51 protein-coding genes (1 of these 51 cut by a window edge) are annotated in these 55,855 nt (G+C 68.7%); 20 read left to right on the forward strand and 31 right to left on the reverse strand.

The window, feature by feature from the left end:
* Positions 1 to 95 precede the first annotated feature (95 nt).
* The 4 genes from KBZ33_RS13440 to KBZ33_RS13455 are packed head-to-tail and all read right to left on the reverse strand — an operon-like array spanning position 96 to position 3,826.
* On the reverse strand, positions 96 to 839 hold the full coding sequence (locus KBZ33_RS13440; RefSeq protein WP_254953900.1) for a type I restriction-modification system subunit M N-terminal domain-containing protein: 744 nt from the start codon (positions 837 to 839) through the stop codon (positions 96 to 98).
* Between the two features lie 37 nt (positions 840 to 876).
* Entirely contained in the window at positions 877 to 1,590 is a 714-nt protein-coding gene (locus KBZ33_RS13445; protein ID WP_254953899.1) for an ATP-binding cassette domain-containing protein, read from the reverse strand.
* Complete coding sequence (gene devC, locus KBZ33_RS13450; RefSeq protein WP_254953898.1) at positions 1,590 to 2,759, reverse strand: ABC transporter permease DevC; 1,170 nt, start codon at positions 2,757 to 2,759, stop codon at positions 1,590 to 1,592. The genes KBZ33_RS13445 and devC overlap by 1 nt, the downstream gene beginning before the upstream one ends.
* Positions 2,756 to 3,826, reverse strand: coding sequence for an efflux RND transporter periplasmic adaptor subunit (locus KBZ33_RS13455; RefSeq protein ID WP_254953892.1), 1,071 nt, complete (start codon positions 3,824 to 3,826; stop codon positions 2,756 to 2,758). The genes devC and KBZ33_RS13455 overlap by 4 nt, the downstream gene beginning before the upstream one ends.
* 77 nt (positions 3,827 to 3,903) lie before the next feature.
* Between KBZ33_RS13455 and KBZ33_RS13460 the strand changes: the two genes are divergently transcribed.
* Together KBZ33_RS13460 and KBZ33_RS13465 are read left to right on the forward strand one after the other, a co-directional pair.
* Positions 3,904 to 4,566 carry a TVP38/TMEM64 family protein gene (locus KBZ33_RS13460; RefSeq protein ID WP_254953890.1) on the forward strand — a complete coding sequence of 221 codons (663 nt, stop codon included), beginning with the start codon at positions 3,904 to 3,906 and terminating at the stop codon, positions 4,564 to 4,566.
* A complete protein-coding gene (locus KBZ33_RS13465) occupies positions 4,541 to 5,440 on the forward strand; it encodes a class I SAM-dependent methyltransferase (RefSeq protein ID WP_254953888.1) in 900 nt (299 codons plus the stop codon). The genes KBZ33_RS13460 and KBZ33_RS13465 overlap by 26 nt, the downstream gene beginning before the upstream one ends.
* Here KBZ33_RS13465 and KBZ33_RS13470 read toward each other — a convergent pair.
* The 4 genes from KBZ33_RS13470 to KBZ33_RS13485 form a co-directional block, all read right to left on the reverse strand.
* Positions 5,406 to 6,572, reverse strand: coding sequence for an HlyD family secretion protein (locus KBZ33_RS13470; RefSeq protein WP_254953878.1), 1,167 nt, complete (start codon positions 6,570 to 6,572; stop codon positions 5,406 to 5,408). The two genes, KBZ33_RS13465 and KBZ33_RS13470, sit on opposite strands and share 35 nt — an antisense overlap.
* A complete protein-coding gene (locus KBZ33_RS13475; protein WP_254953876.1) occupies positions 6,572 to 9,511 on the reverse strand; it encodes a peptidase domain-containing ABC transporter in 2,940 nt (979 codons plus the stop codon). Before KBZ33_RS13475 ends, KBZ33_RS13470 begins: the two co-directional genes overlap by 1 nt.
* Positions 9,508 to 10,317 (reverse strand): peptidylprolyl isomerase, encoded by an 810-nt coding sequence (locus KBZ33_RS13480; protein ID WP_255011799.1) that lies wholly within the window; start codon positions 10,315 to 10,317, stop codon positions 9,508 to 9,510. Before KBZ33_RS13480 ends, KBZ33_RS13475 begins: the two co-directional genes overlap by 4 nt.
* Before the next feature lie 146 nt (positions 10,318 to 10,463).
* A complete protein-coding gene (locus tag KBZ33_RS13485; RefSeq protein ID WP_254953872.1) occupies positions 10,464 to 10,712 on the reverse strand; it encodes a hypothetical protein in 249 nt (82 codons plus the stop codon).
* A 56-nt stretch (positions 10,713 to 10,768) separates the two neighbouring features.
* Here KBZ33_RS13485 and KBZ33_RS13490 point away from each other — a divergent pair, with 56 nt between their 5' ends.
* Positions 10,769 to 10,990: a hypothetical protein gene (locus KBZ33_RS13490; RefSeq protein ID WP_254953870.1), complete on the forward strand. Its 222-nt coding sequence runs from the start codon at positions 10,769 to 10,771 to the stop codon at positions 10,988 to 10,990.
* A 228-nt stretch (positions 10,991 to 11,218) separates the two neighbouring features.
* Here the strand turns inward: KBZ33_RS13490 and ligA are convergent, their stop codons facing one another.
* Together ligA and KBZ33_RS13500 are read right to left on the reverse strand one after the other, a co-directional pair.
* Complete coding sequence (gene ligA / locus KBZ33_RS13495; RefSeq protein ID WP_254953868.1) at positions 11,219 to 13,318, reverse strand: NAD-dependent DNA ligase LigA; 2,100 nt, start codon at positions 13,316 to 13,318, stop codon at positions 11,219 to 11,221.
* Between the two features lie 3 nt (positions 13,319 to 13,321).
* On the reverse strand, positions 13,322 to 13,744 hold the full coding sequence (locus tag KBZ33_RS13500; protein WP_254953866.1) for a hypothetical protein: 423 nt from the start codon (positions 13,742 to 13,744) through the stop codon (positions 13,322 to 13,324).
* A gap of 61 nt (positions 13,745 to 13,805) precedes the next feature.
* On the opposite strand from KBZ33_RS13500, the gene KBZ33_RS13505 reads away from it, so the two are divergent.
* The 3 genes from KBZ33_RS13505 (at position 13,806) to KBZ33_RS13515 (ending at position 15,710) form a co-directional block, all read left to right on the forward strand.
* On the forward strand, positions 13,806 to 14,348 hold the full coding sequence (locus KBZ33_RS13505; RefSeq protein WP_254953864.1) for a SprT family zinc-dependent metalloprotease: 543 nt from the start codon (positions 13,806 to 13,808) through the stop codon (positions 14,346 to 14,348).
* Between the two features lie 129 nt (positions 14,349 to 14,477).
* The gene (locus tag KBZ33_RS13510) at positions 14,478 to 15,119 is read left to right on the forward strand and encodes a hypothetical protein (protein ID WP_254953862.1); all 642 of its coding nucleotides are present in this window, start codon (positions 14,478 to 14,480) and stop codon (positions 15,117 to 15,119) included.
* Positions 15,120 to 15,188: 69 nt separating this feature from the next.
* Positions 15,189 to 15,710 (forward strand): DUF1269 domain-containing protein, encoded by a 522-nt coding sequence (locus tag KBZ33_RS13515; protein ID WP_254953860.1) that lies wholly within the window; start codon positions 15,189 to 15,191, stop codon positions 15,708 to 15,710.
* On the opposite strand, the gene KBZ33_RS13520 is transcribed toward KBZ33_RS13515, so the two are convergent.
* From KBZ33_RS13520 to KBZ33_RS13560, 9 genes are all read right to left on the reverse strand, one after another.
* A complete protein-coding gene (locus KBZ33_RS13520) occupies positions 15,631 to 16,149 on the reverse strand; it encodes a hypothetical protein (RefSeq protein WP_254953858.1) in 519 nt (172 codons plus the stop codon). The genes KBZ33_RS13515 and KBZ33_RS13520 overlap by 80 nt on opposite strands.
* A 90-nt stretch (positions 16,150 to 16,239) precedes the next feature.
* On the reverse strand, positions 16,240 to 16,839 hold the full coding sequence (locus KBZ33_RS13525) for a chorismate lyase (protein WP_254953856.1): 600 nt from the start codon (positions 16,837 to 16,839) through the stop codon (positions 16,240 to 16,242).
* Positions 16,840 to 16,857: 18 nt separating this feature from the next.
* Complete coding sequence (locus KBZ33_RS13530) at positions 16,858 to 17,712, reverse strand: hypothetical protein (RefSeq protein ID WP_254953854.1); 855 nt, start codon at positions 17,710 to 17,712, stop codon at positions 16,858 to 16,860.
* Positions 17,713 to 17,737: 25 nt separating this feature from the next.
* Positions 17,738 to 19,687, reverse strand: a complete 1,950-nt coding sequence (gene mnmG, locus KBZ33_RS13535) for a tRNA uridine-5-carboxymethylaminomethyl(34) synthesis enzyme MnmG (RefSeq protein ID WP_254953845.1) — start codon at positions 19,685 to 19,687, stop codon at positions 17,738 to 17,740.
* A gap of 133 nt (positions 19,688 to 19,820) precedes the next feature.
* A complete protein-coding gene (locus KBZ33_RS13540) occupies positions 19,821 to 20,408 on the reverse strand; it encodes an HD-GYP domain-containing protein (RefSeq protein WP_255011800.1) in 588 nt (195 codons plus the stop codon).
* Positions 20,409 to 20,949: 541 nt separating this feature from the next.
* Positions 20,950 to 21,648, reverse strand: a complete 699-nt coding sequence (locus KBZ33_RS13545; RefSeq protein ID WP_315859203.1) for a sterol desaturase family protein — start codon at positions 21,646 to 21,648, stop codon at positions 20,950 to 20,952.
* Positions 21,649 to 21,785: 137 nt separating this feature from the next.
* Positions 21,786 to 23,189 (reverse strand): replicative DNA helicase, encoded by a 1,404-nt coding sequence (gene dnaB, locus KBZ33_RS13550; RefSeq protein ID WP_254953840.1) that lies wholly within the window; start codon positions 23,187 to 23,189, stop codon positions 21,786 to 21,788.
* Between the two features lie 121 nt (positions 23,190 to 23,310).
* Positions 23,311 to 23,772, reverse strand: coding sequence for a 50S ribosomal protein L9 (rplI, locus tag KBZ33_RS13555; RefSeq protein WP_254953839.1), 462 nt, complete (start codon positions 23,770 to 23,772; stop codon positions 23,311 to 23,313).
* A 42-nt stretch (positions 23,773 to 23,814) separates the two neighbouring features.
* Positions 23,815 to 24,831 (reverse strand): fatty acid desaturase, encoded by a 1,017-nt coding sequence (locus tag KBZ33_RS13560; RefSeq protein ID WP_254953837.1) that lies wholly within the window; start codon positions 24,829 to 24,831, stop codon positions 23,815 to 23,817.
* Between the two features lie 56 nt (positions 24,832 to 24,887).
* Between KBZ33_RS13560 and KBZ33_RS13565 the strand changes: the two genes are divergently transcribed.
* The gene (locus KBZ33_RS13565) at positions 24,888 to 25,703 is read left to right on the forward strand and encodes a hypothetical protein (protein WP_254953836.1); all 816 of its coding nucleotides are present in this window, start codon (positions 24,888 to 24,890) and stop codon (positions 25,701 to 25,703) included.
* On the opposite strand, the gene KBZ33_RS13570 is transcribed toward KBZ33_RS13565, so the two are convergent.
* Positions 25,704 to 26,582 (reverse strand): fatty acid desaturase, encoded by an 879-nt coding sequence (locus tag KBZ33_RS13570; RefSeq protein WP_254953906.1) that lies wholly within the window; start codon positions 26,580 to 26,582, stop codon positions 25,704 to 25,706.
* Between the two features lie 204 nt (positions 26,583 to 26,786).
* Here KBZ33_RS13570 and KBZ33_RS13575 point away from each other — a divergent pair, with 204 nt between their 5' ends.
* The 4 genes from KBZ33_RS13575 (at position 26,787) to KBZ33_RS13590 (ending at position 31,772) form a co-directional block, all read left to right on the forward strand.
* Positions 26,787 to 28,061, forward strand: coding sequence for a methionine gamma-lyase family protein (locus tag KBZ33_RS13575; RefSeq protein WP_254953834.1), 1,275 nt, complete (start codon positions 26,787 to 26,789; stop codon positions 28,059 to 28,061).
* A gap of 27 nt (positions 28,062 to 28,088) precedes the next feature.
* The gene (gene gcvH, locus KBZ33_RS13580) at positions 28,089 to 28,478 is read left to right on the forward strand and encodes a glycine cleavage system protein GcvH (protein ID WP_254953833.1); all 390 of its coding nucleotides are present in this window, start codon (positions 28,089 to 28,091) and stop codon (positions 28,476 to 28,478) included.
* Positions 28,479 to 28,572: 94 nt separating this feature from the next.
* Positions 28,573 to 31,452: an aminomethyl-transferring glycine dehydrogenase gene (gene gcvP / locus KBZ33_RS13585; RefSeq protein ID WP_254953905.1), complete on the forward strand. Its 2,880-nt coding sequence runs from the start codon at positions 28,573 to 28,575 to the stop codon at positions 31,450 to 31,452.
* Between the two features lie 95 nt (positions 31,453 to 31,547).
* Positions 31,548 to 31,772: a hypothetical protein gene (locus KBZ33_RS13590; RefSeq protein ID WP_255011801.1), complete on the forward strand. Its 225-nt coding sequence runs from the start codon at positions 31,548 to 31,550 to the stop codon at positions 31,770 to 31,772.
* 8 nt (positions 31,773 to 31,780) lie between these two features.
* On the opposite strand, the gene KBZ33_RS13595 is transcribed toward KBZ33_RS13590, so the two are convergent.
* Both KBZ33_RS13595 and KBZ33_RS13600 read right to left on the reverse strand, forming a co-directional pair.
* Positions 31,781 to 33,598 carry a diflavin flavoprotein gene (locus tag KBZ33_RS13595; RefSeq protein WP_254953830.1) on the reverse strand — a complete coding sequence of 606 codons (1,818 nt, stop codon included), beginning with the start codon at positions 33,596 to 33,598 and terminating at the stop codon, positions 31,781 to 31,783.
* Positions 33,598 to 35,373 (reverse strand): diflavin flavoprotein, encoded by a 1,776-nt coding sequence (locus KBZ33_RS13600; RefSeq protein WP_254953828.1) that lies wholly within the window; start codon positions 35,371 to 35,373, stop codon positions 33,598 to 33,600. Before KBZ33_RS13600 ends, KBZ33_RS13595 begins: the two co-directional genes overlap by 1 nt.
* A 236-nt stretch (positions 35,374 to 35,609) precedes the next feature.
* Here KBZ33_RS13600 and KBZ33_RS13605 point away from each other — a divergent pair, with 236 nt between their 5' ends.
* A complete protein-coding gene (locus KBZ33_RS13605; RefSeq protein ID WP_254953826.1) occupies positions 35,610 to 35,873 on the forward strand; it encodes a PilZ domain-containing protein in 264 nt (87 codons plus the stop codon).
* A 5-nt stretch (positions 35,874 to 35,878) separates the two neighbouring features.
* Here the strand turns inward: KBZ33_RS13605 and KBZ33_RS13610 are convergent, their stop codons facing one another.
* The 5 genes from KBZ33_RS13610 to KBZ33_RS13630 all read right to left on the reverse strand — a co-directional run bounded on the left by KBZ33_RS13610 (position 35,879) and on the right by KBZ33_RS13630 (position 39,917).
* Positions 35,879 to 36,298, reverse strand: a complete 420-nt coding sequence (locus KBZ33_RS13610; RefSeq protein WP_254953817.1) for an Hsp20/alpha crystallin family protein — start codon at positions 36,296 to 36,298, stop codon at positions 35,879 to 35,881.
* 136 nt (positions 36,299 to 36,434) lie between these two features.
* Complete coding sequence (locus KBZ33_RS13615) at positions 36,435 to 36,956, reverse strand: MEKHLA domain-containing protein (protein WP_254953815.1); 522 nt, start codon at positions 36,954 to 36,956, stop codon at positions 36,435 to 36,437.
* Positions 36,957 to 36,966: 10 nt separating this feature from the next.
* Complete coding sequence (locus KBZ33_RS13620; RefSeq protein WP_254953809.1) at positions 36,967 to 37,848, reverse strand: hypothetical protein; 882 nt, start codon at positions 37,846 to 37,848, stop codon at positions 36,967 to 36,969.
* Between the two features lie 99 nt (positions 37,849 to 37,947).
* Positions 37,948 to 38,832 carry a DUF1194 domain-containing protein gene (locus KBZ33_RS13625; RefSeq protein ID WP_254953807.1) on the reverse strand — a complete coding sequence of 295 codons (885 nt, stop codon included), beginning with the start codon at positions 38,830 to 38,832 and terminating at the stop codon, positions 37,948 to 37,950.
* 218 nt (positions 38,833 to 39,050) lie between these two features.
* Positions 39,051 to 39,917 (reverse strand): SWIM zinc finger family protein, encoded by an 867-nt coding sequence (locus KBZ33_RS13630; protein WP_254953806.1) that lies wholly within the window; start codon positions 39,915 to 39,917, stop codon positions 39,051 to 39,053.
* 78 nt (positions 39,918 to 39,995) lie between these two features.
* Here KBZ33_RS13630 and KBZ33_RS13635 point away from each other — a divergent pair, with 78 nt between their 5' ends.
* Positions 39,996 to 41,138 carry an acyl-CoA desaturase gene (locus tag KBZ33_RS13635; RefSeq protein ID WP_254953805.1) on the forward strand — a complete coding sequence of 381 codons (1,143 nt, stop codon included), beginning with the start codon at positions 39,996 to 39,998 and terminating at the stop codon, positions 41,136 to 41,138.
* A 30-nt stretch (positions 41,139 to 41,168) separates the two neighbouring features.
* Here KBZ33_RS13635 and KBZ33_RS13640 read toward each other — a convergent pair whose 3' ends face one another.
* Positions 41,169 to 44,270, reverse strand: coding sequence for a DEAD/DEAH box helicase (locus tag KBZ33_RS13640; protein ID WP_254953803.1), 3,102 nt, complete (start codon positions 44,268 to 44,270; stop codon positions 41,169 to 41,171).
* Positions 44,267 to 44,743, reverse strand: coding sequence for a hypothetical protein (locus tag KBZ33_RS13645; protein WP_254953801.1), 477 nt, complete (start codon positions 44,741 to 44,743; stop codon positions 44,267 to 44,269). Before KBZ33_RS13645 ends, KBZ33_RS13640 begins: the two co-directional genes overlap by 4 nt.
* A 245-nt stretch (positions 44,744 to 44,988) precedes the next feature.
* Between KBZ33_RS13645 and KBZ33_RS13650 the strand changes: the two genes are divergently transcribed.
* From KBZ33_RS13650 to KBZ33_RS13660, 3 genes are all read left to right on the forward strand, one after another.
* Complete coding sequence (locus tag KBZ33_RS13650; RefSeq protein ID WP_254953799.1) at positions 44,989 to 46,767, forward strand: HD family phosphohydrolase; 1,779 nt, start codon at positions 44,989 to 44,991, stop codon at positions 46,765 to 46,767.
* 63 nt (positions 46,768 to 46,830) lie between these two features.
* Positions 46,831 to 47,166: a hypothetical protein gene (locus tag KBZ33_RS13655; protein ID WP_254953797.1), complete on the forward strand. Its 336-nt coding sequence runs from the start codon at positions 46,831 to 46,833 to the stop codon at positions 47,164 to 47,166.
* Positions 47,156 to 47,503 (forward strand): cyclic nucleotide-binding domain-containing protein, encoded by a 348-nt coding sequence (locus tag KBZ33_RS13660; protein WP_254953796.1) that lies wholly within the window; start codon positions 47,156 to 47,158, stop codon positions 47,501 to 47,503. The genes KBZ33_RS13655 and KBZ33_RS13660 overlap by 11 nt, the downstream gene beginning before the upstream one ends.
* 129 nt (positions 47,504 to 47,632) lie before the next feature.
* Here KBZ33_RS13660 and KBZ33_RS13665 read toward each other — a convergent pair whose 3' ends face one another.
* On the reverse strand, positions 47,633 to 48,763 hold the full coding sequence (locus KBZ33_RS13665) for a GNAT family N-acetyltransferase (RefSeq protein ID WP_254953795.1): 1,131 nt from the start codon (positions 48,761 to 48,763) through the stop codon (positions 47,633 to 47,635).
* A gap of 57 nt (positions 48,764 to 48,820) precedes the next feature.
* Between KBZ33_RS13665 and KBZ33_RS13670 the strand changes: the two genes are divergently transcribed.
* Positions 48,821 to 49,654 (forward strand): class I SAM-dependent methyltransferase, encoded by an 834-nt coding sequence (locus tag KBZ33_RS13670; protein WP_254953793.1) that lies wholly within the window; start codon positions 48,821 to 48,823, stop codon positions 49,652 to 49,654.
* A gap of 51 nt (positions 49,655 to 49,705) precedes the next feature.
* Positions 49,706 to 52,393, forward strand: a complete 2,688-nt coding sequence (gene alaS / locus KBZ33_RS13675) for an alanine--tRNA ligase (protein ID WP_254953791.1) — start codon at positions 49,706 to 49,708, stop codon at positions 52,391 to 52,393.
* 38 nt (positions 52,394 to 52,431) lie between these two features.
* Here the strand turns inward: alaS and KBZ33_RS13680 are convergent, their stop codons facing one another.
* Positions 52,432 to 53,460, reverse strand: coding sequence for a hypothetical protein (locus KBZ33_RS13680; protein ID WP_255011803.1), 1,029 nt, complete (start codon positions 53,458 to 53,460; stop codon positions 52,432 to 52,434).
* Between the two features lie 82 nt (positions 53,461 to 53,542).
* On the opposite strand from KBZ33_RS13680, the gene KBZ33_RS13685 reads away from it, so the two are divergent.
* Complete coding sequence (locus tag KBZ33_RS13685; protein ID WP_254953788.1) at positions 53,543 to 54,802, forward strand: nucleotidyltransferase family protein; 1,260 nt, start codon at positions 53,543 to 53,545, stop codon at positions 54,800 to 54,802.
* A 154-nt stretch (positions 54,803 to 54,956) separates the two neighbouring features.
* Positions 54,957 to 55,855: the 5' end (the start) of a PqqD family peptide modification chaperone gene (locus tag KBZ33_RS13690; RefSeq protein ID WP_255011804.1), read on the forward strand. 970 nt of this gene lie beyond the right edge of the window; 899 of the gene's 1,869 nt are visible here — the first part of the coding sequence; its start codon is at positions 54,957 to 54,959; the stop codon falls past the right edge of the window.

Below are 55,855 nucleotides of genomic sequence, written 5' to 3' on the forward strand. Positions count from 1 at the left end.
AGAGCGACCAGAGCAGTGAAAGGTGCGCGCTGAGAGGCTGAGCAAATGAGCTGTGCATCAATCATGAAGTGGTGACTGCCTACGTCATGTCAAGCTCAGGCCGGCACACCCCGTGAACGGTTACCTTCGTTGTTGTCTTCGTTGAAGCGGCGAACCAGCTCCTCAAAAACCGTGCCCATGGCGTGGTTGTCGAGCGCCGCTGGGCTCAGATCGATCTGGGGATCGAGGAACTTGCTGATCAGTGTGCCGAGCGAATCCGAGCGCGACAGCGTGGGGATGTGGTTGCGGAACTTGAAGTTCTCAAGGATGTCCTGCACGTTGTCGCTGAAGCCCTCCAGATAGGCCTCGAAATCGGTCCGTAGTTTTTGCTCGCTGCCCCGCGTGGTGAGATCGCGCAGCACGAAGGGAGAAACGTTGTAGAAGGCCTGGCCTGCCGCTGCGCGCAGGGCCGCTTCTTGTTCCTTGATTTCGGCGGCATCGAGCCTGGTCTTGGCTTCCAGCACCCGCGCCTTGGTGGGCTCCAGCACCGCATCCAGCCGCCGCAGCACCGCCATCGGCAGGATCACATCCGGATACTTGCCGCGCTTGAACAGATCGCGCAGCACGTCATCGGCGATGCCCCACAGGAACGACACGATCCGGTTGTGGGTGGCCTGGTCCATCCGACAGTTGCCTTGCCAATGGCCATCACAGTAGGGAGAGCTCACCCCATTGCTCTCAGCCAGCGCTACTGCCCGGCACGCCCGGGCGCCACAGGCGAACTGCAGGTGCTGATGCCGATCGAGGGACTGGCGGGCATCGAAGCCCTGCGGGGCCGCCTCGAGAAAGACCTCGCCCATCCCAACTGCGCCGGCAGAGTGCCCCGGCCATGGCCGCTCAGCTCTCGACCAGCTGGCCGCCCTCGAGGCTGACGATCCGATCGGCGATGTCGAGGATCTTGTTGTCGTGGGTGACCATCACGATCGCGGCGCCGTTGTCGTCCGCCAGCTGGCGGAACAGGTCGACGACGTCGCGGCCGGTGGTTTTGTCCAGGGCGGCGGTGGGTTCATCGGCCAGCAGCAATCGGGGGCTGGGGGCCAGGGCCCGGGCGATCGCTACCCGCTGCTTCTGGCCGCCGGAAAGCTTTTCTGGGAAGTAGTGCTGCCGCTCCGCCAGCCCCACATGGCCGAGCATGGTGGCAGCGCAGTCATCCATCGCTGCCCGGCCCCGAACCAGCCAGGTGGGCGAAACCTCCAGGCCGAAGCGCACGTTCTCCAGGGCCGTCAGGTAGGGCAGCAGATTGTGGGCCTGGAAGATGAAGCCCGCCTGGCGCCGCAGCCGGGTGAGGGCGTCGTTGTCGGCATGGAGCAGCTCCTCCCCCAGCACCTTGAGGCTGCCGCTCTGGGCGGCCCGCAGGCCGCCGAGCATGGTCAGCAGGGTGGTCTTGCCGGAGCCGGAGGGCCCCGTAAGGATCAGGATCTCGCCGGCGTGCACCGTCAGGTTGATGTCGATGAGCACCTGTTTGGCGGTCTCCCCCTCGCCGAACCAGTGGTCGAGATGCTGGAGCTCAATGGGCCGCTCGCGCCCGACTGCAGCGTCCAGCGGCGTCATCAGAAGATGTCGGCGGGGTCGAGCCGCCGCAGCTTGCCGGTGGCCAGCCAGCCCGAACCGGCCGCCATCACCAGGGTCAGGCTGAACACCGCCAGAGCCCGCTGGAGGGTCATCGCGATCAGCAGCGAGGTGGAGCGGGCCAGCAGCGCATAAAGGCCCATGGACAGCAGCAGGCTGGGTAGGAAGGCCAGGGCGGCCAGCAGCAGCGATTCCTGCACGATGATGCCAATGACGAAGCGATCGCTGTAGCCCATCGCCTTCATCGTGGCGTACTCCGGCAGATGGTCACTGACGTCGGAATAGAGGATCTGATACACAATGATGGCGCCGACCACCAGGCCCACCAGCACCCCGAGGTTGAAGATCAGCCCGAAGGAGGTGTTGTTGCGCCAGTGGTCCACCTCCATGTCTTTGAGCTCCTTGAGGGTGAGCACCTTCACCGACGGATCGAGAAAGCTGTTCAAGGTGGCTTGCACCTGCAGCGGGCTGACGCCCGCTTCCAGCTGGATCACACCGAGCTGGATGTCGTCACTGGTCTGATCGGGGAACCAGGTCTTGAAGTTGCTGGCGGAGGTGATCAGGTTGATGTCGGCGGCAAAGGTGAGCCCCATCGTGAACAGCCCATTCACCACGGCCCGGTTGCCGCGCAGCTCGGTGTCATAGAAACCGTCCCGGGCCACCACCTGGCCCACGGGGCCCGCCGCCTTCTTGGAGAGGGTGTCGAAAAAGAGGCCATCGGGCCGCAGCAGTTTGCCCGGATCGGCCGTCACCTCGGGGATGCGCAGGGCCGGATTCTCCGGAGCCAGCCCGAAGATCAGCGCCTGTTTTTTCTCGCGGCTGTCGCGGTTGAGCCAGTCGGTCTTGCCGATGTAGAGGGGCGTCACCGCCTTCACGCCCTGCACCCCCAGGGCCTGGATCAGGCGGCTGCGGGGCAGGTTGAGCGGTTCGCCCAGGTTGGTGTAGCGCCGGCTCACCATCACCAGCTCGCCGTTGAGCCTTTCCAGGGGGCGCTTCTGGCTGGCATAGAGCCCGCTGGCCAGCCCCAGCTGGAAGAACACCAGCACGTTGGCGAAACTCACCCCGGCGATGGCGGCGAGCAGCCGCATCGGTCGATGGCTGGTCTGCCGCCAGGCCAGGGGCGTGCGGCGCAGGGCGGTCAGCGGGTTCATGGCTTCTGGACGCCGCCCAGGACGCGCTCCCGAGCCGCCTCCTGGCTGGCCTTCTGGGCGGCGTTCAGTGGGGCGAACAGCACGTTCACCTGCAGGTAGTTGAGGTGGCTGGCCACCGCTGACTCCTGCGGGGTCAGGCCGATTTTCACCTCCAGCACCCGCCGGTCCAGGTTCTCGCCGGCCTGGCCGCTGAACACGGTCTGGCGGCTGACTTCGCGGGCGATCTCCACCACCGTCCCCTGCACGCTGCGCCCCTTGAAGCCGTCGGCGCTGAGGCTGACCTTCTGGCCCAGGGCGATCAGCGGGCGATCGCTCTGATACACCTCGGCGATCACGCCCATGCGGCTGCTGTCGCCCATCTCCAGCAGGCCGTCATCACCGACTTTGTCGCCCGGCCGGGCATGCACCTTGAACACGGTGCCGGAGAAGGGGGCCAGCACCGTGGCCTTGGCCCGCTCGACCTTGTCCTTGTCCAGCGACGCTCGGCTCTCGCGCAGCTCGGCGGCCAGGGTGCCCTTGGTGGTGATCGCCTCGGCCAGCTGGGCCTTGGCACTGTTCTCGTCGGCTTGCAGCTGCTCGACGCGGTTGGCCGTGGTGGCCCCGCTGGCGAACAGCTGCTCGGCCCGCCGTGCCTCGGCGCTGGCCTGGCCCAGGTCGGCCTCATAACGGGCGATGACGCTGTCCTGGGCGGCCAGCTTGCTCTGGGCCACCCGTATCGCCGCCTGGGCTTTGTTCACGCTGCTCTCGAGCGTGTCGAGGCTTTCGAGCACCGCCAGGGGCTGACCCTTGCGCACCTCCTGGCCCTCCTTCACCAGGATGTCGCGCACCCGGTCGTTGGTCAGGGAACTGGGCACCGACACCTTGCTGATGCCGCCCAGGGGCTCGATCCTGCCCAGGGCGGACACCTGCCGCGGCAGCAGCGGCACGGCCCGCTGGGCCTCAGCCTGTTGCCGTTCGCGCTGCTGCCACAGGCGACTGCCCAGCCCGGCCAGCACCACCAGGGCCAGCAGGGCTGCGATCAGCGGCCAGGGTCCGCCGCCGCCCCGGCGACTGGTGGGCTTGGGCATGGACATGGCGCGATGGCTCCTCGCCTCAGCTGGTTATAGGGCGCTGCCGTGGTCCCGCCCATCGCTACGGTTCGGCCATGGATGGATCGGCCCTGCTCGACCAGCTGCTGCCCGCCCTGCGCTCCCCCCTCGGCGCCCTGGCGTTCGTGCCCCTCTACGCGCTGTGGGTGACCCTGCTGCTGCCGGGGGTCTGGGCCTCGATGCTGGCCGGGGTGCTCTATGGCCCTGTGGCGGGCAGCGTGCTGGTGTTTGCCGGGGCCTGCCTGGGGGCCCAGGCCGTGTTTCTGCTGGGGCGCGGTCGCTGGCGGGGGTGGGCCCGACGCCGCCTGGCCAGGGCGCCGCGGCTGCTGGCGGTGGAGCGGGCGGTGTGCCGCCAGGGCCTGGCCCTGGTGCTGCTCACCCGGCTGTCGCCGGCCTTCCCGTTCAGCCTGCTCAACCTCGCCTACGGCCTCAGTGAGGTGAGCCTGCGGGACTATTCGATTGGCCTGATCGGCATCCTCCCCGGCACCGTGCTCTTCTGTTCCCTGGGGGCGGCGGCAGGCGATCCCAGCCGCTTTGCGGCGCTGCTGGCCGGCCCGTCCGATGGCGTCACGTGGGCCCTGCGCCTGCTGGGGGTGGTTGCCACCCTGGCGGCGGTGCTGCTGGTGGGCCGCCAGGTGCGCCTGGCCCTGGAGGAACGCGGGGTAGCCTCCCACGTTGCGATGCAGGCCAGCGATGGTAACGGCCGAGACTCTCCCTAGCCCCTCCGCCGGCGCTTGTCCCAACTGCGGTGGCGCCAGCCTGACCCTGGTGCGACGGGAGCGGGTGAGCAAGGCCCGGGTGGAGGCTGAACTCGTCCATTGCGGCAGCTGCGACTTCCTGTTCCTGGGCGAGCCCTCCTGGCTGGCGGTGGCCTACGAGGACTCCTTCTACGGCGATACGGGCTACGTCGACCGCAACCTGCACGCCTCGCGCCTGCTGCGGCTGCTGCTGGTGATCGGCCGGCTGGGTCGCTTCGGCCCCAGCGAGCCGGGCTGCGACCTGGGCACCGGCCTGGGCATGCTGCCGCGGCTGCTGCGCGACCACGGCTTCGATTTCCACGGCACCGATGCCTATGCGGCCATGGAACTGATCCGCCCCTTCTGCGAGCTTCCAGGCGATGGACCGATCGGCTGCAAGACGGCCTTCGAGGTGATCGAGCACGTGCCCGGCACCCCCGGGTTCCTGCGTGACGAGGTGGGCGCCACGCCGTTGTTCGTCTTCTCCACCCTGATGCGGCAGGCGGGTGAGATCCCCGATCCCGACTGGTGGTACTACGCCTTCGGCAACGGCCAGCACATCAGCTTCCACAGCCGCCGCAGCTTCGAGGTGGCGATGGCTCAGGCGGGGATGGATCCGGCCTGGCTGGTCTGCATCGATGGGCCGGTGCACCGCCGCGCCCTGCATCTGATCGCCCCGCAGGCCCGCTGGCGGCGGGCGTTCCATGTCGCAGGGTGGCTGGTGAACCGCGGCCTCGACGGGCTGCTGTTGCCGTGGCTGGAGCCCCTGGTGGGGTTACGGACGCGCATCATCCCCGACCACTACCTGGCCATGGAGCGGCTCAGATCTGCCGCAGGGCGTCAGCCTTGTCCTTGAAGTCGCTCAGCAGCAGCTGCAGGTAGGTCACCTTGCGCAACTTGACGTTGGCGGTGAGCGACATGCCCACCTGCAGGGGGAGCACCCTGCCGCTCTTGAGTTTCAGCTGCTGGGAGTTGAGCTGGATGTCCACCGGAAAGCGGTAGAAGTTGTTCATCTGGTCCGGGGGCAGCGCGTCCGAACCGATGCGCCGCACGGTGCCCTGCAGCACGCCGAAATCGGTGGCCGGGAACGAATCGATGCTGATGTCGGCCGGCTTGCCCACCGAGACGAAACCGATCTCCCGGCTGGGCACCTCCACCCGTGCCTCCAGTTTGTCGAAGGGCACCACCTTCATCACCGGCTCGCTGGTCTGGGCCACGAAACCCCTGGAGCGGGGCTTGAGCTCGAACACGACGCCGGCTTCCGGGGCCCGGATGACCTGGTAGCGGATGTTGACGTTGAGTTCGGTCAGCTTGCTGCGCAGGTCGGCCAGCTCGCTCTGGATTTCGCGGATGCCCTGCTGCAGGATCGCCTGCTGGCGCAGCCGGTCGACGCCGCCTTCCTCCAGCTTTCCCTCCACTTCCTGCACCTTGTTGCGCTGGGAGAGGTACTGCAGTTCGGCGGTGGCGCCCTCTTTATTGAGCGTCTCGAGGCGGCTGAGCACGTCCTTCTCCAGCACCAGGCTCTGGCGCAGCACCCGCTGAGCGGTGTCGTTGAACTGCAGGTAACGGTCGAGCTCCACCTGCTTGAGGCGCAGCTGCTGCTGTTTGTACCCGATCGTCTGCTGCATGCTGGCCTGGCGGTCGAGGGTGGTCTCGGTGTCGAGACGCAGCAGCACCTGGCCTTTCTCCACCCGCTCGCCCTCCTTCACCATCACCTCCTCCACCACGCCGCCCACCGGCATCTGGATGTTCTTCACCACCCCCAGGGGCTCGAGCTTGCCCGGTGCGGTGACGATCTCCTCCGTCTGGGCGAAGGCCAGCCAGCCGAGGCCGAACAGGGTCACCCCCATCAGGGTCCAGGTGATCGAGCGGGCCCAGAAGCGCGACTGCTGCAGCACCACGTCGTCGCTGTCGTTGTGGATGCTGCGCTCGAGGCCGTTCTGGGCACGGCGCAGCAGGCCGGCCGGGGTGGGAAACGGGGGAACCATCAGCCCGCCTCCTGTTGGCGATACAGCGCGAAATAGCGTCCCTTCAGGGCCATCAGTTCCTCATGGCTGCCGGTCTCGACGATGGCGCCCTGGTGCATCATCACAATCAGATCGGCGCGGCGGATGGTGGTCAGTCGGTGGGTGATGAAGAACACGGTGCTCTGGCTCATCGCCTCCCGCAGGTTGTCGCACACCTGGCGTTCGGTGTCGTAGTCGAGGGCGCTGGTGGCTTCGTCCATCACCAGCAGCTGGGGCTGGCTCAGCAGGGTGCGGGCGATGGCGATGCGCTGGCGCTGGCCGCCGGAAAGGGAGGCGCCCCGCTCCCCGAGGGGGGTGCTGTAGCCGGCGGAGAGCTCCATGATGAAATCATGGGCGCCGGCGATCCTGGCGGCCTCGACGATGGCGTCGCTGGGGGCCTCCGGGTTGGTCAGGGCGATGTTCTCGCTGATGGTGCCGGAGAAGAGCAGCGGATCCTGGGGGACGATGCCGATCTGGCGGCGCAGGGAATAGAGCTCCACCTTGTCGATGTCGTAGCCGTCCACGAGGATGCGGCCTTTGGTGGGTGAATAGAGGCGTGGCAGCAGCTTCATCAGGGTGCTCTTGCCGCTGCCGCTCTGGCCGACGATCCCGATGAAGGTGCCGGGGGGAACATGCAGCGTCACATTGCTGAGCACCTCGGGTCCGCCGGGGTTGAAGCGGAAGCTGAGGTTCTCGAACACCACGTCGCCCTTCACCGGCGGCAGGGGGATGTGGCTGCGGTCGGCCTCGCTCGATTCCTCCGGGGTGTCCACCACGTCGGCGAGGCGCTCAAACGAGACCCGTAGCTCCTGGATGTTCTGCCAGATGGAGGACAGACGCAGCAGGGGCTGGGTGACATAACCGCTGATGATCCGGAAGGCGATCAGCTGGCCCAGGGTGAGCTCCCCCTTCAGCACCATGGTGGCGCCCACCCAGAGCACCAGCAGCTGGGACAGCTTCTGGAGCACGGAGCTGGTCTCGTTGAGGAAGGTGCCGGTGATGGTCTTCTCGAAGGTGCGGGAGATGTATTTCGCGTACAGCTCCTGCCATTTCCAGCGGCTCACCATCTCCACGTTCTGGGCCTTCACCGTCTGGATGCCGGTGAGCACCTCCACCAGGTGGCTCTGGGTGCGGGCGTTCTCCTCGGCCGCCTGGCGGTACTGGCGCCGGAACAGCGGCGCCCCCAGCAGGGTGAGGCCGATCTGGATGGGCAGCACCGCCAGGGCGATCAGGGTGAGCAGCCAGCTGTAGATCGCCATCACGATGATGTAGATCACCGAGAAGGCCGCATCCAGCAGGGTGATCAGGGCCTGGCCCGTGAGGAAATTGCGGATCTTCTCCAGCTCGGCGATGCGGGTGCCCAGCTCGCCGACGGGGCGCTTGTCGAAGTAGCCGAGCGGCAGGCGCAGCAGGTGGTCGATCACCTCGGCGCCGAGGCGCAGGTCGATGCGGTTGGTGGTGTCGGTGAACAGGAAGGTGCGCAGTGAGCCGATCACCCCCTCCATCAGGGTGACCACCACCAGAGCCATGCCCAGGATCTGCAGCGTGTCGAGGCTGCGCTGCGAGATCACCTTGTCGATGATCACCTGGATCAGCAGCGGGTTGGCCAGGCTGAACAGCTGCACCACGAAGGAGGCCAGCAGCACCTGGAGCAACATGCCCCGGTAGCGCTTCAGGGCCGGCCAGAACCAGCCAGGGCCGAAGGTCTGCTCCGGGGTGTCGATGCTGCGCTCCAGCAGCAGCAGTTCGAGTCCTTCCGGGTAGTTCTCGGCGATCTGGGCCGGGCTCAGCTGCACCCAGCCCTCCGCCGGGGAGGCCAGCCGCAGGCCGGCGGCGTTGCTGGCGGTGGCGATGGCGAAGCCCTCCTTCCAGGGCACCAGGCAAGGGGTGATCAGGCGGGTGGCGGACGCCGCCGGCACCTTGGCGCCGGTGACCAGCAGGCCGAGCATGGCGGCGATCTGGCCGCAGAGTTGCAGATCCGGAGGCTGGCCGCGGCGCATCTTGTCGCGCAGGATCTTGTCCACCGCGTCACGGCGGTAGGGCAGCTCCAGCAGCTTGCCGAGCATCTGGAAGCAGGCCAGGGTCTCCTCCAGCGGTCCGCTGCCCCGCACCAGGGTGAGGTGGCGGTCGGCCCGGTCCTGGCCCAGATCGAGGCTGCTGGGCTGGGCCAGGCCGCCGGCTTCGGTCTCGATGGCCTGGCCCGCCGCAGTGGTGTCCGAGGCCGATGGCGCTGGGACCGCCGCCGCCGCGGGGGTGAGGGCCAGCAGCCGCAGGGGCAGGGGGGGACGGGGCTGGGGCAGCGGTTCTGACGCTGCCAGCAGCGAGCCGATGGCCAGATCGGGGACGTTGGCGCTGGCCAGGAGCAGCTCTTCGCCCTCCTGCAGGGCGATGGGCCCGTCGCTGGTCGGCAACACGCCCCGGGCCCGCAGGCGCAGCTGCTCGATCCTTTCGCGCCAGAGGGGCGGATCGAAGCGGCCCGCGGCGGCCCCATCCCGTTGCTGCAGCAGTTGATGCAGTTCCGCCGTCCAGAGGTGGCGGCCACACCACTGACGCAGTCCCTCTTCGGCCAGCAGCAGTTCGAGCATCAGCGTGTCCGGGACTGCCGTCGCCAGCAGCTCGGAGGCGGCACTCACCGGCTCAATCCCCTCAGCCCGCAACAGAGACACCAACCCCACGATGGCGCCGGGCCCCAGCCGTTCGAGGGTGAAGGGCCGACCGTCCCGTTCCCCCAGCAGCCGGGCCTCACCCTCGTGCAGCACCAGCACGCGGTCGCCGATGCTGCCGGCGCTGCTGAGGTCTTCGCCGACGCGGAACCGGCACGGGCGGGATTCCGCCAGAAGCCGTTCCCGGCCGGCCATGGAGAGGCCGTCGAAGGGCGGCAGGGTGAGCCAGTCGGTGCGTCCAGGGAGCGTGGATGTCATCGCCCCTGCCCCGGCCGCAGCTGCAGGGCCACTTCCTGATCCACCCATTCCTCAAACAGCTCCCGCGCCATCCGTTTCTGCATCTCGTCGTCGAAGCTGGCCGAGCGAAGTGTTTCCAGCCTCACCACCAGCCACCAGCGGTCGATGCGCAGGGGGGGATGGAGCTGGCCCGGACGGCTGGTGCGCAGCAGTTCGGCCAGGGACGGATGGGCTTGAAGCAACGGTACCGGACCCACCACCCCGCGGGTGGAGCGCTCGGGCCCCTTGGCATAGGTGGCCGCCAGCTCGGCGAAATCGGCTTCCCCTTCGGCGATGCGCAGGTAAAGCTCGCGGGCCAGGGCCCCGTCCTCCACCCGCAGCAGGCTGTAGATCACCTGATCGAGCTGGTTCTTGCGGGCCAGGTAACGCTGTTCCGCCCGGTGCAGGAAATGGTCCTGGCAATGGTGTTCGATCCTGGTGGGGAGCTCCGCCTGCCAGAGCACATCGGCTTCTGAGAGTTCGTGCCGCTGCAGGTGGTTCTTCAGATCCTCGGCGGAGCGAAGGCCGTGGTTGCTCCCCCAGGCCTGCTGGGCCTTCTGACGCTCCTCTTCGGCCAGGGTCACCCCGGCCACGGCGTTGGCGATCACCGACTGGCGCAGCAGGGGCAACAGCAACTGGTGGCGGGCCAACTGGCGCCGCAGGTCCCCTGGAATCTCAGGCAGCGGCTCCACCTCCACCATCACGGGCGGCCTGGAGGGCCCCACGGGTGGATCAAGGCTGATGTTGTGGTCCAAGGGGTGGGCGACGGCCACAGGATTGACTTTCACCCAGCCATTCTGGGGCTGAGCCGGCCGATCCAGTTGTATCGGTGGCGCTGCGCCGCAGGCTCAGGAGCGGCGCGGGATCGGCTCGGTTGCTACCACGCTACCGAGCGGCAGGACGAGGGCCTCGATGCTGCCCACCCGCTTCACCTTCAGAACTGAAAGTCATGGCTGTCGGTCTGCCAGGACGGGAGGAAACACACCATCATCACGAACGGAAGTCCGTAGGCCATGGATTCCACGGGAGGAGCGGGAAAATCATTGAGGATGCGGATCTTCACGTCGCTTTCTCTGGCCGGATGGATCGGTACGGGCTGGGGAGCTTCCCCGTCCCGCTGGGTACGGCCGATGCCGGAACGGATCCCGATCCCTTGGCCACGCAGTTTGTCCTGGCTGCCCACCAGTTCGATCCTGGCCTTGCGACCCAGTCGAACCGGTTGAGATCGTTCCCGCCACCGTGGTCGTCGGCCAGCGCTGGCTGCAGTCGATCCTCTGGATCACCGTCTGCATCGCGTCAACGGAATCCCACCGCCCTGCGGGGGGGCTGACTAGTCGGGAGCGGCTGCGCTCCTGCCATCTCTTCCTGGCGACGCTCATCTGCGGCTCCAGGCCACTGACCTGGAACCTCCGGGTGCGTACATCGCCTTCGGCGTTCTCCAGGGCGATGGTGGCCTCCTGAAGCCGCACCACCCCATCCCACTTCAGCTCCGATTGGGGCACGATCAGGTCGCTCTGGCTGGTCACCAGGCGCCGCAGGTCGGGGTTCTGCAGCTGCGCGTTCGGGACGGCGGTGCCCCAGCGCAGGCCGCGCGCCACGCTCCAGCCCAAGGGCCCCCACGACAGCCAAAAGAATCAGTTGCCGTCGTCGCATGGCCCCGCTGCAGACCTGCCGTCGCACTCTGACCATTCAGGTCGGATCGGTCCCCAGCAGCGCCCTCAGGCCCTCCTCATCCAGCACGCTCACCCCAAGGTCGTGGGCCTTGGTGAGCTTGCTGCCGGCCTCCTCTCCCGCCACCACGTGGCTGGTCTTGCGGCTCACCGAACCGCTCACCTTCCCTCCGGCCGCCTCGATCAGGGCCTGGGCGGCGGAGCGGCTCAGGCTGGGCAGGGTGCCGGTGAGCACGAAGGTCTGGCCTGCCAGGGGTGCCGGCGCCGGAGGGCCTCCGCCCCCGGCGGCGTTCGGGTCCTGTACTGCTGCGGCGAGGGAGAAGCCCAGCGCCCCCAGCTGCTGCAGCAGCGACCGATTCGCCGGCGTGGCGAACCACTGCCGCAGGGACTGGGCGATTTCGGCGCCGATGCCGAAGACGGCCGTGAGCGGATCGGGGCCCTCGCCGCTGTCGCCGGCCTGGGCGGCAGCCTCCAGCGTGGTGGCGCTGGCGAAGGCCCGGGCCAGGGCCTTGGCGTTGACCTCGCCCACGTGGTGGATGCCAAGGCCGTACAGCTGCCGGTGCCAGGGCTGCTGCTTGGAGGCCTCCAGCGCAGCCACCAGCTTGGCGGCCGAGGTGTCCCCCATGCGCTCCAGGCTGGCCAGCAGGGCGGCATCAAGGCGGTAGAGGTCGGGAATCGATGCCACCAGGCCCCGGTCCACCAGCTGCTCGATCAGCTTGATCCCCAGGCCATCCACGTCGAGGGCCCCTTTGCCCACCCAGTGGCGCAGGGAACCCCGCAGGATGGCGGGGCAGCCGTTGTTGACGCAGCGGGTGGCGGCCTCCCCCTGCTCCCGCACCAGGGCCGAACCGCATTCCGGGCAGGTGGGGGGCAGCTTCAGCCGGGTCGCCCCCGCCGGCCGCAGCTCTTTGAGCACCCGCACCACCTCGGGGATGATCTCGCCGGCCTTGCGCACCACGATCGTGTCGCCGGCGCAGAGGTCCAGCTCCGCCAGGCGGTCGGCGTTGTGGAGGGTGGCGCGGCCCACGCTGGTGCCGGCCAGGGGCACCGGCTCGAACTCCGCCACCGGGGTGACGACCCCCGTGCGGCCCACCTGGCAGGTGAGGCGCAGCAAGCGGCTGGGGGCCTCCTCGGCGGCGTACTTGAGGGCGATCGCCCAGCGGGGCGCCTTCTGGGTGAAGCCCGCCTCCCCCTGCAGGCGCAGGTCGTCGAGTTTCACCACCACCCCATCGGTGGCGTAGGGCAGGCCGCGGCGCTCCTGCTCCCAGCGGTCGCAGAAGGCCTTGACCGCCGCCAGGTCGGGGCAGAGGGCGCAGTGGGGATTGACGCGGAAACCGGCGGCCTTGAGCCAGCCGAGGGCCTGCCACTGGCTGCGGGGCGCGGCGGGATCCTGGGCCCCGGCCTGCCAGTCCTCGCTCAGGTGCAGGGTGTAGGCAAAGAACGACAGGCCCCGCGCGGCCACCACTTTCGGATCCAGCTGGCGCAGGGTGCCGGCGCAAGCGTTGCGTGGGTTGGCGAAGGGGGTTTCGCCCTGTTCGACGCGCTCGGCGTTGATGGCGGCGAAGGTGGCCTCGGGGATGAAGGCCTCGCCGCGCACCTCCACCCAGGCCGGGGGCGACGCCAGCTCCAGCCGCAGCGGCACGCTGCGGATCGTGCCCACGTTGGCGGTGATCTCCTCCCCCCGCTCCCCGTCCCCCCGGGTGGCGGCCCGCACCAGCACCCCGTGCTCGTAGCTCAGGGCCAGGGCGTTGCCGTCGATCTTGAGTTCGCCCACCATCGGCAGGGCCGGCACCGGGGAGCCCTCCTGGGGTTCCCGGTCGAGCACCTTGAGCAGGCGGCCGTACCAGACGTCGAGTTCATCGTGGGAAAAGGCGTTGTCGAGGCTCAGCAGGGGAATCCTGTGGGCCACGTTCGTGAAGCCATCGGCTGGGGCTCCCCCCACCCGGCGGGTGGGACTGTCGGGCCGGATCAGCGCCGGATCAGCCTGCTCGAGCGCCACCAGTTCCCGGTAGAGCCGGTCATAGACCGGATCCTCCATGACCGGAGCATCGAGAACGTAGTAGGCATGGGCGGCGCGGTTGAGCAGGCGCCGCAGTTCTTCTGCCCGGGCTTGGGCCACGGCTCAGGCGGCCGCCAGCCGGGTGATGCGATCCACGCGCCAGGCCTCTTCCACCTTCACGAAGGTGAAGTCGAGGGGAAGTTCCTCCTTGGCGTCGGTCTTGAGCTTGACCGTCAGGATCACCTGGCCCTCCTGCAGCCGGGGCCGGCCGGACTTGAGGTTGCGGTACTTGTTGAGCTGCAGCCCAGCCAGGAAGCGGATGAACTGTTGGCGGTTGACGTGGGAGCGGTAGTTGCGGGTGGTGAGCAGGTAGGCCCCGTCCACCTGGCCGGAGGCCACCTGGGTGAAGAACTGCTTGATCAGCGGATTGATGCCCCGGGCGCTGAGCACCAGCCGGACCGCCGAGATGGTCCAGTACAGAAGCAAGCCACCGGCTCCCGCCAGCAGGAGCTTGGTGCCGATGTCGCGGGCCAGTCCCCAGTCCATGGTGATCCCATCCGTTCGCAGCGTTGCAGAGTCTGACGGACGACCCCACCAGAATGGGCCGATGCCCCTGGAACCGCTGCTGCCCCTGTTCCACCGGCTCAATCGCGAGCACTTCGACGGCCAGCTCACCCGCGGGGACAGACCGCTGGTGGACGTGCGCTGGAGCGACGGCCGCCTCACCCGCACCGCCGGCTTCTACCGGCGGGGGCGTCTCGCCGACGGGCGTGACCTCTGCGAGATCGTCCTCTCCCGGCCCCTGCTGGAACCGTTGCCCCGGCAGGCCACCCTGGGCACCCTCTGCCACGAGATGATCCACGCCTGGGTGGACCGGGTGCTGGTGGTGCAGGAGGCGCACGGCCCCCAGTTCCGGGCCCGGATGGCGGCGATCAACCAGGCCCAGGCCGGCTTTCAGGTGAGCCTGCGGCACCGCTACCCCCTGCCGGTGGTCGCCAGCCGCTGGATCGCCCGCTGCCCGCGTTGCGACAGCCGGACGCCCTACCAGCGCCGCCGCCAGGGCCTGGCGTGCCGCCACTGCTGCGAGCGCCTGCATGGCGGCCGCTGGGATGCGAGCTGTCTGCTGGTGTTCGAGCCCGCCACCGCCTAGGTTCTGGCGCAGGTGTTGGGGCCGATGGCGACGTTTCTGTGGACCCTGGAATGGGGTGGCTTCACCATCGCCCTGGTGGGCATGGGGCGCGAACACTGGCTCTCCGGTCGGCGCCGTTAAAATCTCCTGATGCCTGCAACGGATCAGGGCTACGGCCGAGAACGCGACCCCAGAGAACGGGAATTTCGAGACCGCGAGGAGCGCGAGCTTGAACCGACCCGGCGGCCACGGGGCGGAGCCGACCCCCTGGATCAGCGGGTCGATCGCTGGGTGACGGCGGGCCGCCAGTTCGTCGAGGGGGTGGCGGGTTCTCGGCCCGGCGGTCGTCCGGCTCCGCGGGGTGCCGAGCGCCGGGCCCAGCTGCGGCCTCGCATGGATGAGTTCGGCCGCTGGGTGGAAGGGCGCCTCGACTGGCTGCTCGATGACGGGGACGACTGGCGTGAACCCTGGCAGGAGTCCGAGCGCAGCGCCCCTGAGTCACCGCCGCCACCGCCGCCCACCGCATCGGGTCGCCCACGCCGCCAGGGGCTGGAGGCCGTGTCGCGGCGAGGCCGGCCGGGGGTGCCCCTTGTTCAGCCGCCGGGCCCAGAACCCCGGCCCAGCCAAGGCACCGGCACGGACGGCGACGCCGACTGGCCCGATGACGCCAGTTTCAGCTTGCCCCGCTGGCAACGTCCCGAGCCCGGCGAGCCTTCCGCCCCCCCGGAACCGGCGTCCAACCCACCGCTCGAAGGCCGGCCCTTGCCGCGCTCCAGCCGTCGGCGCTCCTAGGGGCTGGAACACCGCCATCTAGGGCGAAAGTGGGTTAGGAATGCTTTTGCAATCGCGAACATGTCTGCCATGAGCAGCCTGGTGGTCGTTGGGTTTCCGACCGTGGCGGAGGCGGATCAGGTCCGGCTCCAGCTGGTGGAGATCCAGAAGGAGGAGCTGATCGCCCTGGAGGATGCCGTGGTGGTGGAGGCGGAGCTGGACGGCAAGGTGCGCCTGCACCAGTCGCTCAACCTCACCAAAGCCGGTGCCCTCGGCGGTGGCTTCTGGGGCACCCTCGTGGGTCTGCTGTTCCTCAACCCCCTGCTCGGGGCCGCCGTGGGGGCGGGGCTGGGGGCAGCTTCAGGCTCCCTCTCCGATCTGGGCATCAACGATGGCTTCATGCGCGAGCTGGGAGAAACCCTCCCCCCCGGTAGTGCGGCCCTCTGCCTGCTGCTGCGTGATGCCACCCCCGATCGGCTGATCGACCGCCTGAGGATTCACGCCCCCCACGCCAAGCTGCTGCGCACCAACCTCAGCACGACCGACGAGGACCGGCTGCGTCAGATGCTCGAGCAGGCGAGCAAGCAGGCCCAGGGACTGCGGTTGTCCTGAGCGTCGGGTTGACCCGGAAACTGCAGCCCCGCTGACGCAGTTCCCTGTTCACCGGTTTCACCAGGTCGTGGGGAACCTCATTGGCCATCTCTTCCACGGAGATGCTGATCGAGGGTGAACCGTGCTGCAGGGCACTGAGCAGATCCGCCCACAGGCTCACCATCGTGCGCTGGGCCTGGGGCACCAGCCCCAGCCTCTCCAGGTGGGGGGCACATCCCTGGTGCAGCCAGAGGCTGGAATGGTGATGGCCGGGTTGGGGACGCATCGCCAGGCCGGCCGCCAGGGCCTCGGAGGTGGGCTCGCCGCTGCGGCGGCGCAGGCCGGAGGTCACCAGCAGTTTCCCCGTGTGGACGGCAGAGACGCCGTAGCGGCGGCCCAGTTCGGTGAGGGTGAGCCAGTCCCCTCCCGGCGGGGTCTGGGCACAGTGGCGGGTGGACATGGAGGCGAAATCGAGTAACTGAATCCTGGCGAACTACCCTGGAGCGTCAATTCGTCAACAGGAAACCGCCACACCGTGTTACCGAATTGATCAGTCTTTACGAACATTTCTTCTTTCGGCCGGACCCAGCCAGTGCTCCAGGGCCGGGGAGAACACTTCCCGGATCACGGTGAGTTCCCTCCCCTGGCGAAAGAAGCGGTAGTGCCGGCTCCAGCAGGGACCGTCGCAGCCGAAGCGCTGCTCCAGCCACGCTTCCTGCACCTGGCCAACACCATCCACCTCCCGGTACAGCTCCGCCCGCCCTGCCGAGAGGCTGCGCCAGATCGGCAGGCGGCGATCCAGCAGATGCGCTTCCGCCTCGGCCTGGTTCCACCAGCTCTCCGCCCAGCCCAGGGCCTGCGCCCCGCAGGTGAGCCACACCTGTCGCCGGAGCAGGGGCTCCGCCAGGTGGGCCACCTCCGCTGGGGCCCCGGCGGAGCCCCCCGGTTCGGAAGCCATGGCAATCAGTTCCACTTCCACCGGCAGGCCGGTGAGTAGCTGCAGGTGCCGGGTCGGACTGCCGTCGCCGAGGAGTAACAGCTTCCAGGGCCCAGTGAGTTCCCTGCCGGCCGGAAGCTCCTCAGCGGCGGCGGCGCTGGCCTGCCACAGAACGCTGGGGGACGGCCAGAGGCCGCCGGAGTCAGGGGTCATGGCGGGCCGGGAGGCGGGTCAGTAGCCGTTGCTGATCGAGAGGCGCCGCACCTCACCACCCCGCTCGATCAGGGCGGCGTCGCCATCGGCGGAGCGAAGGCGCCAGCCGCTGCCCCCGATCGCTTCGCCGGCGTTGACGCTGGTGGAGCTTCCCCCCATCTGGAAGATCGCCGCAGCGGCTCGGCCCGCCGATCCCACGACACCGACCAACTCGGGCACGGCACCTCCACCGGTCGGGGCGTCACTGCGTTCGGCGTGGCCACCACCACCGCTGGCAGGGGGGGCCGCGGCGGCCAGTTTCGGGCTCACCGGCACCCGCAGGACCGGGGCCCTTGCCCCCTCCTGCTGGGGCAGCTGGGACAGCTGCTCGATCCAGGGTTCGTCCGGGGGCGGCGGCAACGGGTCGCCAGAGAGTGGCAGAAGGGGCTGCCCGCCGCTGGTCAGGTCGGTGCCTCCTACGGCCCCGAGCGGGGCCGGATGGGCCGGCCCGAGGCTGCGCAACCGTTCCACCAGCAACAGGCTGCGCTCCTGGGTGAGCGCCTGCTGCATGCGGCTGGAATGGGTCAGGTACAGCACGGAGCTGGCGACGCTGATCATGCAGACACCGCCCATCGCCGTCAGCAGCAGGGTGTGGCGGTCGGGCCGGGTTGGGGCGGTGGCCGCCGCAGGGGCTGGCTTGGTCGGTCGGCCCCGAAGCCGGTGGATGGGGGTGGCCACCGGCAGTGGCGCAGGGGGCTCGGCCTGGGCCGCCACAGCGAGATCAATGGTGGCGTCAGGGTCGAAGACCCGATTCATCATCTGCTCGGCCTTCAGCTCCCAGTAGGCCCGGGAGGTGGGGATGCCCCGCAGGGGGCGCCGAGGGGAGGGGCTCACGTGCAGTCCTCGGCTAAGGCGTGCGTCACTGTACCGATGGTTCAGCGGTCTGACGAGGGCCGGGCGGCGACTTCCGCCGCTCCAGCTCCAGCCAGAGCAGCAGGGCGTTGACATCGGCGGGACTCACCCCGGGGATGCGCGAGGCCTGCCCGAGGCTGCGGGGCTGGATGGCCGTCAGTTTCTCGCGGGCCTCCGCCGAGAGGGTGCGGATGCCGGCGTAAGCGACGCCGGCGGGGATGGCCCGCCCGAGCTGGCGCCGGACCCTCTCGATCTGCTGTTCCTGGCGGGCCAGGTAGCCGCTGTATTTGATGTCGATCTCGGCGCCATCGCGCACGTCGGCCGGCAGGTCCGGATCACACAGCCCCAGCCGTGCCAGATCCGGGCCGTGCAGGCCCGGCCGGCGCAGCAGGTCGGCCAGGGTGATCGAGCCGTTGATGCCGGCGCCGGTACAGGCGGTCACGGCGCTGGCGGCCGGATCGGAGGCCTTGAGGCGCACCGTCTCCAGTCGCTGTTTCTCGGCGTCGATAGCGGCCTGCTTGGCTTCGAACAGGCGCCAGCGGCGTTCGTCGATCAGGCCCAGCTGGTGGCCGAGGGGCGTGAGGCGACGGTCAGCGTTGTCGCCGCGCAGCACCAGCCGGTACTCGCTGCGGCTGGTGAGCACCCGGTAGGGCTCCTTGAGGTCCTGGGTCACCAGGTCGTCCACCAGGGTGCCGATGTAGCTCCCCTCCCGGGGGAAATGCACGGGATCCTGGCCCCCCAGCAGGCGGGCGGCATTCAGCCCGGCCACCAGCCCCTGGGCGGCGGCCTCCTCGTAGCCGGTGGTGCCGTTGAGCTGGCCGGCTGAGAACAGGCCCCGCACCCGTTTGGTCTCCAGGGAGGGCTCCAGTTGGGTCGCCGGCAGGATGTCGTAGTCGACGGCGTAGGCGGGACGCAGCATCACGCAGGTCTCCAGGCCGGGAAGGGTGCGCAGCAGGGCCAGTTGCAGGGATTCGGGCAGGCCGGTGGAGAAGCCCTGGACGTAGAGCTCGGGCGTGTCCCGTCCCTCCGGCTCCAGGAAGATCTGGTGGCTGTCCTTGTCGGCGAAGCGCACGATCTTGTCCTCGATCGAGGGGCAGTAGCGAGGGCCCTTGCTGTCGATGAAGCCGCCGTAGATGGGCGTGAGATGCAGGTTGTCGCGGATCAGCTGGTGGGTGGCCGCCGTGGTGCGGGTGATGTGGCAGGCCATCTGCTCGCCGCTCACCCGGGCGGTGGGATCGAAGCTGAAAAAGCGATCGGCGGCGTCGCTGGGCTGTTCCTCGAGGCGATCCAGGGCCACGCTGCGCCGGTCGACGCGGGCGGGGGTGCCGGTCTTGAGCCGGTCGGTGCGGAACCCCAGCGCCTGCAGCGCTTCGGTGAGCCCTTCGGCCGGCTGCTCACCGGCCCGGCCCGCCGCCATCGAGCGGTTGCCCACCCAGATGCGGCCGCCGAGGAAGGTGCCGGTGGTGAGGATCACGGCGCCGGCACCGTAGACGCTGCCGAAGTAGGTGTTCACGCCGATCACCCTTGCCCCGGGTGGATTGTCGGGATCCCCTTCCACCTCCAGACCCGTCACCATCGCTTCGCGCAGGGCGAGGTTGGGGGTGTGCTGCAGCAGCTGCAGCATCTGGCGGGCGTACTGGCGCTTGTCCGTCTGGGCCCGCAGGGCCCAGACGGCGGGGCCGCGGCTGGCATTGAGCAGCCGTTTCTGCAGGGCGGTGGCATCGGCCAGCCGGCCGATCACCCCCCCCAGGGCGTCCACTTCATGCACCAGCTGGCTCTTGGCCGGGCCACCCACGGCCGGGTTGCAGGGCTGCCAGGCGATCCGATCGAGGTTGAGGCTGAACAGGGCGGTGGACACTCCCAGCCGGGCGGCGGTGAGGGCCGCCTCGCAGCCGGCATGGCCGCCGCCGACCACGATCAGGTCGAAGCATTCGGTGGGGTCTGCGCTCAGGGCCATGAATGGAATGTATGGCGCTGCAGGGGTGGGTGGCGTGGAGCTTCAGGCCAGCAGGGCGCGGGTTCAGGCATCCTGGAGGCGGCCCTGGATGGCTTCCCCCGCGCCGCGCCGCCGCTTCACGGCAGCCACGCAGTCAGCAGCACTGTCCCGCCGCCACCAGTCGGTCGAGTTCCGCGTTAGCCAGGTCCATGGTCCAGGCCTCTTTGTAACGCCGATGGCTGGTCAAGGCATCGAGCACATCGGCCACCGCGATGATCCGGGCCTCCAGGGGGATGGCCTCACCCCTGAGGCCCAGGGGATAGCCGGAGCCATCGAGTTTTTCATGGTGGCTCGACACGAGGTTCTTCATCATGGCCGAGTCGGGTGGACCTTCAAGACCAAACTCACCCACCACTCTCTGTAGAATCTCCATGCCTTTTTGCGCATGGGTTTCCATTGACCGACGTTCATCGGCATCCAGGCGACCGGATTTGAACAGGATTCGATCGGGAATGCCGATCTTGCCGATGTCATGCAGGGGCGCGAACAAGTAAAGATATTCGATGGATTCATCGCTCAAGTTGTGGCTCTGTTGGAGCTCGCAGGCGATCAGCCGTGCGTAGTGGGCCATGCGCTCAAGATGGGCGCCGGTTTCAAAGTCCCGGAGGTTGGCGAACTCCTGAGTCACCTGGGCCGAAGCCGTGATCGAATGCACCAGATTCAGCTTGCTGCTGATCAGCATATTGATCAGAGAAGCGATCAAAGAGAGTTTCCGCTGTACACTTTCGGTGAAAACAGCGGGCTTCAGTGAATCGAAGAAGAGAAAACCGATGAACGAACCCTTGTCGAGTAATGGAACGGTCAGCGAAGAGCGGGAGCCCTCGTTCAGCAGCCAGGCCGAGTGCTAGGTGTTGCCGCGCACCGCCGTCGAGATGGTATCCAGCACGCGGACGGACCGACCTGTGGCCAGGTAACTGAGTGACTGGCTTTTGGAGAGATGGAACGCATGGCCGCTGATCGCCTCTCCCGTGCGGGTGCTGTTAACGAACGTTTTTAATCAATCAACTTGGGGGTCGTAAAGTGCAACAGCCACCCGATCCCCATCAGGTGTCATTTCCTTCCATTGCTGATGCAGTTGCCGCAGTCTTTGATTGAGGGCCTGCCCCAGGGAGGGGACCTCAGCCCCTGCCCTAGCTCCAGCTCCCGAGCTCCCATCACTGTGGATTGGGCAAGGTCGCGGGGTCATCGCCTGGACACCAAGACTCTGAATTCATTCAGACGCTTCACGGAGCGCCCCTGTCCAGATCCCTCTGGCGGGCCGCCCCGGGCAGGGCCACGGCGTCGGGCTGCAGCGACGCGGCATAGGCGGGATCCTCGCTGCCGAACACCCGATCCCAGAAGGTGAAGTAAAGCCCGAAATGCTTGCTGTGGCGACGGTGGTGGATGGAGTGGTGGGCGGGGCCGATCAACCAGCGGCCCAGCCAATGGTGGGGGAAGTGCAGCGGCAACACCTCCAGGCCCAGATGGTTCACCACCGCCCACACCGTCATCGTGGTGAGCACCGCCAGCAAGGTAATGAAATGCAAAGGAATCAGCATCACGACCCCGATCAGGAACAAGGCCTGAACCACAGCTTCAAGCGGGTCAAAGGCGAAGGAGGTCCAGGGCGTGGGCTGACGCGATCGGTGGTGCCCCTGGTGAAACCAGGGAAACAGTTTTGGATGGTGAAACAGCCGGTGGGTGGCGTAGAAGTAAGCGTCCTGCAGCACGAGCACGGCCAGATAGCTGATCGGCAGTACCCACCAGTTGTCTGCCTGAATCTGGCCGTGGAGCCTGGTCAGTCCCTGTTCGTGCAGCGTCATGGTCACGGCGGTGGCGAGGGCGAAGATCCCCGTCGACAGGACGGAGAGCTGGATGTCGTTGAGGACGGATCCGTTCGCCGGCTGACGGCAATAGAGGAGCCAGTGGGCAAAGCCTGCCATGAGCAGATAGCGCGCTAAAATAATGCCGAAAAACGTAAAAACGTAAAACCAGAAAGAATGATGCTGCATGTATATCTTGCCGATGCCTTGGTGCTGAGGTTACTGGCACCTTCACGGCAGCGATACGGCGGATATCCCTATGCGGCCAGATTGCGGAAACGGGTGAACTGGGGTTCGAACAGCAGCTTGACGGTGCCGACGGGGCCGTTGCGGTGCTTGGTGACGATGACTTCGGTGATGCCGCGGTCGGCGGTTTCGGGATTGTAATACTCGTCGCGGTAGATCATCAGCACCAGGTCGGCGTCCTGCTCGATCGAGCCCGATTCCCGCAGGTCGCTGAGCATGGGGCGTTTGTTGGTGCGGGACTCCACGCCGCGGCTGAGCTGGGAGAGGGCGATCACGGGCACGTGCAGCTCCCGGGCCATGCCCTTGAGGCCCCGGGTGATGCGGGAAAGCTCCTGAACGCGGTTGTCGGAGGTGCCCTCCATCAGCTGGAGATAGTCGATCACGATCAGGCCGAGTTCCTTGCCGGTTTCGGCCATCAGGCGCCGGCAGAGGGAGCGCATTTCGAGCACGCCCGAATTGGGCTTGTCATCGATGAACAGGGGCAGCTGGCCGAGGCTGTTGATGCCCTGGCCCAGCAGGGGCCATTCCTCCTGCTGCAGGCGACCGGTGCGAAGGCGCCCGCTCTCGATGCCCACCTCCATCGAGAGCAGGCGGTAGGTGAGCTGTTCCTTGCTCATCTCCAGGCTGAACACGCAGACCGGCAGCTGGTGCAGCTGGGCCACGTTCTTGGCGATGTTCAGCACGATGGAGGTCTTGCCCATGGCCGGGCGCCCGGCGACGATGATCAGATCGCTGCGCTGCAGGCCCTGGGTGATGGCGTCGAGGTCGTAGAAGTTGACCGGAATGCCGGCGACGGCGGTGCCGAGGGAGCGGCTCTCGATCTCGTTGAAGGTGCTGGTGAGGATCTCGGCGGTAGGGGTGAGGCCGGAGGTGGGCTTCTCCTGGCTGATGGCGAAGATCTTCTGCTCGGCCTCATCGAGCACCTGCTCCATGGGGATGCTCTGGTCGAAGCCCAGGCGGATCACGTCGTTGGCGGAGCGGATCAGCTGCCGGCGCAGGTGCTTGTCCATCACCAAACGCGCCACCTGGTCGATGGAAGCGGTGGAGAGGGTGCGCTCCACCAGCTCGACGAGCCGGGCACTGCCGCCCACCTTGTCCAGCTGGCCGGTGTCGGCGAGCCAGGCCGCCATCGCCGTGAGATCGGTGGGTTTGCCCTGGCTGTGCAGCATCAGGGCGGTGCGATAGATCTCGCGGTGGGCGCCGAGATAGAAAGCCTCGGGACGCAGTACGTCGGCGACGCGGCCGATGGCGTCGGGATCCAGCAGGATGCCGCCGAGCACCGACTCCTCCGCCTCCAGGTTCTGGGGGGGAACGGAATCGGGCAGGGGCTCGAAACCGGCCTGTTCGGCACGCTTGGCCGCTGGCCTCGGCCCATCGGGCGTGGGGGGATCGGATCCAGCCAGGGGCACGCTCACCTTGGACGCAACATCAGAACGCGACGCACGCAACGTGAAGCCGGATCGGTCGGGATCTGGCGCCAGTGAGAGGAATCACTCTGGTGCCCGGAGCGGAAAAAATCGGTTCGCGGCCGGCTGATCAGTAGCTGACCACTTCCAGGTTGACGTCGGCGACGACCTCTGGGTGCAGCTTGATCTGCACCTTGTAGGAGCCGGTGCGGTGGATCTCGGGAACAGTGATGACGCGGCGGTCGACCTCTTTCTTGGTGGCCGCCTCGATGGCTTCGGCCACGTCGCCGTTGGTCACGGTGCCGAACAGGACGTCATCGCCACCGGTCTGCTTCTTGACGGTGAAGCGACCGATGGTATCGAGGGCGGTGCGGAAGGCGACGGCCTCGGCTTTGAGGGCCGCCTGGCGCTCGGCCTCCTTGGCCCGCCGGTGCTCCACCTGCCGCAGCACGGCGGCGGTGACGGCCAGGGCCTTGCCGGTGGGGAGCAGGTAGTTACGGGCGTAGCCGGGGGCCACTTCCACCAGGTCCCCGTTCTTGCCCAGGGACAGGATGTCCTCGCCCAGGACCACCCGCACACGCTTTTTGACCATGACAACGCCCCGGCTGAGCCAGCTGAAATCCGATCAACAAGCCTACGGCATGGCCCTGGAGGGAGCGGCGGCCCGGGGCAGCCGGACCCGCGTGGCCAGGCCCAGGGCCCGCATCAGCCGGATGTGCTGCCAGGTGAGGTCGAACTGGCGAGGGCCGAAGCCATGGCGGGCGGAATGGGGGTAGGCGTGGTGGTTATTGTGCCAGCCCTCACCGAAGGTGAGCGCCGCCACCCAGGGGTTGTTCTTCGACTTGTCGCCGCTGTCGTGGACCGACTCACCCCACAGATGGGTCGCTGAATTCACCAGCCAGGTGCATTGGTAGACGATCACCAGGCGCAGGGGAATGCCCCACAGCACCAGGGCCCAGCCGCCGGCACCGGTGACGGAGCCGATCCAGAACAGCAGCAGGCCCAGGGGCACCTGGAGCATCAGAAAGCTCGTGTTCAGCCAGCGGTAGTAGGGGTCGCTGGCCAGGTCGCCTGTGAGGCGGGGCACGGCGGCCATGGCGGGGATCTCCTCGAACATCCAGGCCATGTGGGACCACCAGAAGCCTTTGTTGCTGTCATGGTGATCCGCTTCCGTATCGGAAAACTTGTGGTGATGGCGGTGCAGGCCGACCCAGTCGATCGGCCCGTGCTGGCAGCTGAGGGCGCCGCAGGTGGCGAAGAAGCGCTCCAGCCAATGGGGCACGCGGAAGGAGCGGTGGCTGAGCAGGCGGTGGTAGCCGATCGTGACGCCCAGGCAGGCGGTGACCCAATACATCACCAGCAGGGCACAGGCGGCCTCCAGGCTCCAGAAGCGGGGCAGCAGGGCCACCACCGCCAGGATGTGGATCAGGACCATGAAGCCGATCGTGCCCCAGCGGGTGCCCTTGGGGGAGACGCCGCGGGGTTCGCCCCGGCGCGGTTCGTGCAGGGCCCTGGCCCTGACGAGGGAATCGGGTCCCTGGTTGATGGCGGCGGGGCGGCGGGTGTGGCGGGCTTTGGTGCCGGCATCGCGGCGGTTGCCGGATGGGGCGCCTGGCTGGCTGCCGGGGCGGGAGAGGGGGGTGACGGCCATGAGGGACCGGGCTCCTGTTGATTGACTACAATAGTAGCAATACGAATCCAGATCGAGTGGGGTATCGAGACGAACTCGTATCTGGCCGCGTTGCCTTCGCCCATCTGATCCGGGTCTGGCACGAGCGCAACGGCTGGTCCCACCGGGTGCTGCCGATGCTGGCCGAGGCCCTCGGTCTGGGTCGGGTGCACAACTCCCAGCTCTCGATGCTGCGCAACGGCAAGCTGGCCTCCCCGGGCCCGGAGGTGTTCCTGGCCCTGGGCAGCGTGAACCTCTGGCTCGACGCCCAGGCTCCCGAGGGCCGGCTGGAGCCGATGGCGGCCCGCACGTTGCTGGCGGCCCACCCCGAACTCTTCGAAGCCCTCTGCAGTTCGGCCCTGCCGGTGCGTGACGAGCGCCAGCGGGTGCTGGGGCCCGGGGCCCTGCTGGAGGTGTTCGTGGGCTTTCGTCAGCCGCCGGCCAGCTTCGATCTGCGCATCGCCGAGGCCGAGGCCGGGGGGCTCAGCGCCGCCCTGGCCCAGCTGCTCACCGCCGGCAGACCCTGGCGGGACTGCCGCGACCGGTTGATGGCGGCCTATCCGGTGGCCAAACGCCAGCGGCGGGAGCGCTTTGCCGAGGTGATCGCCGGCCAGCGCGATTACACGGCGGTGGAACTCGATGCCGAACTGCCGGAACTGCGCCGCACCCTGGCGGCCCTGGGGGCGGCGGTGGAGGAGGAGCTGGGCCCGGATCGCTTTCTGGAGCTGCTGCGCCAGCGGGCCCGCCCGCTGCAGGGGGACGGCGCCCAGCCGGCCCCGGACGACCTGGCGGCCGCCATCCGTCGGGAGATCGGGGCGGCGATCCCGGCGACGGCCGACAACGCGGACCTCTGATCAGGCGCTGGCGGTCGCATCGCCGCGGTGGCCGAAGACGGGGGCGATGCGGACACGCCTGGCCAGGCCCAGGGCCCGCAGGGCGCGGATGTGCTGCCAGGTGATGTCGAACTCGAACCAGCGCAGCCCGTGGCGGGCCGAGTGGGGGTAGGCGTGGTGGTTGTTGTGCCAGCCCTCACCAAACGTGAGCAGGGCCACCCACCAACAGTTGCGGGAACGGTCGGGACAGTCGAAATTGCGGTAGCCGAAGGCGTGGGTGGCGGAATTCACCAGCCAGGTGACGTGATAGACGAGCACCAGGCGCAAAGGGATTCCCCAGAGCACCAGTCCCAGGCCGCCGCCAGGGACGCCCGCCCAGTTGCCGTACCAATAGAGGGCAGCCCCCAGGGGCAGTTGCAGCAGCAGGAACCAGCGATCCAGCCAGCGGTAGAAGGGATCCTTCTCCATGTCGCCGGTGAAGCGGTGGATCTCGGTGAGGGCCGGGATTTTGTGCAGCATCCACTCGCTGTGGGCCCACCACAGACCCCGGGCGGCGTCGTGGTGATCGTTGGGCTGGTCGGAGAAGAGGTGGTGGTGCCGGTGCAGCCCCACCCACTCGATCGGGCCGCTCTGGCAGGCCAGGGTGCCCATCAGCACCAGCAGCCGCTCCACCCAGCGCGGGGCTTCGAAGCCCCGGTGCGCCACCAGCCGATGCAGGCCCAGGGTCACCCCCAGAACGGTGGCCCAGTAGAGAACCGCCAGCACGATCACCCCCTGAAGGCTCCAGAAGCGGGGCAGCAGGGCGAAGACGGCCCCCACATGAATGGCCAGCATGAAACCGGTGGTGCCGGTCTTGAATTTGCGTTGTGTGGCCGGCAGGGGCGGCCTGGGCCGCTGCATGGCCGCCAGCAGCTGGTCTTTCTTGCGCGAGTGGCTGGTTGCCTGCCGGGGGACGCGCACGGTCTGGGCGCTCTGGCCTGATCGAAAGGCATCGGATCGTGCGACCAAACGTTTCTCCGGTGAAAGGGCGGGTGCGAGCTAAAAGCCAGCCCCCATCCTGGCCTATGCAGCGATGGCAGAGTGAGCCCTGCTGGCCCCAGGGCTTTGGAGCAGGTTCTTCCAGGCCCGGGCGAGGGGTTCGACCCTGCGGAAACCGTCGTCGCCGCCCTTGAGCGGCTCGCCCCGGTGGCGGCCCGCCGCACGGCCGCCGTGCGGCCCCGCCTGGCAAGGGTGCTGGAGGCCTTCGCCGCCGAACGCCTGGGGGTGCACCACTTCGCCTCGGTCAGCGGCTACGGCCACGGTGACCTGGGCCGGGAGGTGCTGGATCGGGTCTTCGCGCGGGTGCTCCAGGCCGAAGCCGCTGCCGTGCGGCTCCAGTTCGTCAGCGGCACCCATGCCATCACCGCCGCCCTGTTCGGTGTGCTGCGTCCGGGCGACCGGCTGCTGGCGCTCACCGGCCGCCCCTACGACACCCTCGAGGAAGTGATCGGCCTGCGGGGACAGGGCCAGGGGTCCCTGGCCGAGTTCGGCATCACCTACGACGAGCTGGCCCTCACCGAGGCCGGAGAGGTGGACGAAGCGGCCCTGGAGGACGCGCTCGCCCCCCAGACGCGGATGGTGCTGATCCAGCGCAGCTGTGGCTACAGTTGGCGCCCCTCCCTGCCGGTAGCCAGCATCGGGCGCCTCTGCGAACGGGTCAAGGCGCTTCAGCCCGACTGCGTCTGCTTCGTCGACAACTGCTACGGGGAACTGGTGCAGGAGCAGGAACCCACCGCGGTGGGGGCCGACCTGATCGCCGGATCCCTGATCAAGAACCTCGGCGGCACCATCGCGCCAACGGGGGGCTACGTGGCCGGCTGCCGGGAGCTGGTGGAGATGGCCTGCTGCCGACTCACGGCCCCGGGCATCGGCAGTGAGGGGGGCACGGGGTTCGATCAGTACCGGCTGCTGTTCCAGGGGTTGTTCCTGGCCCCCCAGATGGTGGCCGAGGCCCTGATCGGCGCCGAGCTGGTGGCCGAGGTGTTTGCCAGCTTCGGTTTTCCGGTGAATCCCGCCCCCGGCGCCGAACGCAGCGACGTGATCCAGGCGGTGCGGCTGGGCGATCCGGATCGGCTCATCGCCGTCTGCCGGGCGTTCCAGCAGGTGTCACCGGTGGGGGCTTACCTGGATCCGGTGCCGGCCCCCATGCCCGGCTATGCCAGTGATCTGGTCATGGCGGGGGGGACGTTCATCGACGGCAGCACCAGCGAGTTCTCCGCTGACGGCCCGCTGCGGGAGCCCTACGTGCTCTATGCCCAGGGCGGCACCCACCACGGCCATGTGGCCCTGGCCCTGGAGCGGGCCCTGGCGGCCCTTGCCTCCCTGCCGCAGGCAGACTGATACCGCCTCCTCCGCACCCCACCGGCCTTGGCGCACTCCTTCCCCGACGACTGCCGCTATTCCGAAAGCCACGAGTACGTGCGCCCGGAGGGTGACCTGGTGCGCCTGGGCATCAGTTCCTTCGCCGTGGATCAACTCGGGGACATCGTCTTCGTCGAGTTGCCGGCGGTGGGGGCTCCACTGGCGCGCGGCACGAGCTTCGGCAGCGTCGAATCCGTCAAGGCGGTGGAGGATCTGATGGCCCCGGTGAGCGGCACGGTGGAGGCCCGCAACGAGGCGGTGCTGGCCAGCCCCGAGGAGCTCCAGAACGATCCCTATGGGGAAGGCTGGCTGCTGCTGGTGCGGCTCGGCGCGCCGGACGAACTGGAGGCCTTGATGGATGCCGCCACCTATGGGGCCAAGGTGCAGGCGGGCTGAATTCCTTAGGATCCCGCCACCTCCACCCAGAACGCCCGTGTCCGCCTCCTTCCTGGTCCGGCATCTGGGTCCGGATCCCGAAGATCAGCAGCGGATGCTGGCGGAGCTCGGCCTGGGCTCCCTTGATCAGCTGGCGGCCGAGGTGGTTCCGGCCGACATCCTGCTGACCGCGGCCGAGGCCGATAGCGGCCTGCCGCTTCCCTGCCCGGAGGCGGAGGCCCTGGCGGAGCTGGCGCAACTGGCCTGCCGCAACCAGGTGCTGCGCAGCCTGATCGGCCTCGGTTACCACGGCACGGCGACCCCGGCCCTGATCCAGCGCCATGTGCTGGAAAACCCCTGCTGGTACACCGCCTACACCCCCTACCAGGCGGAGATCGCCCAGGGCCGGTTGGAGGCCCTGCTGAATTTCCAGACCCTGGTCAGCGAGCTGACGGGGCTGCCGATCGCCAACGCCTCCCTGCTGGATGAGGCCACCGCCGCCGCTGAAGCGATGGCGATGGCGTCGGCGGTCACGACGCGGGGCCAGGCGCGCCGCTTCCTGGTGGACAGCGCCGTTTTCCCGCAGACCCTCGCCGTGCTCCACACCCGGGCCGAACCCCTGGGGATCGTGATCGAGACGTTCGAGGCCGAGGCCGTCAGTGCCGGTGCCGATGGGGTGCTGGGTGAGGACGTTTTCGGCCTGCTGCTCCAGCTTCCCGGCGTCGAGGGCCGGCTCTGGGATCCCTCGCCGCTGCTGGCGGCGGCCCGCGCCGGCGGGGTGATCAGCACGGTGGCGGTGGATCCCCTGGCCCAGGCGCTCCTGGCCCCGGTGGGTGAACTGGGCGCCGACATCGCCGTCGGCAGCCTGCAGCGCTATGGGGTGCCGATGGGATTCGGTGGTCCCCACGCGGCCTTCTTCGCCACCCGCGACGACTTCAAACGCCAGATCCCCGGCCGCCTGGTGGGGCAATCCAAGGATGCGGAGGGGAACCCGGCGCTGCGGCTGGCCCTCCAGACCCGGGAGCAGCACATCCGGCGCGACAAGGCCACCAGCAACATCTGCACGGCCCAGGTGCTGCTGGCTGTGATGGCGAGTTTCTATGCCGTGCACCACGGCCCCGATGGCCTCGAGGCCATCGCCCGTCGCCTGCTCGTCCTGCGCCAGGGCCTGGTGCTGGGGCTGGCGGCCCTGGGGCTGGCGGCCGATCCGGGGGCGGCCTTCGACACGGTGGTGCTGCGCAGCGCCGCCGCGCCCGGCCTGCGCCAGCGAGCCGTGGCCGCCGGCTTCAACCTGCGCTGCGGCATCCGCGGCGACGACGGTGAGGCCGCCCTGGCCATCAGCCTCGATGAACTGTCCACCCCCGAGGAACTGGCTACCCTGCTGGCGGCCCTGGCGGCAGACCCAGCGGCCGCCGCCGAGGCGCGCACGGCCCTCCAGGCCGGCCTGGTCGCCCTGGAGGGCAAGCCCCTGGCTGAACTGCTCGACGGGGTGCCCCTGCGGCAAAGCCCCTGGCTGCGCCAGGAGGTGTTCCGCCGCTACCGCAGCGAGACGGAGTTGCTGCGCTACATCCAGCGCCTGGTGAGCAAGGATCTGTCGCTCGTCCACGGCATGATCCCACTGGGCAGCTGCACGATGAAGCTCAACGCCGCTGCCGAACTGGCGCCGGTGAGCTGGCCGGCCTTCGCCCAGATCCATCCCTTCGCCCCCGCCGACCAGACCCGTGGCTACGCCGCCCTGGTGGCGGATCTGGAGGCCTGGCTGGGGGCGATCACCGGCTTTGCGGGGGTGTCCCTGCAGCCGAACGCCGGCTCCCAGGGGGAATACGCCGGCCTGATGGTGATCCGGGCCTGGCACCGCAGCCGTGGCGAGGGCCACCGGCAGGTGTGCCTGATCCCCACCAGTGCCCACGGCACCAATCCCGCCAGCGCCGTGATGGCCGGCATGCGGGTGGTGGCGGTGGCCTGCGACGCCCAGGGCAACATTGACATCGCCGACCTGGAGGCCAAGGCCGCCGCCCACGCCGCCGACCTGGCGGCGCTGATGGTCACCTATCCCTCCACCCACGGGGTGTTTGAAACGGGCATCCGCCGCATCTGCCAGGTGGTGCACGACCACGGCGGCCAGGTGTACCTGGATGGCGCCAACCTCAACGCCCAGGTGGGCCTGTGCAAGCCGGGGCTCTACGGCGCCGACGTCTGTCACCTCAACCTCCACAAGACCTTCTGCATCCCCCACGGGGGCGGTGGCCCCGGTGTGGGTCCGATCGGCGTCGCGGCCCACCTGGTGCCGTTCCTGCCCTCCCACCCGCTGGCCGCCGCCGCGAGCGGCCAGGCCATCGGCCCGGTGTCGGCGGCGCCCCTGGGCAGTGCCGGCATCCTGCCGATCAGCTGGATGTACATCCGCATGATGGGGGGCTCGGGCCTGCGCACCGCCAGCCAGGTGGCCCTGCTGGCGGCCAACCTGATCGCCGAGCGCCTCGAGTCCCACTTCCCCGTGCTCTACCGGGGCCGCGGCGGCCGGGTGGCCCATGAGTGCATCCTCGATCTGCGACCCCTCAAGCGCAGCTGCGGCCTGGAGGTGGACGATCTGGCCAAGCGGCTGATGGACTACGGCTTCCATGCCCCCACCGTCAGCTGGCCCGTGGCGGGCACGGTGATGGTGGAGCCCACCGAGAGCGAATCGCTGCAGGAAATCGACCGCTTCTGTGCGGCGATGGAGGGGATCCGCCGCGAGGCCTGGGCCATCGAGACCGGCGCCGCCGACCCCCTCGACAACCCGCTCAAACAGGCGCCCCACACCCTGGCGGCGGTCACCGCCGACGACTGGGATCGGGCCTACAGCCGCAGTGAGGCCGCCTTCCCCGCCGGGGAGGGTCAGCGGCAGGCCAAGTTCTGGCCGGCCGTCGCCCGCATCGACAATGCCTTCGGGGATCGCAACCTCGTCTGCACCTGCCCGAGCGTCGAGGAAGTGGCAATCCCCGAACTGGCCGCCTGAGTGTTCCGCCGGTACCTTTTCCCCCCGCCATGGCTCATCATTGCTGTGCCATCCCTTCACGGCGATGGCCACCGCCTTTCATTGTCATGGGGTTCATGAACGGCAACGACAATTCAGGCGATGGGCCGGGCCCGGGCGCCCTTGTGCCCGGTCTGCCGGAGGCCAGCCAGCGGGTGGATGGCACCAACGTGGTGCGGGTGCCCTTCGGGGTGCGCCGGGCCCGGCGCCGGCGTCCCGAACGGCCCGACCACTGGGCCACCCTCGTCCTTCCCTTTCAGGCGGGCGGTGGCGGCGCTCCCACGCCGCCCCACGCGGCCTGAGGCAGATCTCAGTAGTTGGCTCCGCTGCGGCGCTGGTGCACAGCAGTGGTGGCGGCCGAATCCAGCAGGTCACCACTGAGGGCCTCCGCGTAGAGCAGCCAATGGTCGCCGCACTCCATGCGTTGGCTGACGCGGGCCTCCAGCCAGGCCAGGGCCTCCGGCAGCAGGGGTTGACCACCTGGGGTGGTGTCAAGGTCGAGTCCCGCCAGCCGGTCGGCTCCGGGGGGGAAGGGCTGCAGGAACCGCTTCATCGGGCCGCTTTCGCGCCCGGACGCCAGCACGTTGAGGGAGAAGACGTCCCCCACGTGCAGCAGGCTCTCCATCGCCCGCTCCTTGGCCACGGCCACGGTGAAGCCGGGGGGGCTGAAGCTGGCCTGGCTGACCCAGCTGGCCACCATCGCTCCACCGATGGCGTCGGCGCCGTCCCCCTTGCGGGCCAGCACCACGCACAGGGACCCCACCACCCGGCCGAGGGCCTGGATCGCCGGGTTGGTGCGGCTCTCGCTGAGACCACCGCCGGTGCTGCGCCGCTGGGCCTGGCGATGCTGCTGGCGCAGGCGGCGGCCCAGGGCGGTGCCGGTTTCCTCCAGGGTCCGCAGGGTGGCCAGATCGGGGCTGAACTTGACCCGGATCGGATCGAAGGCGAACTGGAAGCCGCCGTCCCGCAGTTTGGCTTCGAGCAGGTCGATGGCTTCGCCGCTCCAGCCGAAGCTGCCGAACACCCCCACCGGTTTGGCCCGGTCGCCTTCGGCCAGCACGGTGCCGAGGGCCGAGACGATCGGCGTGGGGGCATGGCCCCCGAGGGTGGGGGAGCCGATCAGCAGGGCGTCGCAGGAGTGGATCGCCTCCAGCAACTGCTCGGAAGGCGCGAATTCACAGTTGATGCTCTCGACCCGCACGCCACTGCGCGCCACCCCCTGGGAGAGGGCGTCGGCGATGGCGGCGGTGTTGCCGTAGGCGCTCGCGTACAGCAGGGCCACCGACAGGCTGGCCCGCTCCTGGCTCTCCCCCCAGCGGCGATAGTCGGCCAGCAGGCTGCGCCAGCTCTGGGCGATGGCCGGGCCGTGGCCCGGGGCAATGGTGCGGATCGCCATCTCGTCGAGGCGGTCCACCACCGTTTCCACCTGGCGGGCCATCGGCGCCATCAGGCAGTCGTAGTAATAGCGGCGGTCCTCCTCGGTGCTGCTGCGATTCGTTTCGGCGAAGTCCTCGGTGCAGAGGTGGGCGGCAAAGAACTTGCCGCTCATCAGCAGCCCGCTGCTGGCCTCGAAGGCCATCAGGCCGCCGGGCCAGCGGGGGGTGGGGGTGGGAATCAGGGTGAGTTCATGGCCACTGGAGAGGCCGCGGCTGGTTTCCTGCTTGACCACCTCGATGGTCGGCAGGGGCACGGTCTCGGGCGGGGTTTCGGCCGTGTCCGCGGGGCCGGGCCGTTGCTGGTGCCAGAGTTCGGCCAGCACCTGGGCCCCAGGATTGGAGGCCACCAGCACCGTGGCGGGCCAGCCGGCGGCGAGCTGCTTGAGCAGGGCCACCCGGTTGGGGTTGACGTGGCCCACCACCACCTTCAAGGGGGCGTCGGACGGCACCAGCAGGGCCAGCTGCTCCAGGAAGGGGGCGGCGAAGGAGGCCCCCGGCGGATGCACCAGCACCGGAGCGCCCCCGGAGGCGCCCTGCAGGAAGAGGAAGCTGTTGGCGGTGGTGCCCCGCTCGAGCCCGTATTCCACCTCGAAGCGCAGGCGCCGGGGGCTGAGGCCACGCAGGCAGAGCAGGCCGGGTTCGACCGGCAGGGAGATGACGCGACGATCGGTCGCGGTGGGGGAGGACGTCATCAGTAGTGGTTGCCCACTTTGCGGTGGTGCACGGCCGTGGCGGCGGTGGTGTCGGCCACGTTGCCCTCCTCCACCACCGCGTAGATGATCCAGTGGTCAGGGCCTTCCATGCGCTGGGTCACCCGGCAGCCCAGATAGGCCAGGGCATCTCCGAGGACGGGGCCGCCGGCGGCCACGCCTTCCAGGGTGGCCACGCCGGCGAACCGATCGGCCCCCGGCGGGAAGCGGCGCAGGAAATGGCGCAGCAGGGGCTGGTGGTTGTCCTCCCGCAGCACGTTGAGCACGAAGCGGTCGTCCACCTGCATCAGGGCCTCGATGGCCCGGTCCTTGGCGACCGCCACCGTGAGCCCCGGCGGATCGAAGCTCGCCTGGCTCACCCAGCTGGCCACCATGGCGCCGCTGCGGCTGCCGGCCTCGTCGTCCTGGCGGGCCGTGACGATGTAGAGGCCGCCGCTGAGGCGCCCCAGGGCCTTGTCCAGATCGCCATCGATGGCCTTCATGGCGGCGATGGTCCTGGCCTTGGTGAGCAGCTGGCCCAGGTCGGTGCCGGCCTCCTCGCAGCGCTGGTAGTCGGCGCCGCTCGGCACCTGGCGGATGCGCAGGGGCTCGAACGCCCATTTCTGCCCCAGGTTGCGCAGCTGGCCTGCCAGGGTGTCGATCGGTTCGTCGTTGCCGCCGAAGGCGTCGTAACAGCCCACCCACTGCTTGGGATGGAGGGCCGCCAGCAGGGTGCCGATGGCCGTCTGCAGGTCGGGATCGGGGGAGGCGGGCCAGGTGGGAACCACCACGGCGCTCGCCTCGCCGATCAAGGCGGCCAGCTCCTGGGCATCGGTGGCGCGCAGGTCGACGAGCTGCACCTGGCCCGAGGCCTTGCCGATGCCCCGGGCGATGGCCTGGCTGAGCCGGTCGCAGAAGCCGTACTGGCTCACATAGCAGACGGCGGCGTAGGCCTCACCGGCGCTGCGCTGGCCGCTCCAGTCGCGGTAGTCGCCCACCCAGAGCGGCAGGTGCTCCCGCAGCAGGGGGCCATGGCCCACGGCGATCGTGGTGATCTCCGGCAGGCTGTCCATGCGCTTGAGGGCCTGCAGCACGCTGCGGGCGTTGGGGGCCATCAGGCAGTCGTAGTAGAAGCGGAAATCCGGCGCGATGGCCCCGGGATCGACATCGAACAGGTCGTCGGAGCAGTAATGGAGGCCGAAGGCGTCGCAGGTGTAGAGGAGGCCGGTGCCGTGGTCGAAGGAAAAGATCGTGTCGGGCCAGTGCAGGTTGGGGGCACTGAGGAAGCTGAAGCGATGCCCCACGCCGCTGTCGGGATGCACGCCCAACTCCAGTTCGTCGCCGCTCTTGACCGCCCGGCTGCGGAAGGGCCGGTGCACCTGGTCCTGGAGGAACTGGATCGCCACCTTGGAGCCGACGATCTCGATATCCGGGTGGCGGTCGATCAGATCGCCGATCAGGCCGGAATGGTCGGGTTCGGTGTGGGAGACGATCAGGTGATCGATCGCCGTGGGCTCGATCAGACCCTCCAGCAGGGGGATCCAGGTGTCGCGGAACTTGGCGTGGCTGGTGTCGACCAGGGCCGTGCGCTCGCCGCGCACCAGGAAGGCGTTGTAGGTGGTGCCGTTGCGCAGGCCGAACTCGATGTCGAAGCGACTGCGGTCCCAGTCGAGGGAGCGGATCGCCGTGGTGTCGGCCGCGATCGGCTCACACTGGAGGCTGAGGCGGCCAGGCGCGGCTGTGATCGAAGGCGGGGCGCTGGCGGTGCTGCTGCTCATGGGGTCAGACTCCTTCCGCAGGCCTACAACTGTAGGCAGGGCAGGGTGGTTTTCGGTCTGTTGGACCAACCTCGGGTATCCCGAAGAACCCTGGAAAAGGGTCAGAAACTGTTCGATGTCGAGCCGGTAGTAGGTGGCCACCGGAGATCTGGAACGGTTTCGGGACGCCTTCTGACGCCTGGAGAGGCGCCTGGAGGAAGCCTCGCGTTCTGACCGTTTCAAGCCCCCGACGGGCCTTGCCACGGCCCCGCCTGCAGCTCGAATCGATGGGAGCCTCCGAAGGGGTGTTCGCCGAGGTGCTCGACCTGAGCGCCGAGGGCCTGACGATCGCCATCGAAGCTGGCCACCCGCCCGCCGTCGGCCAGCACGGCAGTGTGGTGGTGGGAGACAGGGAGGGAGAGACCTCCGACCTGAGAGACACCGTGCGCTGGATCGAAGCCACCAGCTACATCTCGGTGATTGGCCTCTCCCTCGATTCCGCCCACCGCATCGAGGCGTGAGGGCCTCAGTCGGCCAGCTTCACAGTGACGGACGTCAGTGACTGCGCCTTGGGTGCCGTCACCAGGAGTAGGCCATCGCGATAGTGGGCTTCCAGGGCGTCCCGCTGGATGCCGCCGGGGAAGCGGAAGCTGCGGCTCCAGGTGCCGTAGCGGAATTCACTCAGCAGGGGCGCGCGGCGGCTGACTTCGGCTGCGGTCACGCTGTCGGCAACCGGCTGGGGGGCGCGCCGTTCGGCGGTGATGATCAAGGAGCGGTCCGTGGCTTTCACGTCGATGGAAGCGCGATCGACGCCAGGCAGTTCCAGGGCGATGGTGTACGTCGCCTCGGTTTCGTGAATCTCGGCGGCGGGAACCCGTTCGGCTGTCTGCAGTTGTTGCTCCAGCCGGTCGAAGAGATCGAAAGGGGAAGAATGCAGGGTGCGCATGGTTGGAACTCCCGATGAATGCGACGGAATGGCTGGGTGAGAAACCACCCACTGCCTCAATGTGCCCGCCTTGCCATCAGGCTTCGAGGGGGAGAACCGACGGCCCAGGTTCGGTCTGCCCAACCGAGTTCGGGCTCTACGCCAGCGGGGGTGGAGAACCGGAACGGGGCGGCTCCAGCCACCACCAGGTGGCGAAGGCGGCCGCCTGGCCGCAGGGTTGGCCGTTCCCATCCCGCAGGGTCCATAGCCGGGCCTTTTCGATGCGGAAACGGCGGCCGCTGCTGTCGATGCGGACGCCGGCATAGCCCGTCAGGGCCTGGCGGCGGCGGGCCTGCTCCAGGGCGAGGGCCCGGCTTTGGCGTTCCGTCGGCTCGGCCGTGAGGCGGGAGGGCAGGCCCACCATGGCGCTCCAGGGGCGGCGCCACAGCTGCAGGGCGGCGCGGTTGGCGTAGATCAGGCGTGGATCGGCGGCGCCGTTGTGCGCCAGCACCACCGTGGCGGCCACGAACAGTTCCTGGGCCGCCTGCACAGGCGACGCGCCAGCGTGAACGCCCGCCAACAGCGGCCGCCCGAACGTCAGCCGGTGGCCAGCCAGGAGGCGTCCGGCGGTGGCGATGGCGGCCTCGCTCAGCCAGGGGGGCGGCGGCGGCGCGGGCATGGCGGCGGCCTTAAGGCCGGGACTCGTTGTCGTCGAGCATCATCATCCGCATGGCTGCGTCCATTTCCGGCGGGGCCTGGTGCCGCCGGCCGCCGAAGGCGGAGACCAGCCGGCCCGAAAGCACGCTCTGCAGCAGGGTGGGCTGGTAGGCGAAGCGCTTGCCGATGGCGGCGAAGCTGAAGAACAGCAGCAGGGCGGCGACGACATTGCGGGCGAGCTGCAAGAACCAGTCGTTGAGCCGCTTCATCCCCATGGCGTCAGCCTCGTTCTGGTAGCGCTTGATGAACGGATTGAGGTCGTTGCTGAGCTTCGTCTTGACGACGTCCAGGGGGACCTCGATGCTCGCGGGCAGCGCCGGTGCCTGGCCGGGCAGCAGCCGTATGGCCTTGAGGATGTCGTCGTAGGAGCGGGCGCTTTCGATCGCCCTGGTGGTGGCAATGTAGGCGTTCAGCTCCCGCGTGTCGTTGGCCCTGAACTGGCGCAGCAGGCTGATGCCGCTGTAAACCTGCAGCGGGATCAGTAGCAGAAAGCCAAAAGCGATCCAGAAACTGAGCCGCCGCAGCAGGGAGACGCGGCCACCGATCCGACCGGAGCGGGGATCGATGAGGCTGGCGAGCATCAGCAGGATCGCCCCGATCATGGCGATGGCCCCCGAGGCGAGCAGCTTGTCGCTCACGGACTGGAGCCACAGGGGGTTGATCAGGCGAACCGGCCAGGCCGAGCCCAGGATCCCCACCAAGAACAGCACGAACAGCAGGATCGCCCCCCAGTTCAAGGCGATGGCGACCTCCTCGACGTAGTTGTCGCCCAGGGGTCGTTCCATGCCCGCGCGGGGCCGAGCCGCAGGATCGCGATCGGTCGTGGGCTGGAGGGGGTCGGCTTGGGGGCTCATGGGAAGGGGAAGGCAGCGGTGGCGAGGCTCCTGCCTCAGGCGTAACCATGAAAAAGCCCGGCATGGTGCCGAGCTCGGGTCTCTACCGGCCGAGGCCGATCAGGCCTGGTGGAGGTTGGCGGTGTTGATGCGGCGGCGCAGCTTGCGGGAGAAGCCGAAGGCGGCGGCAGCACCCAGCAGGGGCAGGGGGCCGGGTACCGTGTCGCCTGGGTTTTGGCCCACTTCGCGGATCAGCTTGTTAGTGATGGCCGCCTCGAACTGGTCGAAGGTGTTGGCGGTCTCCACGAAACCGGCCTTGGTGGCGCCGTTGAGGGGGGTCGCCACATTGGCTGTGAGGAAGCCGCTGGCGGCGGCGCCCACGCCCAGGCCGTTGATGATGATGTTGCTGGCGACGGCCTCTGCTCTGCGGGTTTGGGCACACTGAGCAACGCTCACGTTCCCTTGGCAGGCCTCAACATTGCCCACGCCATCGGTGGAGATGTCGATCACCCGGCCGTTGGCGCGGGTGGTGAAGTAGTCGTTGGTGTTAATCTCGGTGATTGCGGCATTCATGCCGCAATCCACGCATGTGAGGCTGGAGCCCTGGCGGGGCATGATGCTGAGGGCGGCGATGAAGCTGCTCAGGGAGGTGCCGCCGTTCACCCCGTTAGTGGTGAGATCGGTGATGTGCTTCCAGTCGATCACGGGCGGAGAGAAGGCCGTGGTGCTCCATTGGCCCACGGCAATGGCCAGGCCACCTTTGTCGAACGTGTCGGCGATTTTCGCCTGCACGGCAGCATTGTTGAACGCGTTGACGTAGCCGTTCTTATAGAGAGTGAAGTTGGGATCGCTGATGCTGCCGGAGACGTCGAGGGACAGGAACAGCTCCTGGAACACCTCGATGGTGGCGACGGCCTTGGCTTGCTGGGCGCCGCCGAACAGGGTGATCGCCAAGGCCGCGGCTGCCGCTCCTCCTCGGAGCAGGGGCTTGAGGGTGGTTCTCATGACTGGAAGTGAGGGGACGGTGGGACGATCTGGGATTTCGGACCCTGCCTGAAGGCAGGCAGTGCACTGGCCTCCAATGAGGTGAGCAGCTGACCTTCTCAACTTAACATAAAATGAAAGAAGCTTCACCCTTTTGCCACGGACTTAACAAAACCTTAAAGGTCTCGGTGGCCTGGTCCGGAGGTGAAGGCGGCAGCGCGATTCAGTTGGGCGCTTGCTCAGCCTTCGCTGTCGTTGCCGGTGGCCATCGCACGGGCCATGGCCTGCTGCGCCATCCCGGTTCCGTGGGCCTTGAGCGTTTCCAGGAAGAGCTGGTTGGCCTCCGGGAAGCGGGGCTCCTCGGCCAGGGGCAGGGGGCCGGCGCCATCGAGGCCGGATTCGCCTTCCATGGCCGGTGTGATCACCACCAGATCGGGATCGAGGGGGGCCTCGTAGCGCCACCAGCGGGCCGGATCGGCGATGGCGGGGTGGATCGGATGGGGAGCATGCTCCACCGGCGCCACCACCCCCTCCCGGCGGCGTTTGGCCAGATCACCCAGCAGCTGGCTGCGGGTGCGGCCCCGCAGCTGGAACAGCACGAAGGGATCCTCGCTGAAGCGATCCCCCATCAGGTAGTAGACGGCGCTGATGTGCTTGCAAGGATTGGCCTTGTCGGGGCAGCTGCACTCGCTGCGCACCTCCTGGAGCTTGAAGGGGAACAATCGCTTGCCGCTGGCGGCGAAGGCCCGCTCGATGTCGGCGGGCATGATCCCCGCCAGCAGCTGGGCCGACCAGCGCGCCTTCTGACTCAGGGCCTCAAGCACATAGCCCCAGTCCTCATCGTTGAGCACGTCGAGCCAGAGCTTCACCTTGTAGGGATCAGGTTCGGTGCCCTGCACCCGGGCATGGACCCGACGTCCCTCGAAGCGGATCGAGACGACATTGCCCTCCCGGGCATAGGTCCAGGCGCGCTCCAGGCGCTTCTTGAACCGGTAGGAATGGATCAATTCCATCCACTGCTCCACCCACCAGGGCTGCTGCCCCAGGCCCTGCTGGCCCAGCTGGGTGGTGATGGCGCCATTGGCGCCGGGAAAGGAGCTGGTCATGCCGCCGGCCTTACGGCTCCATCCTGACGCCTGCCGGGTCCACTGGCCTAAGTTATGCCGACGCAGGGCGTGGAGTCCTTGAATCGCATCACGTTCGGCGCCGGTGACGGTTTTCACAGTCTTCTCAGGGCAAGGGTTCACCAGCACTTCGAGAGCACGGGCCAGGACCGGCGCGATTCCCCGGCCATGGTGGTCAAATCGGCCCTGATCCTGGGCTGGTTCGTGCTCACCTACGGGTTGCTCGTCTTCCAGGTCAACAGCTGGCCTGGGGCTGTGGCCCTCTCGGCCTGCCTCGGCCTGGCGATCGCCGCCATCGGCTTCAACATCCAGCACGACGGTGGCCACGGCGCCTATTCACGCCACCGCTGGATCAACAAAGCCGCCGCCATGACGCTCGATCTGCTGGGCGGCAGTTCCCTGATCTGGGCCCACAAGCACAACGGTCTGCATCACACCTTCACCAACATCCCCGGCCATGACGACGACATCAATCTCGGCTTGATCGGTCGCCTGTCCCCCCATCAGCCCCACCGCTGGTGGCACCGCTGGCAGCACCTCTATCTCTGGCCCCTCTACGGGATGCTGCCGATCAAGTGGCAGTTCTTCGATGACTTCGCCGATCTCGCCGGCCGGGGCCGCGGCGACCATTCCCTGCCCCGGCTGACCCCTGCCGACTGGCTGGTGTTCGTGGGCGGCAAGGTGATCTTTTTCTCCCTGGCGTTTGCCCTGCCGCTGCAGCGCCATTCCTTCACTGCGGTGATCGGCTGCTACGTGGTGACGGCGATGGTGCAGGGAATCGTGCTGAGTGTGGTGTTCCAGTTGGCCCACTGCGTGGAGGAGGCCGATTTTCCCGCCGCCGCCGCCAGCAACGCTGGCATGGGCCCCTGGGCCAACCACCAACTGGCCACCACGGTGGACTTCAGCCGCTCCAATGGCCTGCTGAGCTGGCTGCTGGGGGGCTTGAACTTCCAGGTGGAGCATCACCTGTTCCCTCGCATCTGCCACGTCCACTACCCCCAGCTTTCCGCCATCGTTGAGCAGACCTGCCGCGACTGCGGTGTTCCCTTCCGCAGTCACCCGTCCTTCCTGGCCGGTGTGGCCTCCCACTACCGCTGGCTGAAGCGCATGGGTCAGACGCCTGCCATCCCCTCCCCGCTGGTCCTGCCGGTGCGTTTGCCCGTCAGGGGGCAGACGCAGCCTGCGGCCCTGGCCAGCCGCTGAGCCAGCGACTCGCTCAGCGGTTCACCCGCCTCAGAGGCCGTCGTCCAGGGCTACAAGATCCCTGAGCTGGCCCACGTCGAAACCACCGAGCCATTCCTCGCCGCTGCCGACGATGTCGGCCGCCAGCTTGGATTTCTCCTCGATCATGCGGTCAATCTTTTCCTCCACTGAACCGCTGGTGATGAATTTGTGCACCAGTACCCGGTTGGTCTGGCCGATCCGGTAGGCCCTGTCGGTGGCCTGGTTCTCCACCGCAGGATTCCACCAGCGGTCGATGTGGAACACGTGGCTGGCCCGGGTGAGGTTGAGGCCGACGCCGCCGGCCTTGAGCGACAGCAGGAACAATTGGGGACCGCGGGGATCCTCCTGGAAGCGATCCACCATCGCCTGGCGGTCGATCTTGCTGCTGCCCCCATGCAGGAAGGGCACATCCTGGCGCCAGCGCTGTTCCAGGTAGGCCTTGAGCAGGTGACCCCATTCGGCGAACTGGGTGAACAGCAGGGCCCGATCACCCGCTTCGATCACCTCTTCAAGGATCTCCTCCAGCCGCAGCAGCTTGGCGCTGCGGCTGGCAAAGCCGTTCTCCACCCGGCCCTCCTTGAGGGCCAGGGCCGGATGGTTGCAGATCTGCTTGAGCCGGGTGAGCAGGGCCAGCACCTGACCATGGCGCTGGCCCAAGGGGGCGCGGGCGATGGCATCGAGGCTGTCCTCGACGGTCTTGCGGTAGAGCTTCGTCTGCTCCCCAGACAGGCCCACCCACTCGCGCAGCTCCACCTTCTCCGGCAGGTCGGAGATGATCGAACGGTCGGTCTTCAGCCGCCGCAGGATGAACGGCCCGACCCGGGCCTTGAGATCCCGCAGGGAGCTCATGTCGCCATAGCGCTCGATCGGCAGCCGGTAGCGCTGGCGGAAGAAACCCTCCTCCCCCAGCACCCGGGGATTGAGGAAGTCCATCAGGGCCCACAGCTCACTCACCCGGTTCTCCACGGGGGTGCCGGTGAGGGCGATGCGGAAGCGGCCCTGCTTGCCGGGGCGGGCCAGGTCGCGGGCCGCCTGGCTCTGCTTGGCTGAGGGGTTCTTGATCGCCTGGGCTTCGTCGATCACCATGCCCTGCCAGTCGATGCTCTCCAGCAGTTCGCTGTCGCGCTGCAGCAGCCCGTAGCTGGTGAGCACCAGATCCACCCCGTCGAGGGCTTTGGCCAGTTTGTCGGGGGTGGAGGGCCGGCGGGGGCCGTAGTGCTCCCGCACCTCCAGATCCGGGGTGAAGCCCGCCGCCTCACGCTTCCAGTTGGTCAGCACGGAGGTGGGGGCCACCAGCAGCACGGGACGCTTCAGCTCCTGTTCCACCTTGAGGTGCTGCAGGAAGGCCAGCAGCTGGACCGTCTTGCCCAGGCCCATGTCGTCGGCCAGGCAGGCCCCCTGGTCGAAGCGGTGCAGGAAGGCCAGCCAGCCCAGGCCCCGTTCCTGGTAGGGCCGCAGCTGGCCGGCGAAGCCCTCGGGTGCCGGCAGGGGATCCGGGGCCTTCTGCTGGTGGTATTGCTCCAGGACGGCGTGCAGCCTGGGCCCGGCGGTGAAGCGATGCACCGGCAGCCGCATCAGGGTGTCGCCGTCGCTGGCGGTCAGCCGCAGGGCATCGTCGAGGCTGAGGTTGGGATCGGCGGCGCAGAAGCGCGTGGCGTTCTTGAGATCGCTGGGGCGCAACTCGATCCAGGCCCCCTTGTGCTGCACCAGCGGACTGCGCTTGGCGGACAGGCGCTCGAGGTCCTTCAGGTTGAGCGTGACACCGCCGATCATCAGCTCCCATGTCCACTGCAGGCTTTCCCCCAGGGAGAAGCCGCGGGAACGCTCGGGCAGCTCGGCTTCGATCGAAAGGCCCAGGCGGCTGGCCAGGCCCCCACTGAGGCTGGCGGGCAGCACCACGCCCACCCCCACGTCGCGCAGCTGGGTGGCGGCGGTGCGCACCAGCACGAAGGCCTCGGCTGGCGTCAGCTGCATGGTTTCGGGAGCCGCCGCATCCAGGCCCCGCCCGATCGGTTCGAACACCTGCAGGGCCCGCCCCATCCCCTCCAGCAGCAGCTGGCCCGGTTCGGCCACCTCCACTTCGCCCAGCTGCAGCCTGCCGTCGCCCGCATTCCAGACGGTGCGGGCCGGCGTGCGCAGGCTGGGGTCGGCCTCGGCCTGCAGGGAGAAGCGCAACTCCCAGAGGTCCTCGCCCTCCTCGGGGGTGAACAGCTCCAGGCAGGTCCTGGCCGGTGCCACGCGCCCCGCCACCGCTTCGCGCCAGTGCTGGGTGGCCACGGCCAACCGTTCCCGCTCCTCCTCATCCAGCTCGAGGCGGCCGGGGCCGGGGCCGAGGGCCTTCTGCCAGGCGCCCAGCAGGGGATCGAGACCCTCGGCCCCGGGCCGGAAGCCGCAACGCAGCTGGCCATCGAGGAGGGCCTCCAGCAGGCTGGCCACCCGCAGCCGGCCGCTGCCGGGACGGCGGCAGGCCAGGCTCGACTCCCCTGACGCCCCGGCAGCCATGGCGCAGGTGGCCACCTGGGGCAGTCGGATCGCCAGTTCCTCCAGCCGGCGCCGGTCCCCTTCCCGGTTGAGCAGGGGCAGCCAGCGGGCCCGGTCCTCCTCCACCTGGGGCAACCAGCGGCCCCGGGCGATCAGGCTCAGGGCCCAGCGCTCCAGATGGCTCCACCAGCGCAGATCGTCGGCCAGACCGGGATCGTCGCCGGAGAGGGGCAACCCGGCGAGCCAGTCGCCGGCCCCGGCGGGATCGAGGGCCAGTCCCTCCACCCGCCAGGGCCACCACTGCACCTCCTTCGGAATCGGCTCGCCCGCCTGCAGCGGCAGACCGCTCCAGGCCACCAGCCCCTCACTGGCGGCCTTGCGCCGCCCCCGGGCCCCCTGGCTGCGGCTGGGCAGGGTGAGCAGGGCCTCCGCCGGGCGGAAGGCTTCCGACCAGAGGCCATGGTCATCCAGCCAGGCACCAAGGTCGTCGACGCTGAGGGACAGGGGATGGTCGGGAACGGTGAGCAGCGGCGCCACCGGAGCGGCGACCCTCCAGGTGTCGGCCCAGAGCAGCAGTCGGCCCCCGGCCCCTTCCGGCGGAAACAGCCAGGTGGCGTGCAGAAGACTCATGGCCGCAGGGCGGGCAGCAGGCGTTGGGCGCCCCTCAGCAGCAGGGCGCTGCCGATCAGGGGAAGCCAGAGCGGCAACCAGCCGCGCATCAGGTCGACGATCGCCTCAGCGGCGCTGTGCGCCAGGGGCTGGTGGAGCAGGGAATGGATCTCCTGGACGGGCAGGGCCAGGGCGGTGACCACCACGGGCCCCCCCAGGCTGCGGATGCCGCACACCGCCCCCACCAGGCCGGCGGCCAGGTGCTCGTCGTCCGGATCGACCCGCTGCAGGTGAAAGGCCAGCAGGCCGTAGAAGAAGCCGCAGCCCGCCGATCGCAACCCGCTCTCCAGCCCGGCCGGCAGGCCGATCAGGGCAGCGGCCAGTCCGCCCAGCAGCGCCCACGACAGGGACTGCAGCCGCAGACGGGCACGGGAATCGTCGGACGCCTGGGTCAACGGCAAGGCCTTGGCGATGGCCCGATCATGCCTGGCCATCGGCAGGCCTACATTATCGAGTGCCGCTGGCTCTGCCAGCTGTTCGACCAGCACAGCCCTTTCTTCAGCCTTTCACCCTCCCCCCTGGCCGGTCATCGGACGCTGCTCCGATCACGGCCATCGGGTCGTGCCCTGGGGTCCCCCAGGGTCGGGGTTTCCCTCCACGGCAGGCCACCCCCTGGAGCGCCGCCCATCCGCCACCGCACGCCTCCGACGCCCACCAGGCGCGACGCGCGCTGCCGGAGATGCTCCAGATCGCGACGGCCATCAGTGGCGCGGCCAGCCTTCCGGCCCTGCTGCGGCAGATCCTCTCCAGTGCCAGGGATCTCACCCTCAGTGATGCGGGCAGCATCTACCTGGTGGAGGAGGACAAGGGGGAGAAACGGCTCTGGTTCACGGCGTTCCAGAACAGCACCCTGGCGGCCCGCGGGGCCGGCATCGATTCCGACCTGCTGGGTGTGCGCTTCCCGATCACCCCCGAGCGACTGGTGGGCTGGACGGCCCTGCACGGCAAGGTGCTCAACCTGCCCGATGTGTACGCGATCCCCCCGGACCGTCCGTACCACTTCGATGCCGGTCTCGATCACCGCACCGGCTATCGGGCGGTGTCGATGCTGGTGGTGCCGCTGCGGACCATGGCCGGGGACGTGGTGGGGGTGATGCAGCTGATCAACAGGAAGCGGGAGGCGGCTGCGGTGCTTACCCCCGAGACGGCGGCGGCGTTGGTGCGTCCCTTCGATGCCGGCGACCAGCAGTTGATCGAGGCCCTGGCGGCCCTGGCGGCTGTCTGCGTCGAGCGCACCCAGGCCCTGGAAGGGCAGCAGCGGCAGATCGATTCGATGATCGCCCTGCTGGCGGGGGCGATCGATGCCCGCAGTTCCCACACCGGTCGCCACTGTTCCCGGGTGCCGGAGCTGGCGCTGCTGCTGGCGGAGGCGGCAGAAGCCACCGAGGTGGGGCCGCTGGCCCCCTTCCGCTTCAGCTCAGAGGCGGAGCGGCGGGAGTTCCGCACGGCGGCCTGGCTGCACGACTGCGGCAAGCCCATGACCCCCGAGGCGGTGGTGGAGAAGGCCACCAAGCTGGACGCCCCCTGCAACCGGATTCATGAGATCCGCACCCGCTTCGAGGTGCTGCTGCGGGATGGCCGCATCGCCCTGCTGGAGGGCCTGCTGGCGGGCGGTGACCCGGAAACCCTGCAGCGGGATTACGCGCAACTGGAGCAGGAGCTGCGGCTTGATTTCGCCTGCGTGGCCCGCTGCAACCTGGGCAGCGAAGGAACCGATCCTGACGATCTCGCCCAGCTGCAGCGGCTGGCGGGGCGTCGCTGGTGGCGCCATTTCGACGACCGACTGGGCCTGGGCTGGGAGGAGCAGGTCCGGTACGGCGTGCCGCTGCAGCCCTTGCCGGCCCCCGAGACCCTGCTCAGCGATGCCCCTCACCATCGTCTGCCCAGACCTGCGGCCGACGTGCCGGAGTCCAGCTGGGGCTTCAATCTGACGGTGCCCGAGCTGCTCTACAACCGCGGCGAGCTCTCCAACCTGTCGGTGGCCAGGGGCACGCTCACCGGCGAGGAGATCGACAAGATCCGCGAGCACATGATCCACACGATCGTGATGCTGGAGAGCATGGCTTTCCCCCCCTCCATGGGCCGCGTCGCTGAAATCGCCGGGGGGCACCACGAAACCCTCGACGGCCGGGGCTACCCGAGGGGACTGACGGCGGAGCAACTGTCGATCCCGGCCCGGATCCTGGCCATCGCCGACATCTTCGAGGCTCTCACCGCCCCCGATCGCCCCTACAAGCAGGGGATGCCCCTGTCCCAGTCTTTGAAGATCCTGGCCGGCCTGCGGGACCGTGGCCGCATCGATGCGGACCTGTTCGATCTCTTCCTGCGATCAGGGGTTTACATCACTTATGCCCAGCGATTCCTCGCCGTTGACCAGATCGATGCGGTGGATCTGGACGCTCTGCTGAAGCCTGGCGCCCAGGCGTCCTCAGGATCGCGGGCGGACGGCCAGCCCTGACGCTGGCAAGGTGGGTGATGGGGCCAGCAGGGCCACCCACTTTCTGGTATCTGTTGTTACCTAATGCCTGACTCTCTTCGGGGCGAACAACTGCCGCGGCGGGGTGTCGATCGCCATCCCAACGTCATCATCCTCGACCTGGCCCACGTGACCGAGTGCCCGATGGAATCCTCCGACCTGCTGGACCGCCAGCTCTGTTCGCTGGGGGATGATGGGGTCGAGATTCTCCTCTCCCGTGCCGGCCGGCTCCTTCTGGTGTCCAGGTCCGACTGGGCCATCACCGATCGGATCGACGCCTACGAGCATCTGGATTCGGCCCGCGTGGCCGCCGAGTGGCCGCTGCTGTCGTGGTACGAGCCCAGGCCGCTGCGGGCGCCGCCGCCCCGTTGTGGCCGGTGATTTCGTCATCCGCCGGGGGGATCCAGGCGACGAGCTGTTCCTGGTGCGTTCCGGCGCCTTCGACATCGCCCTCGAGATCAAGACCGGTGATGGCGTCTGCCATCCCACCCGGCTGGCCACCTTCGGCGAGATCGGTTTCGTGGCCCAGACGCCCCGCACCGCCGACACCATCGCCACCCGCCCCGGCGAGTGCTGGGTGCTGCACCGCAGCGACTTCGAGGCCCTCAGGGCCAGCCATCCCGATGTGGGGATCGCCCTGCTCAAGGCGCTCACCTGCGACATCGGCGCCAAGCTCAGCCAGACAAGCGTCCAGCAGACGCTGATGGAGCCCTCCTGAGCGCGGTGCTCGGCGGCTGCCGAGGACACGGGCACGCGGGTGGAGGAGGCCTGGGAGGGCTGATCATCGCCCCTGACGGAGATTGGGGACTGCGGTCTGGCTGACACCGCCAGAACTCCCTGAACGTCTTCAGGCCTGGCTCAGGCGACCGAACAGTCGCCCTTCGAGGCTCACGAAACGCCAAGGTAAGCGACGGTGGCGGGGCAGATGCCGGTCGAAGAGCGCGTCGTACTCGCGCACCGGCTGGGCGCCGCGCTGGCGCTTGAACGAACCCGCTCCACCGCTGAGACTGACCCGCAACCCGCGCCGCTGTGCCAGCAGCACCTTGTGCATAAAGGCCATCCGGTACAGACCAAGCCGCCGCGGCAATGCCTGGTCGTAGCCGACGAAGCAACCCGTCAGATAGGACCCATTCTCCATGTAAAAGCTGAAGGCATCCAGGCGGCCGCTCTGCGGTTCGCGGAACAGACTGGCGCGGAACATCGGCGTGGCCAGCATCAGCGCGAAATAGGCTGAATTGAACTGGGCATTGTGACGGCAGTGCTTCCGTATATATAGGCGCCGGTAGAGATCCGTGAGGCGCTGCAGGTCCTCCTGGCTCAGTGAGGTCTTGTCGTCACTGACCAGAAAAGGGCTGGTTTGCAGCAGGCGCAGATCCTTGCGCACATCGCTGTGGCGCAGGAAGGGGGCCGGCCGGGGATCCGACACATAGGTCACACGGGTGGTGAGCAAGCGGCAGCCGGCAGCCAGCAGATGGCTGGTCAACTCAGGTTCCAGCTCTGGATTCACGGTCCGATAGACGATCGCGTGGTCGTTGAATTCAGCTGCCAGCCAGTGGATGAGAGCCTCGATCTGGGGCTGGTTCAACCGCAGGGGGGGATTGGTGGACAACAGCCAGTTGTTGACATAGACGACCCGCTCAAGGCCCAGCCGCATCAGACCCAGCCGCATCAGACCAGCGCCAGCCTTGAGCAGGGCCAGCTGCCAAGGACGGGCCCAGCGACGGGCCTCCTCCAACGGGTAGTGCACATAGCGGCTGATCGGGGAGCAGACATCGCTGAACTCCCGACCCGCCTCCACCACCAGTACCGGGATGGTGGTGCCGAAAGCGCGGATCAGGCGCAGCTCACCACCGAGGTTGGCGCCGAAGTGGCATGGACCGCATCGAGAGAGTGCCGAGAGCAGAGGCTCCCGGTCGGCTTCGATGCGCGGATCTCCGGGTGTGATCCAATTGATCACACCAGCATCAGACGCAACCACGGATTAAGCCTCCGGCTCATGCCGGGCTAAGACTGCTCGACACGTGGGCAGCGGGGAATGGTTGACCATGATCAGGCCGCGTCTGACCACGCTGGCGGGTACTGGGACGATCAGGCCAGGACCAGCCCCGAACAGTTTAACTTCCCACTCTGGCGCCGCTACTGCGACCTCCTCCACAGCCGCTGGCTGCGCTCGTGGCTGAAGAGCCGGACCTTCACCAAGGTGCTCAAGACCGATCTGTTCGAGGAAGCCCTCGGGGATGGTCTGGCGGATGTTCTGGCGACCCTCACCCTCCCGGGCGGCGAATGCCATGGCGTGGATGTGTCCTCGGTGCTGGCGGCCCAGGCACTGAAGCGTCACCCCAGTCTCAGGGTCCACTGTGGTGATGTGCGCTGCCTACCGCTGGCCGCCGAGCAGTTCGATCTGGTCGTCTCCGATTCGACCCTCGATCATTTCGCGCATCCCGCCGAGCTCCAGAAGGCGCTGAGCGAGCTGCATCGCGTGATGGCGCCGGGAGGGCTGCTGGCCCTCACCCTCGATAACCCACAGCATCCGCTGGTGGCGCTGCGGAATCATTTCGGCGGTCCGTGGATGGGCCGAAGCGCCGTGATGCCCTACTTCGTGGGGCACACCCTGGGGTTGCGGCAGCTCTCAGGGGAGCTGCGCGCGCTCGGCTTCGAGCTGCTCTGCGATGACCACCTGATGCATGCCCCACGCCTGCTGGCTCTGCATCTGAGCCGCCTATGGCCCGCCGAGGGGCCGGCTGCCCACTGGTTTCTCCGGAGCCTGCTGGCCTGCGAGGGGCTCGCCCGACTGCCAACGGCGCGCTTCAGCGGCCACTTCGTGGCGATTCTGGCCCGCAAGCCAAAGGCGCCCGCCTCCAGCCCTTGAGCACGCTGGGCGATCATGCCCTGTTCAGGCAAGTTTCGCTCCGCTTCCGCCATGGCCGCCGCCCCTTCTGCCGCTCCCGCCACCGGCGCCGTCCGCCCCCGTACCGGCGCTGAGATCCGGGCGGCCTTCCTGGACTTCTTCGAGCAGCGTGGCCATCAGCGCGTGGCCAGTGCCTCGCTGGTGCCGGAAGACCCGACGGTGCTGCTGACGATCGCCGGCATGTTGCCGTTCAAGCCGGTGTTTCTGGGCCAGGCGCCGCGCCCGGCTCCCCGGGCCACCAGCAGCCAGAAGTGCATCCGCACCAACGACATCGAAAACGTGGGCCGCACGGCGCGGCATCACACGTTTTTCGAGATGCTCGGCAATTTTTCCTTCGGCGATTACTTCAAGAGCGAGGCGATTCAGTGGGCCTGGGAGCTGAGCACCGTGGTGTTTGGCCTTGATCCCCAGAACCTGGTGGTGAGTGTGTTCCGGGAGGACGACGAGGCTGCCGCCATCTGGCGCGAGGTGGTGGGGGTGAACCCGAACCGCATCGTGCGCCTGGATGAGGCCGACAACTTCTGGGCCTCGGGCCCCACCGGCCCCTGCGGCCCCTGCTCGGAGCTCTACTACGACTTCAAGCCCGAACTCGGCGACAACGCCATCGATCTCGAGGACGACAGTCGCTTCATCGAGTTCTACAACCTGGTGTTCATGCAGTACAACCGCGATGCGGCCGGTGCGCTGACGCCCCTGGCGAATCGCAACATCGACACCGGCATGGGGCTGGAGCGGATGGCTCAGATCCTGCAGGCCGTTCCCAACAACTACGAAACCGATCTGATTTATCCGCTGATCGAGGCCGCGGCGGCCCTGGCGGCCGTGGACTATCCCAGCCTCGACGGCCCTGGCCAGACGAGCCTCAAGGTGATCGCCGATCACAGCCGCGCCATCACCCACTTGATCGGCGACGGTGTGACCGCCTCCAATCTCGGCCGTGGCTATATCCTACGCCGCCTGTTGCGCCGTGTCGTGCGCCATGGTCGTCGACTCGGCATCGACAAGCCGTTTTTAACGGCGATGGGGGAGGCGGCGATCGCGCTGATGGCCGAGGTCTATCCCCAGCTGCTGGAGCGGCGTGAGGCGATTCTGGCGGAACTGGAGCGTGAGGAGGGCCGCTTTCTGGAAACCCTGGAGCGTGGCGAAAAGCTGCTGGCCGAGGTGCTGGCGGCGCGCCCCAGCCAGATCAGTGGTGCCCAGGCCTTCGAGCTCTACGACACCTACGGCTTCCCGCTGGAACTCACCGAGGAGATTGCCCAGGAGCATGGCCTGAGCGTGGATCTGGCTGGCTTTGAGGCCGCCATGGACGCCCAGCGTCAGCGGGCCAAGGCGGCGGCGGTGAGCCTTGATCTCACCCTGCAGGACGCGATCGAGCAGGTGGCTACCGCCCAGGCGGCCACCGAGTTCCGGGGCTATGAGCAGCTGGAGTATCCCTGTTGTGTGCTGGCGCTGGTGGTGAACGGCGAACCGGCCTCCACCGCCGTGGCCGGCGACACGGTGCAACTCGTGCTCGACACCACTCCTTTTTATGGCGAGGGCGGCGGCCAGGTGGGGGATCGCGGCCTGCTCAGCGGTGCAGGTGCCACTGGGGCTGAGGAGCTGCTCGTGACGATCGACGCGGTGAGCCGCAATCGCAGTGTGTTTGTGCACAGCGGCCGGCTGGAACGGGGCCAGCTGGCGGTGGGCGACCTGCTTCTGGCCCAGGTGGACCGGGCCTGCCGCCGCCGCGCCCAGGCGAATCACACCGCCACCCATCTGTTGCAGGCGGCGTTGAAACAGGTGGTGGATCCGGCGATCGCTCAGGCCGGGTCCCTGGTGGATTTCGATCGGCTGCGTTTCGACTTTCACTGCCCCCGGGCGGTGAGCGCCAGCGAGCTGGAACAGATCGAAGATCTGATCAATGGCTGGATCGCCGAGGCCCACGCGCTCGAGGATCAGGAGATGGAGCTCGAACGGGCAAAGGCTGCCGGCGCCGTGGCGATGTTTGGCGAGAAATACGCCGAGATGGTGCGGGTCGTCGATGTGCCGGGTGTGTCGATGGAGCTCTGCGGTGGCACCCATGTGGCCAACACCGCCGAGATCGGCCTGTTCAAGATCGTCAGTGAAACCGGCGTGGCCGCTGGCATCCGCCGCATCGAAGCGGTGGCGGGACCAGCGGTGCTCGCTTACCTGAACGAGCGGGATCAGGTGGTGCGTCAGCTGGGCGATCGCTTCAAGGTGCAGCCCAGCGAGATCATCGAGCGGGTGAGCGCCATGGCCGAGGAGCTCAAGGCCACCGGCAAGGCCCTGGCCGCCGCCCGCTCTGAACTGGCGCTGGCGAAGGCGGCGGCGCTGGCGGCCCAGGCGGAGCCGCTCGGCTCCTTCCAGTTGCTGGTGGCCCGCCTCGATGGCGTGGAGGGCGCCGGTCTGCAGGGGGCGGCCCAGCAGCTGCAGCAGCAGCTGGGTGAGGGGGGCGCGGTGGTGCTGGGCGGCCTGCCCGATCCCGCCGACTTCAACAAGGTGATCCTGGTGGCTGCCTTCGGCGCGGCGGTGGTGCAGGCGGGCGCCAAGGCGGGTGCTTTCATCGGCACCATCGCCAAACGCTGCGGCGGTGGCGGTGGCGGCCGCCCTGCCCTGGCCCAGGCCGGCGGCCGCGACGGCGCCGCCCTGCCGGCAGCGCTCGCTGAAGCGCGCGCCGCCCTGGCCGCCGCCCTGGGCTGAGGAGGCTCAGGGCGGGCCTCAGACGGCAGTGGGTGCGTCTAACGCGTGCGCAGCCGCCGTCGCCGTCGCCAGCGGGAGACGGGGCCTGGGGGCCCTGCCCGCTCAATCGCCTCCTGCAGGGGGCCCAGGCTCGCGCAGCCTTCCAGTTGCACCAGCGCCTGCAAGGCGCTGCCCACGGCCGCACGCTCGCCGGGGTGCCCCATGGCGGCCACCACCGCAGCCACCAGATCTGGGTGGCCATGGTCTGGGGTGCCAGCAGCTACCGCCGCCGCCGCAGCGCCAGTGGCTGGCTCCACCTCCCCGGACAGTGGCTGAAACCGGCAGGTGAGCTCCACGATCCAGCGCAGCCCTGCGGGCGGATGGCAGCGCCAGCCCTGCACGATCAGCCCCGCCAGATGCTCGCCGGGATCCGGCAGCAGCACCCCCGGCAGGGCTGATGGCTGCGGCGGGGCGTGCCGGGCGCTGGCGGCCTGCCCCGAGCCCAGCAGCGGCAAGGTGTGGATCTGGAGGGGCAGGCGCCCCGTGCGCACGGCCTCGCCGGCCGCCCCCTCCAGCGCACAGCGCTGCAGGGTGGCCACCGCCCGGCGCGAGGCCAGGCCAGCGAATCCGCCCGCTGCGCCCATCACCACCAGCTCCAGCCGCCGCACCGGCAAGGGCTGACCGCCGCAGCGGACCGGCCCCAGGTGGCTGGCCAGATCCCCCTGGGCCAGCAGGGTGAGGCCGTTGTGCGCGGCCGCCGCGCCGAGTTGCTTGGCGGCCCGCAGGGCCAGGCCGCTCAGCAGCCAGGAGCGCCGCTGCAGCCCCAGGCAGCGCGCCGCCACCGAACCGTCGCCGGCCGCCTTGCCCAGCCGTGCCACCGCCAGGGCGGCCAGCTCGAAGCCGGCACCGTTGTCATGGTTGAAGTCGATCAGCTCCAGCCACTCCTGCCAGCGGCGCAGGGCCAGCGGTGGTGCGGCCAGGCAGGCAGCGAGCAACCGGCGCAGCGGCGGATCGGGAGCCGGGCCGACCCAGGGGCGGATCCGGTGGGGATCAAAGACCGTCATCGGCGCCAGGCGGGCAGGGTCCACCCTGACCCAGGATGATCCCTGCACCGCTCCCAGGGGTCCCGGCCCATTGCTCCCCCGTCCATTGCTTACCCGTCTGCGGGCGATGGCTGCCACCGGCCCTGGGGCTGCTCTCCCCACCTGGCGACCCACTGCGGCGCAGGCGCTTGTGCTGCAGGCCTGTCTGCTGCCTGAGGCACCGGCCCAGACGGCCTTTCGTACCTGGGCCGGTGCCGCCGAGTCGCCGCTCAGCGATGCGGCCACCCGGCGGTTGTTGCCGCTGCTGTGGTCGCGCTGGCGCCAGTTGCCGCACACCGGCGACGCTGCGGCTGCCCACGCGGTTGTGGCGGGGAGCCTGCCCGAGGTGAAGCGCACCTGGCTGGAGAACCACCGCCGCCTCAAGGCCGCCAACGTGCTGGCTGACCAGCTGGCGGCCGCCGGTGTGCCGGTGATGCTGGTCAAGGGGTTGCCCCTGGCCCTCCAGGCCTACGCAGATCTTGGCCTGCGACCCATGGGCGACTTCGATCTCGTGGTGCCGTTCGCCCAGGCGCAACCGGCCCTGCAGGTGCTGGCCGCCGCCGGTTGGCGCCCGCTGCCCACCCCGCTCAAGCACTCCAGCCATGAAGACGGCGAGGCGCTCCTGCCGCCCTGGGCACTCCAGCCCCGTCCGCTCGAGGCGTTTGATGACCCGTTCCTGCAGGTGCGCCACAGCCATGGCTTTCGCCATGCCAGCGGCCTGGAAGCCGACCTGCACTGGTTCGTCTTTCAGGGCCAGTGCGATCCCGGTGTCGATGACGGGCTCTGGCACAGGGCCATCGCCCTGGCCTCGCTGAACCGGGCCCCCGGTTGCCGACCATCGCCGCTGCTGCTGGTGCCCGACCCGGCGGATCACCTGCTGCTGCTGCTGAGCCATGCCGCCCGCTGGGACGCGGTGCCGGCGGTGCGCTGGCTGGCGGATGCGGCCCTGCTGCTGCGCGCGGCCCCCACCCTCGACTGGGACCTCCTGCGGCTGGAGGCGCGCCGCCGCCGGCTCGCGGCCCTGGTGGCGCCGATGCTGGCGCTGCTACAGGAGCAGGCGCAGGCGGCCGTGCCCGCAGCACTGGTGCACGAGCTGGCGGCGGTGCGCCTGTCGCGGCGGGAGCGGCTGCTGGCCCCGGTGCAACCGGGCAGTCCCGACTGGCGTGGTGGCGTGGAAGAAGTGCGCTATCTCCACCGGCGCTGGCGCCAGCTGCGGCGGCGAGCGGCGGCCGGAGCCCCTGTGCCTGAGTTCCACCGGTTTGCCTGCCACGTGCTCGGGGCACCGGATCTGCGGGCGCTCAATGGCTATGCGCTGACGGAGTTGCAGCGACGTCTGGGTTGGCGCTGACGGGTGTGATCAGCGGCAGAGGCGAGAAGGTATTTTCATGTCGCTAAGGACATGAGTGATGATGCTTGAGTGTGTTGATCCAGCGGGCCGCGGTGCAGGAGCTTGGCGGCATGGTGATGCTGAGATCAGCGGATTCAAGATCAACGAACCCGATGTGATTCATCAGGCCTTCGAGGATGAGGTCGTGGTGGTGGATCTGCGCTCCGGCGCCTATTTCGGCCTCAGCGATTCCGCCACCAGGGCCTGGAAGATGGTGGGTCCCGAGGGTGTCTCCACAGCGGGCCTCGCTGCTGCCATGCGCAGCATCTGGCCCGAGTCCACTGCTGCGATCGAAGCTGATGTGTGTCAGTTCGTTGATCAGCTCCTGGCCCATGATCTGATCGTTCCCATCGCCGCCTGCCCATCGCCGTTGCCGGCGCCCGAGGGAATGGTGCCGGCCTACGGGCCTCCTGTGCTGCAGAAGCACAGCGATCTGCAGGAGCTGTTTCTGCTGGATCCGGTCCATGAGGTGGATCCAGGGGCCGGCTGGCCGAATCTGCCTGAACAGGGCGGCAGCGTGGTGCTGACGGTCGCCCCTGACCGTGAACGGCTGGTGGCCCGCACCCCCGAGCTCACGCTGCTGATTCATCGCACCACCGGCCTTTATGCCGTCCTTGACGGGGAGGCGCACTTGCTCTGGAGCCGCATCGCCAGTGGCCCTGCAACGCTGACCGCCGGCCCCTTCACCGATGCCCTCCTGCAGGCTGGCTTCGCCGTGGTGGTACCACTGGCCGACACCCCGGCGCCCTCGAGTGAGGCGATCGCCGTCGCGCCGGAGCCCCTGCCGACCCCGCCGCTGGCCCCCACCCTCCACCGCGATCTGGAGGACACCCTGCGGCCCTGGATCTCTCGCCCCCTGCCCCTGCCTGCCGCCGAGCCACTGCCGGCCCAGGTGATCACCGCCGCCTTCGACGCCTACGCCGCCGCCACGGCCGAGCGCTGCGGCACTGGCTTTGCGGAGCAGGCCTTCCGCCTCGGCGGGCGGCGCCTCGCTGTGCGCACCCTCCCCGGCCA

This window comes from Cyanobium sp. Cruz-8D1 (assembly GCF_024345975.1).
Classification (GTDB): Bacteria; Cyanobacteriota; Cyanobacteriia; order PCC-6307; family Cyanobiaceae; genus Cyanobium.

Excerpts from the sequence above, each read along its gene's own strand:
- KBZ33_RS13570 (WP_254953906.1), bottom strand. The coding sequence starts at position 26,582 with ATGCAGCGGCCCAGGCCGCCCCTGCCGGCCACACAACGCAAATTCAAG.
- KBZ33_RS13615 (WP_254953815.1), bottom strand. The coding sequence starts at position 36,956 with ATGCCCGCGCCGCCGCCGCCCCCCTGGCTGAGCGAGGCCGCCATCGCC.
- KBZ33_RS13595 (WP_254953830.1), bottom strand. The coding sequence starts at position 33,598 with ATGACGTCCTCCCCCACCGCGACCGATCGTCGCGTCATCTCCCTGCCG.
- KBZ33_RS13505 (WP_254953864.1), top strand. The coding sequence starts at position 13,806 with ATGCCCCTGGAACCGCTGCTGCCCCTGTTCCACCGGCTCAATCGCGAG.
- KBZ33_RS13525 (WP_254953856.1), bottom strand. The coding sequence starts at position 16,839 with ATGACCCCTGACTCCGGCGGCCTCTGGCCGTCCCCCAGCGTTCTGTGG.
- rplI (WP_254953839.1), bottom strand. The coding sequence starts at position 23,772 with ATGGTCAAAAAGCGTGTGCGGGTGGTCCTGGGCGAGGACATCCTGTCC.
- KBZ33_RS13590 (WP_255011801.1), top strand. The coding sequence starts at position 31,548 with ATGAACGGCAACGACAATTCAGGCGATGGGCCGGGCCCGGGCGCCCTT.
- gcvP (WP_254953905.1), top strand. The coding sequence starts at position 28,573 with ATGCTGGCGGAGCTCGGCCTGGGCTCCCTTGATCAGCTGGCGGCCGAG.
- devC (WP_254953898.1), bottom strand. The coding sequence starts at position 2,759 with ATGAACCCGCTGACCGCCCTGCGCCGCACGCCCCTGGCCTGGCGGCAG.
- KBZ33_RS13510 (WP_254953862.1), top strand. The coding sequence starts at position 14,478 with ATGCCTGCAACGGATCAGGGCTACGGCCGAGAACGCGACCCCAGAGAA.
- KBZ33_RS13545 (WP_315859203.1), bottom strand. The coding sequence starts at position 21,648 with ATGGCAGGCTTTGCCCACTGGCTCCTCTATTGCCGTCAGCCGGCGAAC.
- KBZ33_RS13645 (WP_254953801.1), bottom strand. The coding sequence starts at position 44,743 with ATGGCCAGGCATGATCGGGCCATCGCCAAGGCCTTGCCGTTGACCCAG.
- KBZ33_RS13460 (WP_254953890.1), top strand. The coding sequence starts at position 3,904 with ATGGATGGATCGGCCCTGCTCGACCAGCTGCTGCCCGCCCTGCGCTCC.
- KBZ33_RS13470 (WP_254953878.1), bottom strand. The coding sequence starts at position 6,572 with ATGGTTCCCCCGTTTCCCACCCCGGCCGGCCTGCTGCGCCGTGCCCAG.
- KBZ33_RS13500 (WP_254953866.1), bottom strand. The coding sequence starts at position 13,744 with ATGGACTGGGGACTGGCCCGCGACATCGGCACCAAGCTCCTGCTGGCG.
- KBZ33_RS13630 (WP_254953806.1), bottom strand. The coding sequence starts at position 39,917 with ATGACCAGCTCCTTTCCCGGCGCCAATGGCGCCATCACCACCCAGCTG.
- KBZ33_RS13670 (WP_254953793.1), top strand. The coding sequence starts at position 48,821 with ATGGTTGACCATGATCAGGCCGCGTCTGACCACGCTGGCGGGTACTGG.
- KBZ33_RS13600 (WP_254953828.1), bottom strand. The coding sequence starts at position 35,373 with ATGAGCAGCAGCACCGCCAGCGCCCCGCCTTCGATCACAGCCGCGCCT.
- KBZ33_RS13610 (WP_254953817.1), bottom strand. The coding sequence starts at position 36,298 with ATGCGCACCCTGCATTCTTCCCCTTTCGATCTCTTCGACCGGCTGGAG.
- KBZ33_RS13455 (WP_254953892.1), bottom strand. The coding sequence starts at position 3,826 with ATGCCCAAGCCCACCAGTCGCCGGGGCGGCGGCGGACCCTGGCCGCTG.
- KBZ33_RS13475 (WP_254953876.1), bottom strand. The coding sequence starts at position 9,511 with ATGACATCCACGCTCCCTGGACGCACCGACTGGCTCACCCTGCCGCCC.
- KBZ33_RS13440 (WP_254953900.1), bottom strand. The coding sequence starts at position 839 with ATGGGCGAGGTCTTTCTCGAGGCGGCCCCGCAGGGCTTCGATGCCCGC.
- KBZ33_RS13520 (WP_254953858.1), bottom strand. The coding sequence starts at position 16,149 with ATGTCCACCCGCCACTGTGCCCAGACCCCGCCGGGAGGGGACTGGCTC.
- KBZ33_RS13620 (WP_254953809.1), bottom strand. The coding sequence starts at position 37,848 with ATGAGCCCCCAAGCCGACCCCCTCCAGCCCACGACCGATCGCGATCCT.
- KBZ33_RS13465 (WP_254953888.1), top strand. The coding sequence starts at position 4,541 with ATGGTAACGGCCGAGACTCTCCCTAGCCCCTCCGCCGGCGCTTGTCCC.
- mnmG (WP_254953845.1), bottom strand. The coding sequence starts at position 19,687 with ATGGCCCTGAGCGCAGACCCCACCGAATGCTTCGACCTGATCGTGGTC.
- KBZ33_RS13650 (WP_254953799.1), top strand. The coding sequence starts at position 44,989 with ATGCTCCAGATCGCGACGGCCATCAGTGGCGCGGCCAGCCTTCCGGCC.
- KBZ33_RS13515 (WP_254953860.1), top strand. The coding sequence starts at position 15,189 with ATGAGCAGCCTGGTGGTCGTTGGGTTTCCGACCGTGGCGGAGGCGGAT.
- KBZ33_RS13540 (WP_255011800.1), bottom strand. The coding sequence starts at position 20,408 with ATGCTGATCAGCAGCAAGCTGAATCTGGTGCATTCGATCACGGCTTCG.
- alaS (WP_254953791.1), top strand. The coding sequence starts at position 49,706 with ATGGCCGCCGCCCCTTCTGCCGCTCCCGCCACCGGCGCCGTCCGCCCC.
- KBZ33_RS13625 (WP_254953807.1), bottom strand. The coding sequence starts at position 38,832 with ATGAGAACCACCCTCAAGCCCCTGCTCCGAGGAGGAGCGGCAGCCGCG.
- KBZ33_RS13685 (WP_254953788.1), top strand. The coding sequence starts at position 53,543 with ATGGCTGCCACCGGCCCTGGGGCTGCTCTCCCCACCTGGCGACCCACT.
- KBZ33_RS13560 (WP_254953837.1), bottom strand. The coding sequence starts at position 24,831 with ATGGCCGTCACCCCCCTCTCCCGCCCCGGCAGCCAGCCAGGCGCCCCA.
- KBZ33_RS13640 (WP_254953803.1), bottom strand. The coding sequence starts at position 44,270 with ATGAGTCTTCTGCACGCCACCTGGCTGTTTCCGCCGGAAGGGGCCGGG.
- KBZ33_RS13655 (WP_254953797.1), top strand. The coding sequence starts at position 46,831 with ATGCCTGACTCTCTTCGGGGCGAACAACTGCCGCGGCGGGGTGTCGAT.
- KBZ33_RS13445 (WP_254953899.1), bottom strand. The coding sequence starts at position 1,590 with ATGACGCCGCTGGACGCTGCAGTCGGGCGCGAGCGGCCCATTGAGCTC.